Origin of the sequence: Methylobacterium sp. EM32 (assembly GCF_040593685.1) — a bacterium.
GTDB lineage: Bacteria > Pseudomonadota > Alphaproteobacteria > Rhizobiales > Beijerinckiaceae > Methylobacterium.
Map to the genome: position 1 here is coordinate 1 of NZ_JBEXZS010000245.1, position 42,809 is coordinate 42,809.

42 protein-coding genes are annotated in these 42,809 nt (G+C 72.2%); 25 read left to right on the top strand and 17 right to left on the bottom strand.

What is annotated here, in order from left to right:
- The first annotated feature begins 529 nt into the window (after nt 1–529).
- The 8 genes from motA (at nt 530) to ABZT49_RS30760 (ending at nt 7,134) form a co-directional block, all read left to right on the top strand.
- Nucleotides 530–1,402, top strand: a complete 873-nt coding sequence (gene motA, locus ABZT49_RS30725) for a flagellar motor stator protein MotA (RefSeq protein WP_355291924.1) — start codon at nt 530–532, stop codon at nt 1,400–1,402.
- Nucleotides 1,403–1,450: 48 nt separating this feature from the next.
- A complete protein-coding gene (locus ABZT49_RS30730) occupies nt 1,451–2,437 on the top strand; it encodes a FliM/FliN family flagellar motor switch protein (RefSeq protein WP_355291926.1) in 987 nt (328 codons plus the stop codon).
- Nucleotides 2,421–2,714, top strand: coding sequence for a hypothetical protein (locus ABZT49_RS30735; RefSeq protein ID WP_093569833.1), 294 nt, complete (start codon nt 2,421–2,423; stop codon nt 2,712–2,714). Before ABZT49_RS30730 ends, ABZT49_RS30735 begins: the two co-directional genes overlap by 17 nt.
- A 396-nt stretch (nt 2,715–3,110) precedes the next feature.
- Complete coding sequence (gene fliN, locus ABZT49_RS30740; protein WP_093569834.1) at nt 3,111–3,452, top strand: flagellar motor switch protein FliN; 342 nt, start codon at nt 3,111–3,113, stop codon at nt 3,450–3,452.
- A gap of 5 nt (nt 3,453–3,457) precedes the next feature.
- The gene (locus ABZT49_RS30745; RefSeq protein ID WP_355291929.1) at nt 3,458–4,495 is read left to right on the top strand and encodes a flagellar motor switch protein FliG; all 1,038 of its coding nucleotides are present in this window, start codon (nt 3,458–3,460) and stop codon (nt 4,493–4,495) included.
- Nucleotides 4,496–4,542: 47 nt separating this feature from the next.
- Nucleotides 4,543–5,607: a flagellar biosynthesis protein FlhB gene (gene flhB / locus ABZT49_RS30750; protein ID WP_355291931.1), complete on the top strand. Its 1,065-nt coding sequence runs from the start codon at nt 4,543–4,545 to the stop codon at nt 5,605–5,607.
- Nucleotides 5,604–6,044 carry a hypothetical protein gene (locus ABZT49_RS30755; protein WP_355291933.1) on the top strand — a complete coding sequence of 147 codons (441 nt, stop codon included), beginning with the start codon at nt 5,604–5,606 and terminating at the stop codon, nt 6,042–6,044. Before flhB ends, ABZT49_RS30755 begins: the two co-directional genes overlap by 4 nt.
- 307 nt (nt 6,045–6,351) lie before the next feature.
- Entirely contained in the window at nt 6,352–7,134 is a 783-nt protein-coding gene (locus tag ABZT49_RS30760; RefSeq protein ID WP_355291935.1) for a response regulator transcription factor, read from the top strand.
- A gap of 42 nt (nt 7,135–7,176) precedes the next feature.
- On the opposite strand, the gene ABZT49_RS30765 is transcribed toward ABZT49_RS30760, so the two are convergent.
- From ABZT49_RS30765 to fliF, 6 genes are read right to left on the bottom strand one after another with little or no spacing between them, the layout of a single operon-like run.
- Nucleotides 7,177–7,779, bottom strand: coding sequence for a transglycosylase SLT domain-containing protein (locus ABZT49_RS30765; protein WP_355291937.1), 603 nt, complete (start codon nt 7,777–7,779; stop codon nt 7,177–7,179).
- Nucleotides 7,733–10,258, bottom strand: coding sequence for a flagellar hook-length control protein FliK (locus ABZT49_RS30770; RefSeq protein WP_355291939.1), 2,526 nt, complete (start codon nt 10,256–10,258; stop codon nt 7,733–7,735). The genes ABZT49_RS30765 and ABZT49_RS30770 overlap by 47 nt, the downstream gene beginning before the upstream one ends.
- Before the next feature lie 16 nt (nt 10,259–10,274).
- On the bottom strand, nt 10,275–11,558 hold the full coding sequence (locus ABZT49_RS30775) for a chemotaxis protein MotC (protein ID WP_355291940.1): 1,284 nt from the start codon (nt 11,556–11,558) through the stop codon (nt 10,275–10,277).
- Nucleotides 11,555–12,886, bottom strand: coding sequence for a MotB family protein (locus ABZT49_RS30780; RefSeq protein WP_355291942.1), 1,332 nt, complete (start codon nt 12,884–12,886; stop codon nt 11,555–11,557). Before ABZT49_RS30780 ends, ABZT49_RS30775 begins: the two co-directional genes overlap by 4 nt.
- Nucleotide 12,887: 1 nt before the next feature.
- Nucleotides 12,888–13,799, bottom strand: a complete 912-nt coding sequence (locus ABZT49_RS30785; protein ID WP_355291944.1) for a hypothetical protein — start codon at nt 13,797–13,799, stop codon at nt 12,888–12,890.
- The gene (fliF, locus tag ABZT49_RS30790) at nt 13,799–15,514 is read right to left on the bottom strand and encodes a flagellar basal-body MS-ring/collar protein FliF (protein WP_355291946.1); all 1,716 of its coding nucleotides are present in this window, start codon (nt 15,512–15,514) and stop codon (nt 13,799–13,801) included. Before fliF ends, ABZT49_RS30785 begins: the two co-directional genes overlap by 1 nt.
- Nucleotides 15,515–15,720: 206 nt before the next feature.
- On the opposite strand from fliF, the gene ABZT49_RS30795 reads away from it, so the two are divergent.
- Both ABZT49_RS30795 and ABZT49_RS30800 read left to right on the top strand, forming a co-directional pair.
- The gene (locus ABZT49_RS30795; protein ID WP_355291948.1) at nt 15,721–16,506 is read left to right on the top strand and encodes an SDR family NAD(P)-dependent oxidoreductase; all 786 of its coding nucleotides are present in this window, start codon (nt 15,721–15,723) and stop codon (nt 16,504–16,506) included.
- A 285-nt stretch (nt 16,507–16,791) separates the two neighbouring features.
- On the top strand, nt 16,792–18,747 hold the full coding sequence (locus tag ABZT49_RS30800; RefSeq protein ID WP_355291950.1) for a methyl-accepting chemotaxis protein: 1,956 nt from the start codon (nt 16,792–16,794) through the stop codon (nt 18,745–18,747).
- Nucleotides 18,748–18,978: 231 nt separating this feature from the next.
- Here the strand turns inward: ABZT49_RS30800 and ABZT49_RS30805 are convergent, their stop codons facing one another.
- Nucleotides 18,979–19,677 (bottom strand): SDR family NAD(P)-dependent oxidoreductase, encoded by a 699-nt coding sequence (locus ABZT49_RS30805; RefSeq protein WP_355291952.1) that lies wholly within the window; start codon nt 19,675–19,677, stop codon nt 18,979–18,981.
- A complete protein-coding gene (locus ABZT49_RS30810; protein ID WP_355291956.1) occupies nt 19,674–20,288 on the bottom strand; it encodes a PaaI family thioesterase in 615 nt (204 codons plus the stop codon). Before ABZT49_RS30810 ends, ABZT49_RS30805 begins: the two co-directional genes overlap by 4 nt.
- A gap of 93 nt (nt 20,289–20,381) precedes the next feature.
- Between ABZT49_RS30810 and ABZT49_RS30815 the strand changes: the two genes are divergently transcribed.
- The 3 genes from ABZT49_RS30815 to ABZT49_RS30825 all read left to right on the top strand — a co-directional run bounded on the left by ABZT49_RS30815 (nt 20,382) and on the right by ABZT49_RS30825 (nt 23,348).
- Nucleotides 20,382–20,930: a TetR family transcriptional regulator gene (locus ABZT49_RS30815; RefSeq protein ID WP_355291958.1), complete on the top strand. Its 549-nt coding sequence runs from the start codon at nt 20,382–20,384 to the stop codon at nt 20,928–20,930.
- Between the two features lie 69 nt (nt 20,931–20,999).
- Nucleotides 21,000–22,838, top strand: coding sequence for a L,D-transpeptidase family protein (locus tag ABZT49_RS30820; RefSeq protein ID WP_355291959.1), 1,839 nt, complete (start codon nt 21,000–21,002; stop codon nt 22,836–22,838).
- Between the two features lie 171 nt (nt 22,839–23,009).
- Nucleotides 23,010–23,348, top strand: coding sequence for a DUF1778 domain-containing protein (locus ABZT49_RS30825; protein WP_355291961.1), 339 nt, complete (start codon nt 23,010–23,012; stop codon nt 23,346–23,348).
- A 57-nt stretch (nt 23,349–23,405) separates the two neighbouring features.
- On the opposite strand, the gene ABZT49_RS30830 is transcribed toward ABZT49_RS30825, so the two are convergent.
- Both ABZT49_RS30830 and ABZT49_RS30835 read right to left on the bottom strand, forming a co-directional pair.
- Nucleotides 23,406–24,452, bottom strand: coding sequence for a putative sulfate exporter family transporter (locus ABZT49_RS30830; RefSeq protein ID WP_355291963.1), 1,047 nt, complete (start codon nt 24,450–24,452; stop codon nt 23,406–23,408).
- A 42-nt stretch (nt 24,453–24,494) separates the two neighbouring features.
- Entirely contained in the window at nt 24,495–24,815 is a 321-nt protein-coding gene (locus ABZT49_RS30835; protein WP_355291965.1) for a PetM family of cytochrome b6f complex subunit 7, read from the bottom strand.
- Nucleotides 24,816–24,971: 156 nt separating this feature from the next.
- On the opposite strand from ABZT49_RS30835, the gene ABZT49_RS30840 reads away from it, so the two are divergent.
- A complete protein-coding gene (locus ABZT49_RS30840) occupies nt 24,972–25,667 on the top strand; it encodes an HAD family hydrolase (protein WP_355291966.1) in 696 nt (231 codons plus the stop codon).
- Nucleotides 25,668–25,795: 128 nt separating this feature from the next.
- Entirely contained in the window at nt 25,796–26,374 is a 579-nt protein-coding gene (msuE, locus tag ABZT49_RS30845) for an FMN reductase (protein WP_355291968.1), read from the top strand.
- Here the strand turns inward: msuE and ABZT49_RS30850 are convergent.
- Nucleotides 26,371–27,396 carry a gamma carbonic anhydrase family protein gene (locus tag ABZT49_RS30850; RefSeq protein ID WP_355291970.1) on the bottom strand — a complete coding sequence of 342 codons (1,026 nt, stop codon included), beginning with the start codon at nt 27,394–27,396 and terminating at the stop codon, nt 26,371–26,373. The two genes, msuE and ABZT49_RS30850, sit on opposite strands and share 4 nt — an antisense overlap.
- A 148-nt stretch (nt 27,397–27,544) precedes the next feature.
- On the opposite strand from ABZT49_RS30850, the gene ABZT49_RS30855 reads away from it, so the two are divergent.
- From ABZT49_RS30855 to ABZT49_RS30865, 3 genes are all read left to right on the top strand, one after another.
- Nucleotides 27,545–28,000 carry a molybdenum cofactor biosynthesis protein MoaE gene (locus tag ABZT49_RS30855; protein WP_355291972.1) on the top strand — a complete coding sequence of 152 codons (456 nt, stop codon included), beginning with the start codon at nt 27,545–27,547 and terminating at the stop codon, nt 27,998–28,000.
- 124 nt (nt 28,001–28,124) lie between these two features.
- Nucleotides 28,125–28,499, top strand: a complete 375-nt coding sequence (locus ABZT49_RS30860; protein ID WP_355291974.1) for a hypothetical protein — start codon at nt 28,125–28,127, stop codon at nt 28,497–28,499.
- A gap of 88 nt (nt 28,500–28,587) precedes the next feature.
- Nucleotides 28,588–29,742, top strand: coding sequence for an AI-2E family transporter (locus ABZT49_RS30865; RefSeq protein ID WP_355291976.1), 1,155 nt, complete (start codon nt 28,588–28,590; stop codon nt 29,740–29,742).
- 135 nt (nt 29,743–29,877) lie between these two features.
- Here the strand turns inward: ABZT49_RS30865 and gshB are convergent, their stop codons facing one another.
- The 3 genes from gshB to ABZT49_RS30880 all read right to left on the bottom strand — a co-directional run bounded on the left by gshB (nt 29,878) and on the right by ABZT49_RS30880 (nt 32,236).
- Entirely contained in the window at nt 29,878–30,834 is a 957-nt protein-coding gene (gene gshB, locus ABZT49_RS30870; RefSeq protein WP_355291978.1) for a glutathione synthase, read from the bottom strand.
- Between the two features lie 188 nt (nt 30,835–31,022).
- On the bottom strand, nt 31,023–31,526 hold the full coding sequence (locus ABZT49_RS30875) for a ferritin-like domain-containing protein (protein WP_355291980.1): 504 nt from the start codon (nt 31,524–31,526) through the stop codon (nt 31,023–31,025).
- A 152-nt stretch (nt 31,527–31,678) separates the two neighbouring features.
- A complete protein-coding gene (locus ABZT49_RS30880) occupies nt 31,679–32,236 on the bottom strand; it encodes a YcgN family cysteine cluster protein (RefSeq protein ID WP_355291981.1) in 558 nt (185 codons plus the stop codon).
- 311 nt (nt 32,237–32,547) lie between these two features.
- On the opposite strand from ABZT49_RS30880, the gene ABZT49_RS30885 reads away from it, so the two are divergent.
- Nucleotides 32,548–34,704, top strand: a complete 2,157-nt coding sequence (locus tag ABZT49_RS30885; protein WP_355291997.1) for a PBP1A family penicillin-binding protein — start codon at nt 32,548–32,550, stop codon at nt 34,702–34,704.
- A gap of 9 nt (nt 34,705–34,713) precedes the next feature.
- Here the strand turns inward: ABZT49_RS30885 and ABZT49_RS30890 are convergent, their stop codons facing one another.
- Nucleotides 34,714–35,574, bottom strand: a complete 861-nt coding sequence (locus tag ABZT49_RS30890; protein ID WP_355291983.1) for a hypothetical protein — start codon at nt 35,572–35,574, stop codon at nt 34,714–34,716.
- Between the two features lie 251 nt (nt 35,575–35,825).
- Between ABZT49_RS30890 and ABZT49_RS30895 the strand changes: the two genes are divergently transcribed.
- From ABZT49_RS30895 to ABZT49_RS30910, 4 genes are all read left to right on the top strand, one after another.
- A complete protein-coding gene (locus ABZT49_RS30895; RefSeq protein WP_355291985.1) occupies nt 35,826–36,812 on the top strand; it encodes a glycosyltransferase family 2 protein in 987 nt (328 codons plus the stop codon).
- A 113-nt stretch (nt 36,813–36,925) separates the two neighbouring features.
- Nucleotides 36,926–37,927 (top strand): glycosyltransferase family 2 protein, encoded by a 1,002-nt coding sequence (locus ABZT49_RS30900; RefSeq protein ID WP_355291987.1) that lies wholly within the window; start codon nt 36,926–36,928, stop codon nt 37,925–37,927.
- A 136-nt stretch (nt 37,928–38,063) separates the two neighbouring features.
- Nucleotides 38,064–38,810, top strand: coding sequence for a DUF1214 domain-containing protein (locus tag ABZT49_RS30905; protein WP_355291989.1), 747 nt, complete (start codon nt 38,064–38,066; stop codon nt 38,808–38,810).
- Nucleotides 38,807–39,388: a hypothetical protein gene (locus ABZT49_RS30910; RefSeq protein WP_355291991.1), complete on the top strand. Its 582-nt coding sequence runs from the start codon at nt 38,807–38,809 to the stop codon at nt 39,386–39,388. Before ABZT49_RS30905 ends, ABZT49_RS30910 begins: the two co-directional genes overlap by 4 nt.
- Nucleotides 39,389–39,546: 158 nt before the next feature.
- On the opposite strand, the gene ABZT49_RS30915 is transcribed toward ABZT49_RS30910, so the two are convergent.
- Nucleotides 39,547–40,350: a hypothetical protein gene (locus tag ABZT49_RS30915; RefSeq protein WP_355291993.1), complete on the bottom strand. Its 804-nt coding sequence runs from the start codon at nt 40,348–40,350 to the stop codon at nt 39,547–39,549.
- 16 nt (nt 40,351–40,366) lie between these two features.
- Entirely contained in the window at nt 40,367–40,579 is a 213-nt protein-coding gene (locus ABZT49_RS30920) for a hypothetical protein (protein ID WP_355291994.1), read from the bottom strand.
- Nucleotides 40,580–40,880: 301 nt separating this feature from the next.
- On the opposite strand from ABZT49_RS30920, the gene ABZT49_RS30925 reads away from it, so the two are divergent.
- Nucleotides 40,881–41,993, top strand: coding sequence for a DUF2336 domain-containing protein (locus ABZT49_RS30925; protein ID WP_355291996.1), 1,113 nt, complete (start codon nt 40,881–40,883; stop codon nt 41,991–41,993).
- 127 nt (nt 41,994–42,120) lie between these two features.
- The coding region (locus tag ABZT49_RS34330; protein ID WP_407943603.1) for a biotin/lipoyl-containing protein at nt 42,121–42,809 on the top strand (689 nt) is incomplete at its 3' end.

The window sequence follows — 42,809 nt, forward strand, 5'->3', positions numbered from 1 at the left end:
CTTGAGCGTGGTCAGCGCCGTCATCGCGGCGGTGTTGGTCAGAAGGCTGGTCACGGCTGATGGTTCCGGTGTTGTGCGGTGGCGGGAATGTGCAAGAGTCCGGGCTCGTACCGGTGCAGTGCGGCCCGGCTGGGTCCGCGGGCTTCGTCGGCCCGCGGACCGTCACCTCACCGTCTGAGCTTTCAACACATCCGGCTTCTCACCGGGGTCAGCGGAACGACATCATGTCTAGGGCAGGTTGTGCCCTCCGCTGATCCTTTCGCCGCGGTCTTTGTGGGCCCCGGCGACAGGGAGGACTATCGCGATACCCGCCTTATCAAGCGCTTAAGCCGCCTTGGGCCCGGCGAGACGCCTGGGGAAAACTCGGAAACGCTGGAACAAACCGCGATAGACTCAAGCTGAATCCCCGCCGCGGCGGCAGTGGGAATCCGCGGCCGGGCGCCCGGGCCCCACTGCCGGTCGTCCCAAAAAGCCCCACGCAAGCCACCGGCCTTAGAGCCGTACGCATCAAGACGGAGCGTTGCGGGAAATGGGAATCCTCGTCGGCCTGCTCATCGCCATCGGCTGCATGCTCGGCGGCTTCGTGGCCATGGGCGGCCACCTGATCGTGATCTGGCAGCCCTGGGAGTTCGTCATCATCGGCGGCATGGCGGCCGGCACCTTCGTGATCGCCAACCCGATGAAGACGGTGGTCGATTCCGGCAAGGCGACCATGGAGGCGTTCACCGGCAAGGGCCCGAAGCGCAAGGACTTCCTGTCCCTGCTCGGCCTGATCCACGCCCTCCTGCGCGAGATCAAGACCAAGCCGCGCAACGAGGTCGAGTCCCATTTCGACGATCCCGCGAATTCCGAGATCTTCAAGAACTATCCCGACGTGACCAAGGACCAGGGCCTGGTCCTGTTCATCTGCGACTATTGCCGGCTGATCCTGATCGGCGGCGCCCGCTCGCACGAGATCGAGGCGCTGATGGAGGAGGAGATCGGCACGCACAAGAAGTACGCGCTCAAGCCCTACGGGGCGATCAACACGGTGGCGGAGGCGCTGCCGGCGCTCGGGATCGTCGCGGCGGTGCTCGGCATCGTGAAGGCGATGGGCGCGCTCGACCAGTCGCCGCAGATCCTCGGCGGCCTCATCGGCGCGGCGCTCGTCGGCACGTTCTTCGGGGTGTTCGCCTCCTACGGCGTGCTGGCGCCGCTCGCCATCAAGGTGAAGGGCGTGCGCGAGAAGCAGTGCTCGGTCTACACCATCGTGAAGCAGAGCCTGATCGCCTACATGAACGGCGCCCTGCCGCAGGTGGCGATCGAGCACGGCCGCAAGGGCATCGCCGCCGCCGACCGACCGACCATCGACGAGGTCGAGGCCGCCACCGTGCCGGGCGCGCAAGCCCGCGAAGCGGCCTGATGACGACCCACCGAGACGCGGCCTGAGAGAGCCGGGACACCCCGATCCATGACCGAACCCGCGACCGGCCCCGTGTCGGGCTCCCCGTCCGGCCCCTCCGACCCGGCGATCCTCCGGAGCCCTGCCGACATCCGCGCCCGCATCCAGGAGGCCGCCGGCCTCTCCCTGGACCGGCTGCCGATGCTGCAGCTCATCTTCGACCGCCTGGCCACCGCCTGCGGCGACAGCCTCAAGCACCTCGCCGCCTCGTCGGTCCTGTACTCGCTGAACGGCGTCGAGAGCGGGCGCTTCGGCGAGTTCCTCGACGTCTACGACGCGAAGGCGGTGGTGGGGATCTTCAGCGCCCCGGCCTGGGACGGCCACATCCTGGTCGGCCTCGACCGCGACTTCGTCTTCACCATGGTGGAGGTGCTGTTCGGCGCCGACGGCACCGAGCAGCCGGTCGACGACGAGCGCGCCTTCTCGGCGATCGAGCTGCGCATCGCCCACATGATCCTGGAGCAGGTCGGCCGGGCGCTCGAATCCTCGTTCGGCCTCGTCTCGAAGACGGCGTTCCACCTGGAGCGCACCGAGACCCGGATGGAATTCGCGGTGATCGGCCGGCGCAGCAACAAGGCGATCCAGGCCAAGTTCCTGATCCAGGGGCTCAGCCGCGGCGGCGAGATGTTCCTCATCCTCCCGCAATCGGTGCTCAACCCGCTGCGGCCGAGCCTCGCCAAGGTGCTGACCGGCGAGACCAGCGCCCGCCGCGACCCGCGCTGGGCGACCCAGATCGCCGCCGAGGTGCAGAAGACCACGGTGCACCTGCGCGCCGTCCTGGAAGAGCGCCACCTGACGCTCGGCGAGATCGCCGGGCTGAAGGTCGGCCAGGTGATCGCCCTCGACGCCACCCCGGCGACGCGGATCAAGCTCGAGGGTAACGACAAGCCGCTGTTCTGGTGTCAGGCCGGGCAGTCTCAGGGGGCCTACGTCCTGCGGATCGACGAGGCCATCAACCAGGACAAGGAGGGAGCGGAGCATGGTGTCGCTGGTTGACGGAGTGCTGCTCGCCGCCCTTGTCGGCACCAATGCCTGCGTGCTGCCGCTCTACCTGAAGCTCAAGCGTCTCGACCGCGCCCAGGCCGAGTACGGCCGCGCGGTCGCGGCCTCCGGCCACGCGCTCGCCAGCGCCGGCGAGGCGGTGCGCAGCTTCACCGGCGAGGGCCGCGCGGTGCTCGAGGCGCTCGCCGCCAAGATCGACGAGGCGAAGGCGACGCTCGATGCCCTCGAGGCCGGCCGGCGCGAGGCGGCCCGGGCCGAGGGCCGGCGCTGAGGCAGCGGCCGGGCGGCACGCAACCGGCCCGCAACACCGATCGCTGACCGGAGGAGCGGGCCCGTCTTCATAAGCTCGCCCTTTCCGGGCCCGGCCGACTGCCATGGGCCTGTGCCGGGCGCAACGCGTTCGGACGCCGCTCCGGACCATCGCTTTCGATCCATCCCCTGCACGGTCCGGTACCGATTCCACGCGAGACTGCCCCTGCCCGGGCGCGGACGCCCACGGGCCGTCCCGCGCCGGGACCGCGGTCTCGCCGCGCCGGGAAGGCATGACGGATGAAGCCAAGCCGAACGAGACCACCACATCCGGCCGCAAGCTTGCGCCGCAAGCCTCGGATCAGCTTGAGCGCCTAGACCTGTCAGGGACATTTCGAGACTTCCACGCGAGCCCGCGATGAGCACGAGCCCCTTCCCCGATGCCGGCGCCAGCGCCGCCTTCCCGAACCAAGGCTCGCCAGCAGCCGAGGACGGACGCAACCTCGATTCGATCCTGCGCATCCCGGTCCTGGTGCAGGTCGTGCTCGGCTCGGCCACCATGCCGGTCGCCAACCTGATGAAGCTCGGCCGCGGCGCCGTCGTGCCCCTCGACCACCGGGTCGGCGAGCCGGTCGACGTGATGGTCAACGGCCGGGTGATCGCTCGGGGTGAGATCGTCATCGTCGAAGAGGACAATTCCCGCTTCGGCGTGTCGCTGACCGAGGTGGTCGGCCCGGCCGACGCCGCACAGAACGGCTGACCCGCGTGAACGTCTCGGTGTCCCCTCCGGCCCTGCGCAGCGCCTCGCGGCAGCTCGCACCCGTCGACCAGGTCGCGACCCTGCTCCTGGCCATGGGCAAGCCCGCGGCGGGGCGCCTGCTGAAGTATTTCGAGCCGGACGAGATCAAGCGGATCACCCACTCGGCCTCGCGGCTCGGCGCGGTGAGCCCCGACCAGGTCGACACCGTGGTCGAGAGCTTCGCCGAGGAATTCGCCAGCGGCGCGAGCCTCGTCGGCACGGTGCAGGAGGTCGAGAAGCTCCTCACCGGCCTGCTCCCGGCCGACCAGGTCGCCGACATCCTGGCCGAGGTGCGCGGCAACGCCAACCGCTCGGTCTGGGAGCGCATGGCGACGGTGTCGGAGAGCGTGCTGGCGAGCTACCTCGTCAAGGAGCACCCGCAGACCGCCGCCCTGATCCTGTCGAAGGTCAAGCCCGCCATCGCCGCCAAGGTGATGGGGCACCTGCCGCTGCCGGTGCGCAACACCGTGATGCGGCGGATGCTGACCTTCAAGCCGGTGACCGACGACGTGATGCAGGCGGTCGAGCGCGCCCTGCACGAGGACTTCCTGGTCAACGGCTCGCGCAATTCCGGCGCCGACACCCACGCCAAGATGGCCGACATCATCAACAAGATGGACCGCCAGCAGATGGACGAGGCGCTCACCAGCCTCGCCGATTCGCGGCCGAAGTCGGTCGAGATCCTCAAGGGCCTGCTCTTCACCTTCGACGACATCGTCAAGCTGGCGCCGCGCGCGCGCACCACCCTGTTCGACGCGGTGCCCAACGACCGCCTGGTGCTGGCGCTGAAGGGCACCGACGCAGAGTTCCGCACGGTGGTGCTGAGCGCGCTGTCGGCCCGCGTGCGCCGCATGGTCGAGCACGAGCTCAACGGCGGCGAGCCGGCCGCCCAGCGCGACGTGATGGAGGCGCGCCGCAGCATCACCGACCTCGCCATGGACATGGCGGGCCGCGGCGAGATCGAGATCAACCCGGGAGGCGAGGATGAGGCCCTCATCCGCTGAACGGCGGGCGATGAGCGGGGCGGGGCCAGCAGCCCGCGCATCCGCGCATGTCTGAGGAGACCGACCAGGAGAGCAAGACCGAGGCCGCCACCGAGCGGAAGGTGCGCGACGCGATCGAGAAGGGCAACGTGCCGTTCTCCCGCGAGGCGCCGGTCTTCGCCTCGATCCTCGGGCTCCTGGTCTCCTTAAGCCTGGTGGTGCGGGACCGGGCGGCGGCGCTCGCCCGTGACCTCGCCGCGTTCCTCGACCATCCGGGCGGGTTCGCCCTCGGCAGCGCCGAGGACGCCCTGACCCTGATGCACGCCACCGGCGGAGCGCTGGCCCGCTTCCTGACCCCGATCCTGCTGGTGCTGATCGGGTTCGGGCTCGTCGCCTCCCTCGCCCAGAACGTCCCGAGCCTCGTCGCCGACCGGATCGCCCCGAAATGGAACCGCATCTCCCCGGCCTCGGGCTGGGGCCGCATCTTCGGCCGCTCCGGCCAAGTCGAGTTCCTGAAAGCTGTCCTTAAAGTCTCCTCGGTCAGTCTCGTCGTCCTCCTGCTCCTGCGCTCGGAACAGGGCAAAGCCGTGAGTGCCATGTTCGTCGACCCGAGCCAGCTCCCCGAGCTGATCCTGACGACCGCGATCCGCCTGGTCTCGGCCGTGAGCATCGCCACCATCGTGATCGTGGCGGGCGACCTCGTCTGGGCGCGCCTGCGCTGGCAGCGCTCGCTCAAGATGTCGCGCCAGGAAATCAAGGACGAGCACAAGCAGATCGAGGGCGATCCGAGCGTCAAGGCGCGCCTGCGCTCCCTCGCCCAGGACCGCACCCGCAAGCGCATGCTCGGCCAGGTCGACCGCGCCACCGTGATCATCGCCAACCCGACCCACTTCGCGGTGGCCTTGCGCTACGAGCCCGCCGAGGGGCCGGCGCCGATCGTGCTCGCCAAGGGCCAGGACCTCATCGCCCTGCGCATCCGCGAGATCGCCGAGCAGAAGGGCATTCCGGTGATCGAGGACAAGCCTCTGGCAAGGTCGCTGTACGATGCTGTCCAAGTCGACCAGATGATCCCCGCGGAGTTCTACCGCGCGGTCGCGCAGATCCTGTTCTTCCTGTTCGCGAGACAACGATGATCCCTCACGACCACGATCTCGCGCAGGCCCGGATGGTCCCCCGAGATGTGATCGCGGCGGCCGAGGAGGTCTTCGCGACGGCGCTCCGCGACTTCATCACCGAGTTCTGCCTGCTCGACGGCAGCGTGCTGATCGCCTGGGTGCGGGGCGAGCGTCACGGCAACATCGCCGACCTCGTCGCCTCCTCTGCCGAGCCGTTCTTCAAGCACGCGACGCTGACCTACGCCGACGCCGCCGACGTCAGCCTCGACTGGGGCCGCTCGATGCAGGTGGTGCTCGACATGGAGTTCGCCGCCAAGCCCGTGACGGTGTTCTTCAAGCTCGTCCTCGACGGCTGCTTCGTCGGCGTGGTGATCCAGCGCATCCTGGCCGAGGACGGCCCTCCCTTGCGCCTCGAAGCCTTCGCCCGCGCCCTGTCGAACGCCCGGCTCTCCTGAGCCGGCGTCGAGGGCCGCTTCGCGTAGAGCTAACACCGGGCTAACGCGTCCCCGCATCCACACTCCGATCGATTCTTAACAAAAAGCCCTGCGAAGGGGGCCCGCTGCGGCGCGCCGGTCATTGACCGGCCGGCGCGGCGCGGACATGAATTCGATCGGCGCAAATCAGACACCCCAGGGTTTCGGACCGGCGCGCGTACTCCGCGCGCCGATTCGCCGAAGGTTCGGCGCCGAGGGTAGAAGATGGGGCACAGGTTGGGGCGGCGTGCCGCTGCGCCACCCGCCCGGGCCGATGAGGGTACGACAGATGTATTTCTTGGTTGATGCCAGGAAATCGGTGAATGCAGGCTTCAAGGCCGGGTTCGACCGGGAAGGAATATCATCCTTCTCGCTCTCGCCGGAAGAGTTCACGAGCTGGATCGAATCGGCGTCCCGCAGCGATCTCGACGCGGTGCAGGGCTTCCTGCTGGGCGATTTCGACGAGCGCGCCCGCTGCGCGAGCGCGATCCGCCGGCAATCCCGCGCCCCGATCATCGCGCTGGCCGATTCGCGGTCGCTGGAACAGACCCTGGTGCTGTTCGACGCCGGCATCGACGACGTGCTGCCCAAGCCCGTCCACGTCCGCGAGATCCTGGCCCGGACCGAGGCGATCTGGCGCCGGGTCAACGGGGAGCAGGCGGCAAGCTCCCAGGCGGCAAGTCTCCCGCCAGGTCACCCGGTGCCAAGTCACCCGATGCCAGGTCACCCGGCGACATGTGCCGATGCCGCCCTGCCCTGCGACGGGCGGGCTCCGGCCCGGGGCCCCGAGCGGCTCCGGGTGTTCTTCGACGGGCGCGACCCCGAGATCGACGGGGTGCCCCTCTCGCTGCCCCGGCGCGAGCGCCACATCCTGGAATTCCTGGTGCGCAACCGCGGCCGGCGGGTAACCAAGACCCAGCTCTTCAACGGCGTCTACGGCGTCTACAGCGACGGCGTCGAGGAGAGCGTGGTCGAGGGCCACGTCAGCAAGCTGCGCAAGAAGCTGGCGCAGGCCCTCGGCCACGATCCGATCGAGGCGAAGCGCTACATCGGCTACACTTACGTTGGGTGAGGCTTCGCCTCACCCCCGAACGGCCTTCGCCGGCAGACGTCCTCACTGGCAGAACGTTTTGGCGCCCGGCGTCCACTGGCCGAAGCCGGAGGCCACCATGTTGGCGATCACCCGGCAGACATACTGCTTCTGCGCCGGGTTGTTGTTCGGGCCGGCATGGTAGCGCGCCACCGCCAGGGTCCAGCTGCCCTCCCGGGCCTTGAGCTCCTTCAGGAAGACCGTGGCGTACTCGACGTTCTGACGCGGGTCGATCATCGCCTCGAGCGAGGAGAACTTCGCCCGGTGATAATGATGGTTGATCTGCATGCAGCCGAGATCGACCAGGCGCACGCCGCTGGCTTGCGCCTCCCCGAGGCGCCGGATCACGTCGGCAGCGTTCGACCCGAAATAGGCCTTGCCGCCGATATTCATGGCGTAGGGCTGCAGCGAGCCGCGGTTGCCGCTCTCGGTCAGGCCGACGGCGTAGAGCATGCCCAGCGGCACGCCGTGGCGCGCGGCGGCCTGCGCCATCTGCTGCTCGCAGACGTTGCCGGTCGGCGGCAGCGGCGCCCGGGCTGACCCGGACACCGTGGCGGCGGCCTGCGCGCCCGCGACGGCGCTAAAGGTAAAGGCCGCTGCGGTCGCGATCGCCCGAATGCGCGTCATCTCTCTGCTCCATGCTCCGGCGACCGCCTCCCTCGGGCGCGTCCGGGGTGCGGCGGGCCGGCTGGTCCGGGCTCGCGCCGCCATGCTGCTGCTGGCCGCCGAAGGACGGGAGCGCCTGGCCGCCCCCTTGCGGCGAGGCGTCGGGCTGGCCCGGCAGGCGGCCGGCCTGCACCGTGACGAGATCCGGCTGGTAGCCGGCCTCGCGCACCAGGGCGGTGAGGAGGCCGCCGTCGCGCCGCAGGAGTTCCGCGGTCTCCTCGCGCTCGGCGCGCAGGCTCATCTCCAGGCGCCCGTCCTGGAGCCGCATTCGGACCTGGACCTGGCCGAGCTCGGCCGGGCGCAGCTGCAGGGTCAGGAGCCGCAGCGGCCCCTCCGCCTGGGCGGCGGCGCTCCAGGCCGCCGCGACCGCACCGGCCCGGACCGAGGCGGGGTCGGGCAGGGCGGCGGCCCCGGTCGCCACCGCGTCGGCGATCTGCCGCAGGGTGGCGGCCGGCAAGGCCGCCGGGACCGGCGCGGCCTCAGCGGTGGCAACCGGCACAGTCATGCCCGCCGCCGGATCCTCGGCCCGACGCTCCCCGGGCGTGGCTGGGCCGATGGTCCTGGTCTCCTGCGACAGCTTGGCCTCGGGCAGGAGCCTGGCCTCGGAGACGGGAATGGCGTCGCGCGAGGGACCGGCCTGCCGGGAGGACCGGGCGACCTGGAAGGGATCGTCCTCTCGGGACGGTCCGGCTGCGGGGGCAGTCCCGGTCTCGATCGAAGGACGCGCCTCGGCCGAAGATTTTGGCTCGGTCGACGATCTGGTTTCGACCGAAGGCTTGCTCTCGACCGGAGGCTTGGCCTCGGATGACGGCCTCGCTTCCGACGGGGAGACGGCTCCGGGTGCGCTCGCGCTCGGGGCGGCCGGCCCGGTCGTCAGGGCGTCGCCGGTCCGCGGCTGAGGCCCGGGACCGTCCGGCATCCGGGCGGTCGCAGGGGCGCTGATTGCCGCCTCGCGTGTCGGGGTGGCACGATCGGAGTCCGGCGCTCCCGTCCCCGGCCGGGACGCGGCCACCGGCACCGCCGAGGGAGTCGTCACCGTCTCGCGCGGCGACAGGGGAGCGGTCGGCCCCGGCGCGGCGGCGCGGGCCGGAGCGGCGGAGGAGGGCGACGCCGGAAGGGCATTCGCCCGGTCTGGATCACCGGCCGGTCCGGCGGGCGTCCCGGGCCGCGCGGCGGCCGGCTGAGCGGCTGTCGCGATCGCCGGCGGGATCAACGGGACGGGGTCGCGCGGCGGCAGGGCCAGGCCACCGGCCGTCTGGCCGGCGGGCGGAGCGGCGGGGGCAAGGGCGCCGGAGTTCGGCGTCTCGGTCGGCACCGCACCGGATCCGGCGGCGGCCGCACGGCCGGCGGCATCGGGCATCGGGGAGGCCGACGCGGCGGCGACCGGCTGCGGACGAGGCACCGTCACGCCCGTCGGGGTGGGGAGCAGAACGGACGGCTGCGCTCCGGGCCGGGCGGTCCCCGGACCGGTCGCATCGCGCTGCGCAGCCGGTTCGCCGACGGGCGTCGCGGGCGCGGGGATCGCCGGTGCCGGACGGGCCGCGACCGGCGCGAAATGGGTCTCCTGCGCGATCACGACCACGGCGGATCTCGGCACGGCGGCGGGCGCCATCGCCTGACCTGCCGCAGGGCCGGGGGTCTGCGTCGGCGCGGCACTGACCGGAGCCGGGGCCGCCGGCGCGGCCGGAAGCGGGAATGCCAGCGCCGGATCGACGCGCGTCGGCCACGGCACGGCAGCCAACGGAGCATCGTCGGCGGACGCCGGCTCGGCCTTGGGCTCGGAGGCCTCGCCCTCCCCGTCCGGTGCGACGGCCGGAACCTCGGCTTTCGTGGCCGGAGCCTCCGGGACGGGGATCGGGCGCAGCCCTGCGAGGTGTGGCGGCACCGCCTCTTGCAGCGGAGCGGCCGTCTCCGCCGGGGGGGCCTTGGCCGAGGAAGCCGTGGTCGCGGGCGCTGCGTCCGCGCGGGCCTGGATCGCGAGGATCCGGGTCGCGCCGGCGAACGGGGGCATGGAGGCGGTCGCTGCGGCGCCTTGTGGTCCCGGGGGGGTGCCCGATCCCGGGGTGCTCGCGGCCGGCATCGCCCCGGTGGGGGCCTGCATCTCCCCGGCGGGGGCCTGCGCGGGCGCCCGGCCGGCGGCCCGCTCCATCAGGGCCGCGAGATCCGCGTCGCCCGGGCGGGCGCCGCCGCGCGGGAGCGCGCCGGCGAGGAGCGTGTCCAGCGTCGCGGCACCCGGGGTCGCAGCGCGCGCGGCCGGGCCGCTCGCCGGCTCCGTCCCGGCATCGGGCGGGGTCGCGGGCTCGGGGCGCTCGCGGCTCTCGAACTGGGTGAGCACCGCGTCGAAGCCGGGTCCGGCATCGGGGCGGGCCTGGTCGCCGGAGTTGCGAGCGCCGTCGAGGCGCGGGCGCGGGCCCGTCAGCATCGCGTCGAGGGGGGTCACGGGTCGGTCCTGTCGATCATCCGGTCGACCTGCGCGAGCGCTTCGCGCGCCCGGGCGATCGATGCGGCTTCGGGGATTTGGTGCCGGCCGGCCGGCGGGGCGGCGTCGGCGGTCGGCGGTGGGGGAGCGGAGGCGCGGGCGGCGCGCCGCCGCGGATCTGGCCGGCGGTGGAGAGCGCGGCGTCGAGGAGGCCGCGGTCGCTCGCGTCGAGCCCGGCCCGGTCGACGGCGCGCAGCGAGTCGAGCCCCTCCTCGTAGCGCCCGTCGACGACGATCAGGGCGGCGGCGCGGTAGAGCCGGGCCCGGGCGGCGGCCTCGCTGTCGGGGCCGGCGAGGCTGAGCGCCCGCTCGGCCGCGAAGGTCGCGGTCTCGCGCCGGCCCTGGTCCAGCCCGGCCCGGGCGACCAGGAGGTAGAGGTCGCGCCGCTCGCCCGGCTCGATCTCGTCGAGCATCCGCTCGAGGCGGGCGACGCGGGCGCGGTCGCTGTCGAAGTCGAGCCGGGTCAGCGCCGTGGCGAAGCGCTGGCGGAAATTGCCGGCATAGACCGAGCGGCGGAACCGCCGCAGGTACTGGATCGACAGGGCCTCGAAGCGCGTCGCGTCCCCGCCCTGGGCGTGGATGAAGATCTCGCGGCGCAGGGCCCCCTCCTCCACCAGGGTGCCGGGGGCGAGGAGCCGCGCGAGGTCGAGGAGCTCGATCGCCCGCCGCGGCGCCTCGCGGACGGTGACTGCGGCCTGCGTCAGGGCGAGCTGGCCGGCGAGGCCGGGGGGTTGGGTGCGGGGATCGTAGCGGCCGAGCAGCGGCCTGGCCTCGCGCTCGCGGCCTTCCAGGTAGGCGAACGCCCCCTGGACCAGGGCGGTGAGGTCGTCGGGCACCTTGCCCGTCTCACGCATCCGCCGCAGCACCCCGGGACCGCCGCCGGCGAGCGCGAAGGCGACGGCCGCCCGCACGTTCTCCGGGGCCGTCCAGGCCTCGGGATCGAGGGCGACGAGGCGCTGCTCGATGTGGCCGAGGAGCTGGCGCTGGGCGAGGTGGGCCTGGGTCGAGCCGCGGGCGATCCGGTCCTGGAGCAATTGCAGCGTGCGCACCAGCTCGACCGGCAGGCCGCGGGCCGCTACCGGCAGCGGCTCGATGGGCTTGGCCGGCTCGCCGTGGCCGCCATGGCCGTCCCCTCCCCCGCCGTGGGACTCGGCCGCCGGCGCGGCGTGGCCGCCGCCATGGCCGTCCCCGCCGGCCAGCACCGGAAGAGGCCCGGCCGCGAGGAGGATGCCGGCGAGCGCGAGGCGGGCGAGGCGGCTCATTCGGGCAGCCCCCGCAGCAGGATCTCGATGCGCCGGTTCTCCGCCGCCTTCGGGTCGGCCGGGTTGCGCGGCTGGCGGTCGGCATAGCCCTCGATCCGCTCGATCCGGGCCTCGTCGACGCCGCCGCGCACCAGCATGTAGGAGGCCATCTGCGCCCGGGCGGTCGAGAGGCGCCAGTTGTCGTAGGACTCGGAGCGGAACGGCCGCGCGTCGGTGTGGCCGCGGACCACGATGCGGCCGGGCCGGGAATTGATCACCTTGGCGATCTTCTCGATTGCCCGCACCACCTTCGGGGTCGGTTCCGCCGAGCCGATGCCGAACATGCTGAAGTCGATCTCGTCGGTGATGCTGATCAGGATGCCCTCGCCCGAGCGGCGCACCTCGACCTTCGGCATCGGCGTGCCGGTCGAGAGCGGCGCCACCGCCTTGGCGATCTCGGCCTTCATGGCGGCGACCGCGGCGGTCTCGGCCGCCTTGTCCTTGCCGGACTCCCTAGCCGGATCCTTCGCAGCGTCCTTGGCGGCGTCCTTGGCAGCATCCTTGGGCGCCGGCTCCTTGAGAGCCGCCGACTTCACGGCATCCTTCAAGGCATCCTTGGGCGGATCCCGCGGCGTGAGCGGCAGCCCGTCCTCGGCCGAGGCGACGCGGGTCACCGGGTCCTTCGGGTCGCGGGGCTTGCCCGCGGAGGCGACCTGGCCGGCGGCGTCGAGGCGGCTCTCGGACGGGGCGGTGACCGCGGTGCCGACCTTGCCCGGCCGCTCGGTGCGGTGGCGCGGCAGCGGCTCGACCTGCCAGTAGAGCGGATCGAAGGGGTCGCGCGCCGCGTCGCCGCCGCTGATCCCGGGCTGGCCGGACTCGACCGCGGCCGCGTCGGAACTCGCCGTGTCGGCGCGCTCGGATTCGGCGGCGAGGCGCGCCAGCACCGCGTAGGGATCCTGGAACAGGGCCGATTCCCGCGCCCGGCTGCCCGGGGCGGCCTCGCTCGCCTTGTCGCCGGCCTTGCCCTCGCCCTTGCCGTCCCCCTTGCCCTCTCCGCCCTTGCCCTCGGCCTTGCCGCCCTCGGCGCCGGGCTCGGAGGGGGTGTCGTGGGGATCGCGAAGGCCCTTCTTGTCGTGGGTGACCTCGGCGAGCTTCACCGGGTTGAAGTACTCGGCGATGGTCTGCTTCTGCTCCTTGCTGGTGGAGTTGATCAGCCACATCACGAGGAACAGCGCCATCATGGCGGTCATGAAGTCGGCGAGCGCGATCTTCCACGCGCCGCCATGGTGACCGTCCTCGTGGTCGCCGTGGCGCTTGATGATGATGATTTCCTGATGGCCCTCGGACATCTCAGGTCTCCGCCACCGCTGCCGCGATGAGGCGCGTCCAGGCGCCGAGCTGGGTATCGATCACGGTCTGGTCGGCGCTCACCTGCACCTCCGCCGTCTCGGCCGCCGTGAACGACACGGAGGCCGCGAGCGGCCCGAGGCGGGCGGCCAAAGCCGCCAGCAGATCCTCCGGCCCGCTCACCCGCACATGGACGGCCTGCGGCTCGGCCAGCAGCCGCGCCAGCGCGCCGCTCAGCTCGGCCACCGCCTGGCGGCGCAGGGCGTCGGTCAGCACCGGCACCAGCAGGCGGGCGATGCGGTCGGAGAGGGTCGCGTCGAGGGCACGCAAAGCCGCCGCGAAGCCGTCGGCCAGGGCGTCGGCCTCGGCCTCGCTCCAGTGCCGGCGCGCCTCGGCGAGGCGGGCCTCCGCGGCTTGCGCCGCGTGGAGGCGGGCGATCGCGGCCTCCTCCCGAGCCTCGGCGAGGCCCTGCTGCCGGCCGCGCTCCTCGGCGGCGGCGAGGAGCGCGGCGCGCTCCTCCGGCGTCTCGCGCTTGGCCGCTTGCGGCTTCACCAGGGGCGAGGCGGCGAGGGCTGCCTCGGGCGGAGGCGGCGCCGGCGGGGTCGCGGCGCGGGGCAGCAGGCCCTCGAGCCATTCCGCGCGCGCGGCGTCGAGCGGGCCGTGGTGCGGCCCCTCGGGCGGCCCTTCGGGCCGGGGAGGCTCGATCCGGATCACGTCCGGCGTCTCGGGGACCGGGAGCGGCGCGCGCGGGGCCCGGGCGAGGCCGGCCCAAGGATTGTCGAAGGACGGATTGTCGAAGGACGACGTGTCGGAGGAAGGGCCGCCGCGGGCCGCGGGAACCAGAGCCGCCGCTGGCTGGGGCGGCACCGGGCCGGACGCGATCTCCGGCAGGTAGCGGGCGATCACCGCATCCATCACGCCGGCTCCTCACGCAGCAGCCAGCGCTTGAGGATGGCGGCGACCTGCTCCTCGTCGACGTCGATCATCTGCTCCAGGCGCTTCTGCGGCGAGTTCTTCGCCTTCTCGGCCATGTCCTCGATGAGGCTCGCCATGGCGGACATCCCCTCGGGGCCGGCGAGGGCCGGCTGGCCCGGGACGGCGCCCGGCACCGCGCCCGGCGCCGGCAGGGCTCCGGCCTCGGCCATCGCGGCGCCTGGCAGGAGGACGGCGGCGGCCGCGGCCTCGAGAGCCGCCATCTCGGTCTGGGCCGCCTCCGGCACCGCCAGGATGGCGCGGAGCGCCGGGCGCAGGCCGAACCAGATCAGGAGGCCCGCCACCACCAGGATGGTGGCCGCGTTGATGAGGGTCGCGGACTGGCGCACCATCACGTCGGCGATGCTGAGCGGCGGCACCGGCTCGAGGGCCTGGCCGTCGTTGATGAAGCTCACCGCCGCGACCTTGACCGTGTCGCCGCGCTCCTTGCTGGTGCCGGCCGCCGTGGCGACGATCTGCTCGATCTCGGCGATCTGCTTCTCGATGTTGGCCGCGTTGCCCGCGTTGCCCTCTTGGCCCTGCTGCCCAGCCGTGAGCCGCGAGCGGTTGACCAGCACCGCCACCGAGAGCTGCTTCATCGCGTAGCCGTCGCTCACCGTCTGGATCACCCGCTGGGAGATCTCGTAGTTGGTGAGGTCCTCCTTCTTGGAGGTCTCGTTGCTGGCGGTGTCGTTGCCGTCCGAGCGTGTGCGCTGGTCGGGCAGGTTCTGCTGGGCGCTGGTCGGGCGCTGGGCGCTGCGGTTCTGGCTGTTCTCGTTCTCGCGCACCGAGCGGACCGAGCGGGCGACCTGCTGGTCGGGGTTGTAGATCGTCTCGTTGGTCGAGGTCTTGTCGGTGTTGAGCTGGGCCGCGACGCTGACCTCGAAATTGCCGATGCCGAGATAGGGGGTGAGCGCGCGGCGGATCCGGTCCTGCACCTCGCGGCTGACATCCTTCTCCAGGCTCGCCATCTTGCCGGTGGGCGCCTGGCCGCCGTCGTCGCCCGACAGGAGCAGCGTGCCGTCGGCGCCGATCACCGTGACCCGGTCCGGCTTCATGCCGGGGATCGCCGAGGCGACGAGCTGGCGGATCGCCTGGGCGCCGCTGCGGTCGTCGGCGGGCTCGGTGCGCACCACCACGGAAGCCGAGGGCGGTTGCTGGTCGCGCCGGAACGAGCCGCGCTCGGGGAGCACGATGTGGACGCGGGCGGCGCGCACGCCCTTCATGCCCTGGATCGTGCGGGCGATCTCACCTTCGAGGGCGCGAACCCGGGTCACCTCCTGCATGAACGAGGTCATGCCGAGCGAGCCGAGGTCGTTGAACAGCTCGTAGCCCGACTTCGAGCTCTGCGGCAGGCCCTTCTCGGCGAGCAGCATCCGCGCCTGGGCGGTATTGCCGTAGGGCACCATCACGGCGGCGCCGTCGGCGCTGACGTCGAAGCGGATGCCCGCATCCTTGAGCACGCCGCCGATGCGGGCGACGTCCTCGCGGGAGAGGCCGGTATAGAGCGTCTCCTGCGCTGGGCGGCTCAGGTAGTAGGCGCCGAGCCCCACCGCCAGGAACACCACGAGCCCGATCAGCCCGAGGGCGGCGAGGCGCCGGGCTCCGAGCTCGACGATGTTGCTCCACAGCCTCTCGGCTTGCTCGCGACCGGACATCTCTCTCGCCAATCCCGTCCCAGCCCAGGCGACACTGCCTGATCGCTCTGTGACGCCCCTGCCTTGTGCGGAGGTTGCGGGCCCCTTGTGCGCCGGCGCACCCACCGGCGGCGGAGCCGATTGACGTCTTTGCTGATGACCATCATCAATACAGACATGACGGCGATCATGAAACGCCGCCGATCCGGAGCCTAAGGAACCTCCCCATGAACGACCATCAGCCCGCCGCCCTCGTCACCGGCGCCTCGTCGGGCATCGGTGCCACCTATGCCGACCGCCTCGCCCGGCGCGGCCATCCCCTGGTGCTGGTGGCTCGCGACGCCGCCCGCCTCGACGCGCTGGCCGCGCGCCTGCGGGCCGAGACCGGCGTCGCCGTCGACGTGCTGGCGGCCGACCTCACCGACCAGGCCGGGCTCGCGGCGGTCGAGGCGCGGCTGCGCGACGATGCCCGAATCGGCCTGCTCGTGAACAATGCGGGTGCTGCCGCCCCGGCGGGCTTCGCGGCCGACGACCTCGCGCCGCAATACCGCCTCGTCGACCTCAACGTGGTGGCGCTGACTCGGCTCGCCGGCGCCGCCGTGCAGGGGTTCCTGGCCAGCGGCGGCGGCGCCATCGTCAACATCAGTTCGGTGGTGGCGCTCGCGCCCGAGTGGCTGCCCGGCGTCTACGGGGCGACCAAGGCCTACGTGCTGACCCTCTCGCAGGGGCTCCAGTCCGAGCTCGGGCCGCGTGGGATCTACGTCCAGGCGGTGCTGCCGGCTGCGACCCGCACCGAGATCTGGGAGCGCTCCGGCAGGGCGGTGGAGAGCCTGCAGGGCGTGATGGAGGTCGGCGAGATGGTCGACGCTGCCCTGAACGGGTTCGACCGGCGCGAGGCGGTGACGATCCCGTCCCTGCCGGATCACGGCCAATGGGAAGCGTTCGAGGCGGCGCGCCGGGCAATGGCACCGAATTTCGCGCAAGAGCACGCGGCGGCGCGCTACCGGGGGTGAGGGGACGAAGCCGGGCGGACGAGGTCGTGGTTGGCGCTGGGGAAGATTTTTCCCTGCACCTCGAACCGCCCGCACGCCCGGCTCATCCATGAAGCCGGATGACGCGCGTCAACCCGGTATCGCGAAGACAATCCGATACGATCCGCCGGCGATCGTCGCCCGGCCGTGATCTTTCGGGGATCGCGCTTCACGCGGCCTTAACGTGCGGTCGACAGGGTCTCTGCGGTCGAGCCCGACCTGCCGAGCCCTTACGCACCCGCCATGCTCTCGCGACGCCCGCCCGCCTTGCGCTCCATCGGAGGCAAGCTCACCGCCGCCCTGCTCGCCTGCTCGCTGACGGCGACCGCGCTCCTTGGATGGACCGCCTACCGGCAGCAGCACGAGGCCGCCGACGCCGCGATCGCCACGGCCTTGGACCAGCGCTACCGGGCGGTGACGGATGCGATGGCCGAGCAGGGCCGGCGCGCGCTCGCCGTCTCGACGAGCCTCGCCCACGATCCCGCCCTCGGCGAGGCGATGCAGCGGGGCGACCGCGCGGCGATCCTCTCGCGCTCCCCGGCCCTCGGGGCGCGGCTGGCGGAGGGCCTGAACCTGCGGCTGGTGAGCGTCTTCCGCCCGGACGGCACCGCGCTCGCGCGCCTGCACGCACCGGACGCCCACGGCGATTCGGTGCTCGCCCGCCGCGCCACCGTGCGGGCGGCCTTGCAGACCGGCCTGGCCACGACCGGCATCGAACCGGGGCGGGACACGATCGCGATCTTCGCCACGGTGCCGGTGGTCCGCAACGGCGCGACGGTCGGCATCGCCGATGTCGGCAGCCCGCTCGGCGCCGGCTTCCTCGCCGACCTGAAGCAGCGGCTCGGCGTCGACCTGGCGTTCCACCTCGTCAAGGACGGGGTGCCGACGACGCTCGCAGCGACCTTCCCCGACAAGACCCTGCTCGACCCCGCCGCCCATGCGGCGGCGACCGCCCGGCCGATCGCCTGGCGCGAAATCACGATCGGCGAGCGCGCGACCGCCGTGGTGGCCGGGCCGCTCGTCAACGCCTCGGGCCAGGCGATCGGCACGATCGAGGTGGCGCTCGACGTCTCGGGCGAGGTCGCCGCCCGGCACCGGGCCGTCCTCGTGCTCCTCGGCGTGCTCGCCGTCGCGGCCCTCGCGGCGCTCGCCGTCGCCTGGGCGCTCGCCCGGCATATCGGCCGGCCGCTCGCCGCCCTCGACCGCACCATGCAGGCCCTCGCCGAGGGCCGCCTCGACGCGTCCGTGCCGGGGACGGAGCGGAGCGACGAGGTCGGCACCATGGCCCGTTCGGTCCGGCTGTTCCGCGACCGCCTCGCCGAGACCGAGACCTTGCGGGCCGCGGAGGCGACCGGGCAGGCACAGCGCGAGCGCCGGGCCGGCGCGGTGGACGACCTGGTGCGAAGCTTCGACCGGGCGGTCGGCGAGGTCGTCGGCATGGTCTCGTCGGCGGCGACCGAGATGCAGGCGACCGCCGCCCAGCTCTCCGCCACCGCGGGCGACGCCGCCCGGCGCTCGGCGGCGGTGGCGGAGGCCGCCGGCGACGCGGCCCGCAACGTCGGGATGGTGTCGGACGCGGCCGGCACCCTCGGCGCCTCGGTGAGCGAGATCGACCGGCAGGCCGCGGCCTCCGCCGAGCGCTCCCGGGCCGCGGTCGCCGAGGCCGCGCAGGCCGGCACCATCGTGGCGGATCTGGCCGGCGCGGCGAACCGCATCGGCGACGTGCTCGCCCTCATCTCCGGCATCGCCCAGCAGACCAACCTGCTGGCGCTGAACGCCACGATCGAGGCGGCCCGCGCCGGGGCGGCGGGCCGGGGCTTCGCCGTGGTGGCGGCCGAGGTGAAGGAACTGGCCGGCCAGACCGCGAAGGCGACCGCCGAGATCGCTGAGCAGATCGCCTGGATCCAGACCTCGACCGGTCGGGCGGTCACGGCGATCGCCGGCATCACCGGGACGATCCACGCCGTGAGCGACACCGCCGAGGCCATCGCCGGCACCGTGCGCGAGCAGGGCAGCGCGACGCGAGAGATCGTCGCCTCCGTGGCCCAGGCCTCGACCCGCACCGGCGACGTCACCGCGACGGTCGCGGGCCTGTCCCAGGCCGCCCAGGAGACCGGCCACGCCGCCACCCAGGTGCTCGCCACCTCCTCCGAGCTCGCCGGCCAGGCCGAGCGCCTGCGCGGCCAGGTGCAGGGCTTCCTGGAGGCGGTGCGGGCGGCGTGAGGGCAGCTGCCCGCAGCGACGGTGGTGGTCCATCGACGATCTTTCCACCCTCCGCGTCATTCCGGGGCCGCGCAGCGGAGCCCGGAATCCAGACACTAAGGTGGTGCAGAACGAAGCGGAACGCTCTTTGCTCTATCCTGAACGACCTGCGGTTCTGGATTCCGGGCTCCGCTACGCGGCCCCGGAATGACGCGGAGCAGGATGAAGCTGTAGAGGCCAATCAAATGCCTCTCAGAACCGCTCCACCCAGGGCCGCAGCTCGACCTCGAACGACCAGGCGTCGCGGGGCTGGCGCAAAACGTCGAGATAGGCCCGCGCCACGCCCTCCGGCGTGAGGGTGCTGTCGGGCTTGTCCGCCGGGTCGGGCCGGCGGGCGCTGCGCACCGCGCCGTCGACGACGAAGTGGGCGACGTGGATGCCCTTCGGCCCCAGTTCGCGCGCCGCGCTCTGGGCGAGGCCACGCAGGGCGAACTTGCCCATCGCGAAGGCGGCCGAGAGCGGAAAGCCCTTCACGCCGGCGGTGGCGCCGGTGAACAGGATCGCCCCGTGGCCATGCGGCTCCATGCGCTGCGCCGCCTCGCGGGCGACCAGGAAGGCGCCGTAGGCGGTGACCTCCACCGCCCGCCGCACCGCCTCCGGATCGAGGGAGGCGAGCGGCCCGGGCGCCCGGGCGCTGGCGTTGTAGATCACCGCATCGGGCGCGCCGAGGCGGGCCTCGACCGCGGCGAACAGCGCGGCCACGGCCCCCGGGTCGGCGGCGTCGGCCGCGAAGGTCGCCGCCCCGGTCTCGGCCGCGAGGTCGGCGAGCTTGCCCGCGTCGCGGGCCGCGAGGCCGACCTGCAGCCCTTCCGCGGCGAGGAGGCGGGCGAGCGCGGCGCTGATGCCGGACCCGGCGCCGACGATGAGGGCGGTGCGGTAGGGCAGGCTCACGGGCGCTCCTCCGGTCGGGCGGGCCGCTCCTCGCGGGCTGGCAAATCGTCCCGCACGGGCAGGTCGAAGACCAGGCAGGTGGTGCTGGCGGTGGCGCAGAGCCGGCCGGCCTCGTCGGTGAGGCTCGCCTCGGCCACGGCCTGGCGCCGCCCGGCATGGACCACCCGGCCGGTCGCCGCGACGCGGCCGGAGCCTTCGGTGACCGCCCGCAGGTAGTTCACCTTGATCTCCAGCGTCGTGTAGCCGCGCCCGGCCGGCAGGGTGCTATGGACGGCGCAGCCCATCGCGCTGTCGAGCAGCGTCGCCAGCGCCCCGCCATGGACGCTGCCGATCGGGTTGTAGAGGTACTCGCCCGCCGGCATCCGCATCGTCACCCGGCCCGGCTCGGCCTCGTCGAGCGTGATGCCCATCAGGGCGACGATCGGCGGCGGCGGCACCGTGCCGGCGATCAGGGCACGCAGGAAATCGAGCCCGGCGAGCCCCTGCCCGGCCCGGGCCAGCGCCCGCGGATCGGCCCAGGTGACCGTGCGCTCCCTTGCCGGTTGCTCCTTTGCCGATTGCTCCCTTGCCGGGGGCTCCCGCAGCGGCTCGGGCGACGACGTGGCGGCCATGCTCCCTCCTTTTCGCCTTCTTACATGACGTCAATCATGATACTATATTGATGATCGTCGTCCTCAATGATGTCAATGGGAGCGGATCGTCGGATGCGGGTGACGCGCGAGCAGTTCCAGGAGAACCGGCGCCGGATCCTCGAGGCGGCGGGTCGCCTGTTTCGCGAGAAGGGGTTCTCCGCCGTGACGGTGGCCGAGGTGATGGAGGCTGCCGGGCTGACCCATGGCGGCTTCTACGGCCACTTCGCCTCGAAGGAGGATCTTGCCGCCCAGGCGCTGGGTCAGGCGCTGGCGCCGCGGGAGCCCGGGACAGCGCCGGATCTGGCCGGCTTCGTCGCCTCCTACCTGTCGGCGGCCCATCGCGACCGGCCGGGCACCGGCTGCGCCCTCGCGGCCCTGGGGGGCGAGGCGGCGCGCCAGCCGGCGCCCGTGCGGCGCGCCTTCACCGAGGGGCTGGAGGCGCGGCTCGCCCGGATGCAGGAGGCCCTGCCCGACGGCGACCGGGCGGCGGCGCTCGCGGCGATCTCCGGCCTCGTCGGTGCCCTGGTGCTCGCCCGGGCGGTGGACGACCCCGCCCTGTCCGACGAGATCCTGGCGGCGGCGCGGGGCGCGCTCGGCGATCCGCGACCCGGCAGCCCGTGAGTCGGGCCGGCAGGTTTTTGGTAACCCTCGCGTGACCATGCTGGGGGGCGTCCTTGCCCGAGGCCGGTGATGGTGTTGCGTGTTGCGTTTCCGTACCTGCCCTCGGCGGCGGCCCTCGCCTGGGTGCTCGGCACCGGGCTCGCCGCCGCGGTCGAGCCCGCGCCCCCGGTGCCGCCCGCGTCGGTGCCGGGTTCCCAGGCTCCCCTGAACCAATCCTCTCCGCAGGCCGCCCCCGTCCCGCCGGCGCCGGTCGAGCCCGCGCGGCGCGAGGTGACGGCCTCGCCCGAGCCCTTGCCGGGCGGCGCGACGCCGCTGCCGGTCGGCCCGATCAAGCCCGGCGCCGCCCCGAAGTTGGGCGAGTCCAGGCCGGTCGAAGCCAGACCCGCGGAGGCCAAGCCCGCAGAGGCGAAATCCGCCGAGGGCAAGCCGGCTCCCAAAAAAGTCTCGCGCGAGCTGCCGCCGCTGGTGGTGGCGCGAATGTCGCAGGACACCACCCCGACCCTGACCCCCGCGACCTTCCTCGACACCCTGCGGGCGGCCGAACGCTACCAGGGCCTGGTCGAGGCCGGGGGCTGGCCGGCCCTGCCGGCGGACCTCGCAGTGAAGCCCGGCGAGCGCAACCCGGCGATCCCGGGCTTGCGCCGCCACCTCGTGCTGACCGAGGACCTCGCCCCCGGCGGCCCGGAGGGCGACACCCTCGATCCCGGCCTCGTCGCGGCGCTCAAGCGCTACCAGGCCCGGCACAACCTGCCCGAGACGGGGCTCCTCGGCCGCCAGACCTTGGCCGCCCTCAACGTGCCGGCGAGCGTGCGCCAGCGCCAGCTCGCGGCCTCGGCCAACCGGCTGATCGGGTCGAGCTTCCCGTTCGGCGAGCGCTACGTCGTGGTCAACATCCCGTCGGCCGCCGTCGAGGCGGTGGACCACGGCAGCGTGGCGCGCCGCTACGTCGCGGTGGTGGGCAAGCCGGAGCGCGCCTCGCCCTCGGTCGAGACGAAGATCACCAACATCAACTTCAACCCGACCTGGACCGTACCGGTGTCCCTCATCAAGAAGGACATCATCCCGCACATGCGCAAGGATCCGGGCTACCTCGCCAAGATGCATATCCGCATGCTCGACGGCCAGGGCCAGGAGGTGCAGCCGACCGCCGTCGACTGGTCGACCGAGCGGGCGGTGAACTACACCCTGCGCCAGGATCCGGGCTTCGACAACTCGCTCGGCCAGGTGCGGATCGACATGCCGAACCGGCACGCGGTCTACATGCACGACACGCCGTCGAAGTCGCTCTTTTCCCGCGACGTGCGCTTCCACTCCTCGGGCTGCGTGCGCGTCGCCGACGTGAAGGCGCTGGTCGGCTGGCTCCTCGACGGCACGCCGGGCCCGAACGGCCCCGGCTCGGCCTGGGGCCCGATGGAGATCGAGACTGGCATCGCCACCGGCGAGCGCCGCGACATCAAGCTGGCGAAGCCCGTGCCGGTGACGTTCGTCTACCTCACCGGCTACGCCACCCCGGACGGAAGGGTGCATTTTCGTGACGACGTCTACGGCCTCGACACCGGCAAACCGGCCGACGTCGCGGTGACCGGGGCGCTCGCCAAGCCAGACACCGCCAAGCCGGAGATCGCCAAGCAGGCACCCGCGAAGCCCGCCGCCCGGCCGGTCCCGGCGAGAGCCGCGGCCGAGCCCAAGCCGGCCGCCAAGCCCACTGCGACCAAGCCGGGTGCCGCCAAGTCCGAGTCCACGAAGTCCGAGGCCACGAAGCCGGCGGTCATCAAGGCACCCTCGGCCGAGAGGACGGCGCCCAAGGCGGAGCCGAAGCCCACCGCGAAGGCATCCGCGCCCGAGAAGCCCGCCTCTCCCAAGCCGGCGCCCGCCACCGAGCATCGGACCGCAATCCCGCCGACCTGACCTGGCGCCTCTCGCGCCGCTCATTGAGGCCGGTGTTCGCCTCCGGCCACGTCCTGCCTGTTCCCGGGTCGGGAGTGCCGGTTCGGGCCGATCCGTTCTCGTCGGCGCCACGCAGCTGGCGCGGGCAATCCGGTACCGATAGGGTGGCCCCGGGAGCCCGCGCTACGTCACATGGTCAAACCGCACTCACCCCCGCCAGGGGACCGCGGCCACGCATCCGCGACTGTCGCGGACCAGCCTTCGCGTGCCGACACGGGGAGCAGCATCGACCTGCGGATCGAGGCGGAGAACCGCCGGCTCATCGACGAGACCGCCGTGCTCCACATGACCCGCACGGAGTTCGTGGTCGAGAGTGCGCAGCGCCGGGCGGTCGACGGTCGGCTCGACCAGCGCCTGCTCTCGCTCGACGCCCCTCGCTTCGACGCCTTCATGCACGCCCTCGACAATCCACCGGCGCCGGGACCGAAGCTGCGGTCGCTCCTGCGTCGGGTGCCGGCGTGGCAGGCATAACCGACGCTCCGATTGTGGTGCCAGCCCCTGACCGTCCCAGGCCGGAAGCCCGCCGGTTCAGGAGATCCCCAACCCCCGCACCAGCGCGATGCTGACGAGGAGCAGGACGCCCAAGGAGGCGGTGACCGCGAGGGTCACCCGGCCGCCGACCCGGGCCACCACCCGCACGTCGACGCCGAGCCCGAGGGCCGCCATGGCGATCACCGTCAGGATGCCGGCGGTGCGGGTGAGCGGCGCGAGCGCCGCGTCGGGCACGAGGCCCAGCGACCGGGCGGTGGCGAGCGCGAGGAAGCCGAGGATGAACCATGGCACCAGCTTGAAGAAGCCGAGCTTCTTCCGCGCGCCGGCCGGGGTGCCGGGCTCCTCGCGCAGGCGCGGGGCGAGCAGCGACAGGCCGAGCACCACGGGGCCGAGCATCAGCACCCGCACGAGCTTGACCAGCGTGCCGACCTGGGTGCTGACGAGGCTCACCGGCACGGTGGCGGCCAGCACCTGGGGCACCGCGTAGACCGTGAGGCCGGCGAGCACGCCGTACTCGGTCGGGTTGGTGCCCAGCAGCGGGATGAGGAGCGGCAGGCCGAGCACTACCAGCACGCCGAGGATCGCCGTGAAGGCGATCGAGGAGGCGACGTCGTCGCCGCTCGCGCCGATCACCGGGGCCACCGCCGCGATGGCCGAGTTGCCGCAGATGGCGTTGCCGCAGGCGATCAGGATCGACATCCGGGCCGGCAGCCCGAGGAGGCGGCCGATGGCGTAGCTGGCGATCAGGGCGATCAACACGGTGGCGACGATGCCGGCGAGCAGGGCCGGCCCCGAGGCGACCAAAGCCGCGAGGCTGATCGAGGCGCCGAGGAGCATCACGGCGACCTCGAGCAGCTGCTTGGCGCTGAAGGCGATGCCGATGCGCCAGCGCGGCCCCGGCTCCCAGACCGAGCGGATCGCGATCCCGGCGAGGATCGCGATCACCAGGGCCTCGACGTAGGGGTGGTGGACGAGGCGCTCCTCCGCCGCCTGGACCAGGCTCGCCGCCGCCGTGACGGCGACGCAGAGGGTGAGGCCGGGCAGGACCGCGAGCGCGGTCCGCCCCATCGCGTCAGGCCGCATTGCCGGGCATGCTCGTATGCAGGGGAAGTCGCGGGTGCTCGCTCACGGACGGAAGCTCGTGCCGATGCCGGCCCGCGCCGGCTGGCCGAGCCAGAGCAGCACCAGGCCGAGGACCAGGGCGATCGGGGCCGCCGGCGAGAGGGTGAAGGGGAGGCCGAGGAGCTTCCACAGCGTCGGCTGCCCGCCCTCGGCCATCGCCTGGAGGCTCGCGGCCCGGTCCTTCATGAGCGCCACGGCGACGTCGCTGACCGAGGTGACCAGCACCGCGTTGTTGGCGATCGAGCGGGCGCCGTCATAGACGATCCCGACGAAGCCGGCGGCGAGCAGCAGAAGGCCGAGGCTGCGGCACAGGAAACGGATCATCCAGGGCTCCGGACCGCGCGCCTCACGCGGGGCGCGCGGCACCTTGAGTAGAGAGACGGTCTTGCGGGCGCAAGCTTGAGCGCGGCACCGTGGCGGGTTGATCCGGGCGCAGCCTCCGTGTCACGGCGCGTGGCGACCGACAGCGAGGGGAGCGGCATGAACGGCAGGACGGGCGGACGGCCGGAGCTGGTGATCTTCGACTGCGACGGGGTCCTGGTGGACAGCGAGCCGATCAGCCTGGCGCGCCTGACCGAGAACCTGCAGCGCATCGGCGTGCCGATCGACCTCGACACGGTGGCCCGCCGCTTCACCGGGACCAGCATGACGTCGATCATGGCGCATGTCGCGACGGATTACGGCGTGCCGACCCCGGACGGCTTCGTCGACGCGGTGCGGGCCGACACCCTGCGGGCCTTCGACGCCGAGCTGACGGCGATCAGAGGCGCCGGCGCGGTGCTGGGGGCAATGCGGGACCGGCGTTGCATCGCCTCGAGCAGCGATCCGCAGCGCCTGCACCACGCGCTCTCGCTCACCGGCCTCATCGACCATTTCGAGGGCCACGTCTTCAGCGCCACCATGGTGGCGCGGGGCAAGCCGTTCCCGGACCTCTTCCTCTACGCCGCCGCCCAGATGGGGGTGGCCCCGGAATCATGCGTGGTGATCGAGGACAGCGTGCCGGGCGTCACCGCGGCGCGGGCCGCCGGCATCCCGGTGCTGGGCTTCTGCGGCGGCGGCCACTGGTCGCACGACCGCGCCGGGGCGGATCTTTTGGCCGCAGGGGCCCTTCGGGTTTTCGACGAATTCACCGATCTGCCCCATCTGTTGGAGACCTGGGACGCGTCGTCCCGTTAACGGACGGGGAGCCCTGGCACCGGAATCGCATTGACCTGTCGCGGGCGCCCGGCACATTCGGGACCGTCGCCAAGGCCGCGAGACCGTTCCAGCATCCCCGTCGCCGTGAAAGCCAACCGGAGCCCGCCGTGAGACCAGCCCGCATCGTCGCCTTCTCGGGCAACGTCCGCCGCCCCTCCCGGACCCGCGCGCTGGTGGAGGCCGTGGCGGCCGAGCTCGGCCGCCGCCGCCCGATCGACCTGAAGGTCTTCGATCTCGCCGAGGTCGGCACCGGGCTCGGCGCCACCACCCGGCAGGCCCTGCCCCTGCCGATCGCCCACATGATCGAGGCGATCGAGGGCGCCGACGCCCTGATCGTCGGCTCGCCGGTGCATAACGGCTCCTATTCGGGCCTGTTCAAGCACGTGATCGACTTCCTGGAGCCGGCGGCTCTGGCCGGCAAGCCGGTGGCGCTCACCGCGACCGGCGGCGGCCCACGCCACGCCCTGATGGTCGAGCACCAGCTGCGCCCGCTCTTCGGCTTCTTCACCGCCCACGTCGCGCCGACCGCGGTCTATGCCGGCGAGGCGGAGATCGAGAACGGGGTCGTCACCGACGAGCGCGTCGCCGAGCGGGTCGCCGCGGCGGCGTCCGAGCTCGCCCATCTCCTCGACGTGGCGGAGGCCGCCCGGCGCGCTGGGGCCGGACGGGCGGTGGCGGGGCTCTAACCTTCGCCGCGCATGGCCTGGAGCTTGCGATACGCCCGCCCATAAGCCGCGTAGCTCGCGACGGTGCGGGCCATCATGGCGCGGCGGTTCGCGTCGAGGCGCGACAGGGGCCGGGCCGGGCGCCCGCCCCAGAGCCAGCCCGTTTCCAACACCTGGCCCGGATCGGTGGCGCTGCCGGCGGCGAGCAGCACGTCCCCCTCCACCACCGTGCCGGGAGCCAGCCGCGCCCCCATGCCGATCAGGCAGCCCGGCCCGATGCGCCCGTCGCCGGCGGTGACGTTGTGGCCGAGCGTGGTGTCGCGCTCGATCACCAGGCCGCCGGCCTGGGTGTGGATCGCGCAATTGTCCTGAACGTTCACGTTGGCGCCGATCACGATCGGGCTCAGCGGCGCCTCGAGCAAGCAGGAGAAGAACACGCTCGCCCCCGGTGCGAGGGCGACCCGGCCGCGCAGCCGGGCGGTGCGGGCGACGAACACCGCCGGATCGGGCGCGAAGTCGTCGCCCGGCGCGGCGGCCGGCTCGCTGGCGGCGGCCTCGCGCAGGCGCTCGGCCCGCTCGGCGAGCTCGCCCGGCACGAGGGGGCGCAGGGGCCGGGCCGGGCTGCCGGCGCAGACGAAGCCCGCCGGCAGGGTGGTGCGCGGAAACACCGTGCTGCCGGCCTCCAGCAGCACCCCGTCCTCGATCAGGGACCCGTCGAGGACGATGCAGGCATCCTCGATCACGCAATCGTCGCCCAATGTGCAGGCATGGACCACCGCGTCGCGGCCGACCGTGACCCGGTCGCCGACGATGCACGGATACATCTCGGCCGCGATGTGCAGGGTCGAGCGGGCGCCGAGCCAGAACCGGTCGCCGACGATCACGTCATGCCCGTCGGCGCGGATCACCGATTCGTCGCCGAGCCAGGCTTGCGCCCCGAGGCTCGCCCGCCCGATCACCGCGCTGCCGCGGCCGCACCAGACTGGCCGGGCCGCGAAGGTGGGTGTCGTGTCGTCGAAGGGGAGGAGGAGGTCAGGGGTCACGGGGGCATCCTCCGTCCGGCCGGCCGGCCGAGCGGCCGGTTCGTCTCAACGACCCACATCTACGCCGTTCCGCGCCCGCCGCCAGCCCCGGGTCCCGTCGCGGCCGGTTCATGCTAGATCACGGTCCTGCCCACTGCCCGGACCCGCCATGACCCCGCGCCTCTCGATCCAGCCCGAGCCCTTCGACGTCGCGGCGGAGATCGCCGCCCTCACGGCGGAGCTCGGCGGGCGGGCGGGTGCCATCGTGAGCTTCACCGGCCTGTGCCGCGACGAGGACGGGCGGCTCGCCGCCCTCGAGCTCGAGCATTATCCCGGCATGGCCGAGGCCGAGATCGGCCGCGTGCTCGCCGAGGCCGCGTCGCGCTGGCCGCTGCAAGGCGCCGTCGCGATCCACCGCCACGGCCTGATCCGCCCGGGCGAGGGGATCGTGCTGGTGCTCGCGGCCTCCGCCCACCGCACGGCCGCCTTCGAGGCCGCGAGCTTCCTGATGGACTACCTCAAGACCCGCGCGCCGTTCTGGAAGCGCGAGCACCGCGCCGACGGCACCTTGGGCGGCTGGGTCGAGGCGACGGAGCACGACGCGGCGGCGGCGGCGCGGTGGTGAGGGTGTGAAACGGGGATTACCGAGAATTCGAGCGATCGGATCGACGAATCGCTGACCGGCCTGATGCAGGATCACGGTCATGATCCACGATCACAGACATTCCGACCCCAGAGAGCCCGACTCCTTGGCGTTCGACCCGCTGAGCGCGCGCGGCCTCGCGGTGGCCTGCGCCCTCGTCGGACTCGTCACGCTCCTCCTCTCCGAGCGCCCGACGCCCGGGGGGGTGCTCCTCGCCTGGGCCGGTCTCGCCGGCTGGGCCCTGCTGCGCGTCTTCGGCCGGCGCCGCGCGCCGCAGCCCCTGCGCCGGACGATCCGCCCGCGGCCCGAGCCGATCATCGAGGTCGTCGAGGTGAAGGACTGGACGCCCCGGCGCGAGGCCCCGGTGCTGGCCCTGCCGAAGCCTTTCACGGCCGTCTCGCCACCGGGGGCGGAGGCCTGGAAGACCTCGGCGCATCCCGCCGTGCTCGCCGGCGTGCGGCGGCGGCGCAACGAGGGGTGAGCCGGATTTTCCGGTCGCCGAACGGCCGTGCGCGGCTATCTGTCCTGCACGGCGGCCGCGAGCGCCGCCGGCGGAGAGATCATCGGACATGGCCGTTTTCCCAGCTCAGGATCCCGTTCACCAGGAGGTCCCCCGCTCCGCGGCATGGGCGAGCACCCGCTCCCTCGTGCTCGCCGGCATCGGGGTGGTGTCGTTCACGGCGGTCCTGCTGCTGGCCTGGCACTCGGCCGACACGCTGCTCCTGATCTTCGCCGGCATCCTGTGCGCGGTCTTCCTCGACGGGCTCACCCATTACCTCGGCCGCGTCGTCCCCCTCGGGCACGGGGCGCGGCTCGCGATCGTGAGCGTGCTGCTGGCGCTGCTCGTGCTCGGCATGGTCGGGCTCGGCGGCGCCACCGTGGCGGGGCAGGCGAAGCGCCTGGGGGAGACGCTGCAGCAGCAATCCGGCACCGTGAAATCCTGGCTCGACGCCCGCGGGATCGACACCCGCTTCCTCGATTTCGGCAAGCTGAAGGAAGCCGCGGCGCAGCGCGATCCGACTCCGGCGGAGGACGCGCGGCAGAAGGGCCCGAGCGGCCTGCCGAGCCCCGGCACCCTCCTGTCGGGCGCGAGCAGCGTGCTCGGCCAGGCCTCGACGGTGGCGCTGGCGGTGTTCGGCGCCATCGGCAACGTGTTCATCGTCGTGGTGCTCGGCCTGTTCGTGGCGGCCGATCCGCGGACCTACCGCGACGGACTGCTGCGCTTCGTGCCCTCGCGCCAGCGCACCCACGCGGCCTCCGTCGCCGACGACATCGGCATTACCCTGCGCCACTGGCTGTTCGGCCAGCTCGTCGTCATGGCGGCGATCTTCGTCTGCGTCTGGCTCGGCTTGAGCCTCGTCGGCATCGACGGGGCCCTGATCCTCGGGCTCCAGGCCGGCCTGCTCTGCTTCATCCCGACCATCGGGGCGCTGGTCGCCGGCATCATCATCGTGCTGGCCTCCCTCGCCTCGGGGCTGCAGGGGGTGATCGCCGGGATGTGCGTCTACCTCCTGGTGCAGACCCTGGAGAGCTACGTGCTGACGCCCTTCGTGCAGAAGCGGGCGCTCGACATCCCGCCCGCGACCCTGTTCGCCGGCCAGATCCTGCTCGGCGTGCTGTTCGGGCTCTGGGGCGTCGCCCTGGCGCTGCCCCTGATGGCGGTCTGCAAGGTGCTGCTCGACCGGCTCTACATCGAGGACACGCTGGGGGAGGATGCGGGCTAAGCATCATTCCGCCGGCCGTAGACGGCCGGTGCCGAGTGGTCACCGGTTCGGCGATCAGAATGATGCAAGAACGAAAACCCGAGCAGAGTTGCGTTGCGCAATTCTGCTCGGGGCGCCCTCCCCCGCCGGGTTGGATCAGGCGCTCTGCGGCTTCGTCACCTTGGCCTCGATCGCGTCCCAGACCGCGACCGCGAGGTCGGGGCCGCCGAGGCGCTTGATCGCCCGGATGCCGGTCGGCGAGGTGACGTTGATCTCGGTCAGGTTGCCGTCGATCACGTCGATGCCGACGAGGATCAGGCCGCGGCGGCGCAGTTCCGGGCCGATCGCCGCGCAGATCTCCCGCTCGCGCGGGGTCAGCGCCGTCGCGCCGCCGGTGCCGCCCCGCACCATGTTGGAGCGGATGTCGTTGGCCGCCGGCACCCGGTTGACGGCGCCGAGCGGCTCGCCGTCGACCAGGATGATGCGCTTGTCGCCCTCGGTGATCCGCGGCAGGAAGCGCTGCACCACCCAGGGCTCGCGGAAGGTGACCGAGAACAGGTCGAACATCGAGCCGAAATTCGGGTCGTCGGGCAGCACCCGCAGCACCGCCGCGCCGCCATGCCCGTGCAGCGGCTTCATCACCACGGCGCCGTGCTCGGCCCGGAACTCCTCGATCTCGCGCTTGTCGCGGGTGATGAGGGTCGGGGGCATCAGCTCCGGATAGGCGGTGACGAACAGCTTCTCGGGGGCGTTGCGCACCTCGAACGGGTTGTTCACCACCAGCGTATGCGGGTGGATCCGCTCCAGCATGTGGGTCGCCGTGATGTAGGCGAGGTCGAAGGGCGGGTCCTGGCGCATCAGCACCACGTCGACGCTCGCCAGATCGACGCGCTCCTGGGCGCCGAGATGCGCGTGGTCGCCCTCGACGTCCTGCACCCGAAGGGGCTCGACCCGGGCGGTGACGCGCCCGTCGCGCATCGAGAGCCGGTCGGGGGTGTAGTGCAGGAGCGTGTGGCCGCGGGCCTGCGCCTCCAGCAGCAGCGAGAAGGTGGTGTCGCCGGCGATGCGGATCGCCTGGATCGGGTCCATCTGGACCGCGACGGTGAGGGCCATGTCGGGTTGATCTCCGGTCGCCCGGGTTATCGGGCGGCCCGCGCCCGATGGCAACGGTCGTGAAAGCAAGGAGGGCCCCGCGCGAGAATCGCGACGGGGCCCCAAGTCAGGGAGGAAACGCCCATGAGCGTCCAATAGGGGCTAGCAAGCCCCGTGCCAGCCAGAAGGGACGGGGGTGGGCGCGCGGCTCAGGCGGCCTTACGGTTGACCCGGCTCTCGGCCAGCGAGGTCAGTTTCTTGTCGGTCGCCTTCTCCTCCTCGAGGGTCTGCTGCAGCGGGCCGACCACATCCTTGCGGCCGAGCTGCTGGGCGTAGGCGATGATCGTGCCGTAGCGGGTGATCTCGTAATGCTCGACGGCCTGAGCGGCGGCCAGCATGGCGGCGTCGCGGACCTCGGCATCGTCGGTGTCGCCGATGATCTCCTCGGCCTCGGCGATGATCCCGTCCATCGCCGCGCAGCGCACGCCCTTGGGTTGCTGGCCGAGCGTCTGGAACACCTGTTCGAGCCGCTGGATCTGCCCTTCGGTCTCGCGCAGATGCGTCTCGAACCCCGCCTTCAGCTGCGGGTCGCCCGCCTTGGCGATCATCTTCGGCAGCGCCTTCGTGATCTGCTGCTCGGCGTAGTAGATGTCCTGGAGCATGTGCTGGAACAGGTCGTCCATGCTCTTGATCGGTTTCGAGAACAGGCCCATGGCGTTCTCCTCGAGACATGCGCCTTCAGTCTCGCCCGGTGCGGCGATGCTGGTGCGAGGCGCGAGACATCCTGGAACGGCGCGGGCGCCGCTCGGCATGGCCGGGGAACGTCGTCCGGCTGGGGCGGTTCCTCGAATACGCCGAGCGGGTATCACGCCCCGGCCCGCGGCTCCTCGCTCCCGACATCCTCATCTTCGGGATCCTCACTCTGGGGATCCTGGCTCGGCCAGTCGACGATGCGGTCCAGCAGCTCCTCGGTTTCGAACTCCTCCTCGGTGCCGCTGACCCGGCCGCTGACCGAGATGCCGGCCTCGTGCACGGTGCGCCGGGTGCCGGAAACCAGGGGGTGCCACCAGGGCAGGTCGCGCCCGTCCCGCACCAGGCGGTAGCCGCAGGTCGGCGGTAGCCACGGCAGGGTGCGCACCGCCTCCGGCGTCAGCCGCACGCAATCGGGCACCCTGCGCTGGCGCCGGGCGTAGTCGCGGCAGCGGCAGGTGCCGGCATCGAGCAGCGTGCAGCCGACATCGGTGTAGAGGATCTCGCCCGAATCCTCGTCCTCAAGCTTGAGCAGGCAGCAGCGGCCGCAGCCGTCGCACAGGCTCTCCCACTCCTGCGGCGACATCGCCTCCAGGCTCTTCTCGCGCCAGAACGGGGTCGCGGCCTTCAGCGAGGCGGGCGGGCGCGGGGGCTTGCTGCGGGCTTCGGCCACGGTGGTTCAAGGCTCTCGAGGCGCCGGCTAAGACGGCGCGGGTGGGGATGTCGGAGACGGGAGGCCTCTCCTCTGCCGCGCCCGGGCGCGGCGGGCAAGCAGGGCCGGGCCGGCTTACGCAATCCTGCGACGTCGTGTCGGCGAAGAAGCGCCCCATATAGGCCTTGGAAGGCTGCGAAGGGCTGACCGTCTCGCGCTAGGATGCGAGGCTTGCTAGACCGTTGAATTGCGCCATCCCGAGGACCGTTGCCGTGCCCGAGAACCAGCCCACCGACCGGCTGACCAAGCTCCGGACCCGCCTGTCCCACGGGATGCTCGGTTTCGACGCCTGGCTGAATGACGCCCTCTACAACGGCGGCCGCTCGTTCGGCGAGGCCTACGGCCGCTACGCCGAGAAGATCCAGCGCCGCTTCCGGGTGCGGGGCGTCAAGCGCCTGGCGCTCGACCTCGCGAGCGAGGGCGTGACGCTCGGCCTCGTCGGCGGTGTGGTGATGCTGACGCTCGCCCAGTCGGCCTTCAACCAGACCAGCGAGAACTGGCTCAAGGCCCCGGACCTCGCCGTGACCTTCCTCGACCGCTACGGCACCGAGGTCGGGCGGCGCGGCATCAAGCACGACGATTCGCTGCGCATCGACGAGTTTCCCGACATCCTGGTCAAGGCGCTGATCTCGACCGAGGACCGGCGCTTCTACGAGCATTGGGGCATCGACCCGATCGGGACCCTGCGCGCCGTGACGGTGAACGCGCGCGGCGGCGGCCACGTCCAGGGCGGTTCCTCGCTGACCCAGCAGCTCGCCAAGAACCTCTTCCTGTCGAACGAGCGCTCGCTCGAGCGCAAGATCAACGAGGCGTTCCTGGCGCTCTGGCTCGAATGCCACCTGACCAAGAACGAGATCCTGAAGCTCTACCTCGACCGCGCCTATATGGGCGGCGGCACCTTCGGGGCGGCCGCGGCAGCGGATTATTATTTCGGCAAGAACCTCAAGGATATCACCCTGCCGGAGGCCGCCATGCTGGCCGGCCTGTTCAAGGCGCCGACGAAGTACGCGCCCCACGTCAACCTGCCGAAGGCCCGCGCCCGCGCCGCGGACGTGCTGCACAACATGGTCGAGGCGGGCTACCTCACGGAAGGCCAGATCCAGTCGGCCCTGCGCAACCCGGCGACCCCGGTGACCCGCTCGCGCGACATCAGCGCCGATTACTACCTCGACTGGGCCTTCAACGAAATCAAGAAGCTCGCCGACGAGGGCAAGCTGAAGAAGGAGCGGGTGCTGGTCGTGAAGACCCCGCTCGATCTCGCGATCCAGAAGCGGGCCGACCAGGCGGTGGAGAACGTGCTGCGCCAGTTCGGCGACGCCTTCGACGTCGAGCAGGCGGCCCTCGTGACCATGGACCCCGACGGCGCCGTGCGGGCGATGGTCGGCGGGGCCGATTACGGCCAGAGCCAGTTCAACCGCGCCACCGACGCGCTGCGCCAGCCCGGCTCGTCGTTCAAGCCCTACGTCTACGCCGCGGCTTTGGCCACCGGGCAGTGGCGGCCGGAGAGCAAGGTCGTCGACCGACCGGTCTGCATCGGCAACTGGTGCCCGGCGAATTACGGCCGCTCGTTTGCCGGCACCGTGCCGCTCTGGGTCGCGGTGGCCAAATCGATCAACACCATCCCGGTGCAGTTCTCGATCGCGATGGGCAAGCAGCTCGGAGAGACACACGACGCCCGCGCGGCCAAGCTCGGCCGGGCCAAGATCATCGAGCTTGCCCACAAGATGGGCATCACCTCGAACCTGGTCGATTCGGTCTCGCTGCCGATCGGCTCGGCCGAGGTGACGGTGCTCGACCAGGCCGCCGGCTACTCGGTCTTCGCCAATGGCGGCCGCCGGGCCAAGCCCTACGCGGCGACCGAGATCCGCACCGGCGCCGGCGAGGTGATCTACCGCCACGACACCAGCGAGACGCCGCCCGAGCAGCTGCTCTCGACCCGGGTCGTCGCCGACATGAACTACATGCTCAACAAGGTCGTCGACGAGGGCACCGGCCGCAAGGCGGCGGTGGAGGGCGTGCGCACCGCCGGCAAGTCGGGCACCACCAACGCCTACCGCGATGCGTGGTTCGTCGGCTATACCGGCAACCTCGTGACCGCGGTCTGGTACGGCAACGACGACCATTCCTCGACCAAGAACCTGACCGGCGGCTCGCTGCCGGCGATCACCTTCCACGAGGTGATGGCGCCGGCCCACCAGGGCATCGAGATCAAGCCGATGCCGGGCTTCGAGTCGGACAAGGCCGCCGCCCGCAGCGCGCAAGGCCCCGCCCCGACCACCCCGCCCCCCGGCGCGCCAGCCGGCGCCCTGTCGCGGCGCTCCTTCGAGGTGCTGGGCGGCCTCGGGACCCTGTTCCGCTCGGTCGAGAGCCCAACCCCGGGACGGGCGGCGTTCAACACGGTGGGCGAGGCCCGGCCGATCCCGCGGTGACCGGCGCCGTCACCGCCGCCTGAGGTCCTGCAGGCCGACCGGATGCCACTGCCCCTTCATCCGGGCATGGACTTCGAGGAGTTCGTGGAGCGGCACCGCCGGCTGCTGCGGCAGGCGGTAGAAGCGGTAGCGCGCGTCGCCCAGCGGCAGCAGGTCGTGGGCCGGGTAGAGAGCGGGATCGAACATGCCGTAGACCGGCAGGACGATGGTCCTGGCCTCGGACAGCCAGGCGGCGAGCCAGGCGAAGGTGCTGACCGACAGGATCACGTTCGCCGCCGAGCGGATGATCGAGAAATCTTCCAGGATCCCGCGATGCGGCACGATCTCGGCGCGGGGAAACCGGTCCTTCAGCGCGCGCATGTAGAGCGTATCGTCGGTCTGGCCGGTGAAGACCGGGCGCCACCCCATCTCCTCGATCACGTCGGCGTAGAAATCGACCGGCACGATCGTATAGCCCGGATGGCGCGCATCGAGGATCTCGCCGCCCCGCACCGGGCAGACCACCGCGTCGCCGTCGAAGACCGGGACCGTGATGTCCGGACGCTGGAAGAGCGGGCGGGCCTGCGTCACCGGGGGAAAATATTCGAGCCGCTGGCCGTATCCGCGCCAGTCGAACCGGTCGAAGATCCGGTTGCCGGCCAGATACGACACCCGGCCCAGGTCGACGTGCTGCTCCTCATCGAGCACGCAGACGGCATCGGACGCCGCCGCATCGATGACCGGATGCGTGATGTTCCAGTACGGCAGCATGAAGTTCGACAACCGCAGGTGCGGCACGAGAGCCTTCAACCGCACGGCCACCATGTATTGCATCATCAGGTTGGCGTAATGCGTGGGTATGTCTTTATGAAAAACGGGACCCGCACTCATCCAGGCTCGACCTCTCGTGCTCCCTCGCGCGATCCCGGGCCGCCGGTGCGGCATCCCGGCTCCACGGCCCGCCTCGATGGCCCAGTGTACCGGACAATACGAACCCCGATCTGGCGATCGTCTTTCACGCGGGACGCGATGACATGGCTTGCGCAGTGCGGGAATGCGGTCTCTGGGGGACATCTTCCATCGGCGAACGGAACCTGATACCACCCGGTGCCGCGCACGCGACGCACGGTTGAGGACGGTATATGAGAATTGTCGCCGCAACAAGAGTCCTCGACGAAGCTGATATCATCGAAGCCTTCGTCAGGCATACGGCGTCTTTCGTCTCGCACCATGTCTTCATGGATAACGGCAGCAACGACGGCACGGTCGAGATCCTGCGCAAGCTTGCCGAGGAAGGCCTCGGCATCACCGTCTTCCAGAACAGATCCGTTCATTACAACGAGATCTCGTTCAATACCTTCCTGTATGAGCAGGCGGTCAAGGCCCATGGGGCGGACTGGGTCCTGTTCGTCGATGCCGACGAGTTCCTCGACGACCGGAAGATCCCCGCGGGGCTGCACGCCTATCTCGGCAGTCTCCGACGCTTCCTGCGGGACCCGCATTGCGTCAAGGTCCCGATGGTCAATTACGAGTATACGCGGCAAGACGATTACAACGAGATCGTCGTGCCGCGGCGCACCACGCACCGCAACGCGCCGACGCAGAACTACAAGGTGATCGCCAGCGGGCGGATCCGCGGCAAGACTGTCGCCATCGCGAACGGCTCGCACGACGTGCTGGTCGACGGTGCGGTGACCTCCTCCTGCGTGGTCGAGAACGATCTCTGGCTGGCGCACTTCTCCGAGCGCTACGCGCTGCAGACCGCGGCGAAGTTCCTCAAAGGCTGGTCGAAGGTGCTGGCCGCCGGCTCGGAGGTCATCAATTCCGGGTCCAGCTACCATTACAAGGCGCCGTACTACGTCATCAAGGACCGCCCCGAGGATCTGCTGCGCAATGAATGGTTCATGACGCGCAAGAACGAGAGCCCCGATCTCGTTCACGATCCGATGCGGTACAAGGGCGGCGACCTGCGCTACACCCGGCCTATCGACCGGGAGATGCAGACCGTCCGCACCCTGATGGGGTATCTCCACGATCTCGCCGTCCAGCACGGCCGGTTGCTCGACCACGACCCGGCCGCCAGGGCGCTGGTCGCCGAATGGTCCTCGACGCACGAGAAGATCATATGAGCTGCGGCCGCGCTCTCGGATCTGGATCGACGCCTCTTTGAGATTTGCTTGGATCACCGCGGGCCGTCGCCATCGACGGCGGGCGGGCCTCCTTCCTTTCTGGTGCAGTGGCTTTGGAACCAACGAAACAGCGCGAGCATGACCGGTGGCTGGATCGCCTCCTCGAGACGCGCCTGGCGCGCCGGATCCAGGATACCCCCCTCTACCGCACGCTGTCCGCCGCGGGCGACGGCCGCGCGACGGCCTGGCCGCGATCGGTGCGCGACTGCCTCGCGACGATCCTCAAACCGGGCAAGCGGCCGCCGGACCTCTCGACCGTCGCGGCGATCGCCAAGAACGAGGGCCGCTACATCACGGAGTGGATCGCCCACAACCTCGCCGTCGGGTTCGACCGCATCCTGGTCTTCTCGAACGACAGCACCGACGACACCGACCGGATCGTCGCGAGGATCGCGCGGCGGGAGCCCCGGGTGTCGCTGGTGCCGTGGCCCTCCGTGCCGAATTCCTCGCCGCAGATCACCGCCTACAGGCACGCCCTCGGACTCGTGCGCACGCCCTGGATCATCTTCCTCGACATCGACGAGTTCCTGCTGCCCTTCGCCGACGGCAGCGTCCAGGCCTTCCTCGGCCGCGTCCCGGACGACATCGCGAGCGTCCACGTCAACTGGCGCAATTTCGGGTCCGGCGGCCGCACCTCGCCGGATTACGCGTTCGTGACCAAGACCTTCGTCCGGGGCGCCGAGTTGAACTGGAGCGGCCACAGCCACTTCAAGACCTTCGCCAGGACGCACCTCGCGGTCGATCCGCACATTCACGACATCGCCACCTCGGAAGGCCGCAAGGTCCTGTCGGATCTCGAGGAGTTCGAGATGTACGTCCGCGGCTACGGCAACCGGATCGTCCACGACACGATCCAGATCAATCATTACCAGTGCAAGACCTACGAGGAATTCGCCCAGCGGATGAAGCGCGGCGATGCCAATTTCGCCGGCAGCGGCCCGCGCGACCACTCGCGGGAGCGGTTCGCCATCCTCGACCGGAACGAGGTTGAGGATCTCAAGATCCGCATGTTTGAAGCCGCCTTCGATGCGCAGTACGCGCGCCTGACGCGGTGACGGCCGCCGCGGGATCCAGATCCGGGGGCCTCGCTCGCGCCCGAGTCAGAGCAGCAAACATGTCAGCGCGAAAAAAACCGATCGGGCGAAAATCCCGTTCGGGCTCCGCCCGACCTGGGCTAGATACGGGCCCACGATGCTGATCGAGAAAGTCGCCCTTCCGGCCTCCGGGCGCGCCGCGTCCCCATGGCCCCGATCCCTGCCGCGGCGGCTGCGGCGGGCGGCGCGCCTGCGCGGGGTCGGGACCGTCGGGTTGGTAGTCTACGCCCTGGCGCTCGGCGCCGTCCTGGGCCTCGCCAGCGCCAACTGGGCGACGCGGGGGCGCTACCCGTTCGGGGGCGTCACCCTGAACGCCTGGACTGCCTGGCCGAAGATCGGCTCGCGCGAGGCCGACCCCTATGTGCGGGCGATCCATGCCCGGACCGGCGAGGTGCCGCTGGCCCTCGGGGAGGGCCTGCTCCTCACCGCGCTCACCGACGATGCCGGGCGCAGGCTCGATCCCTCCTGCCGCTACCGCATCGCCGGCGCCACGCCGCCGGCCCGGGCCTGGACCCTGGCGGTGGAGCGGCGCGGGCACGCCAAGGAAGCGGCCAAAGCGGCCGCCAAGGACGCGGGCGGGCACGCGGCCGACCACCCGGCGCAAGGAGGTGCCGTGCCGCCGGCGCGCACCGGCTTCACCTCCACGGAGGTCCTGCGCGACCGCGACGGCCGCTTCGCCGTGGTCCTGAGCCCGGCCGTGCAGCCCGGCAACTGGCTGCCGATGCCCGCGGGCGACGGCTCGATCCGGCTGGTGCTGCGCCTCTACGACACGCCGGTGGCGGCGAGCACCGGCGTGCTCGAACGCGAGGGCGTGCCCTCGATCACCCGGGAGGATTGCCCGTGACGCCGCTCGGCCGCTTCGTCCTCGCCACCCTGTGCGGCCTCGTCCTGGCCGGGCTCGTGCACGTCGCGACGGTGCTGGCGATTCCCTACCTCGCCGACGGCGACGCCCTGGCGCGCTCGCGCGCGACGCTCGCCAACGACACCTCGGTTCTGATCCACGCGGCCGAGGTCGGGGGACCGGCCGAGCCGGCGGAGGGCTGGCTGCCGCCGCAGGACCCCGCGGTGGCGGTGGGCGTCTGCGCCTACGACCTCGACGACGGCCCGGTGCGGATCACCGCCGAGACCGGCCCGCTCGTCGAGACGATCGCGCTCCACGGGCGCAGCGGCGCCTACTACGCCATCACCGATCAGGCGGCTTTGCGCGGCACGGTCGAGCTCGTCATCATGACGAGGCGCCAGTTCGACGAGGCGCTCGCCACCGCCGACGAGGACGAGCGCAACCGCGACGTGCGCATCGTCGCGCCGAGCCGGCAGGGCTTCGTCAGCGTGCGGGTGCTCGCCGCCCTGCCGAGCCAGCAGGCCCAGGCCAACGAGGCCGCCCGCTCGGTCTCCTGCACCATCGACGGGCCGGACGAGTAGGGCGATCGCTTCACGATCGCGGCGATCGGGAGGGATCTCTTTATCCCTTGTGCCTTGGCATCGACACGTCGATGCCAAGGCGTCCGGCGCATCAGCGCCGACGCCCGTTCGGGCTTAGCCAGCGCCTTCGAACGGGTCCGTTCGAAGGCGCGGCGGTATCATCCCTTGCGCACCAGCACCACCTCGCCCGGCTCCGCGGGCACGAGGCCGCAGCGCGCCTCGGCATCCGCCGGCAGCAGCGGGTCGAGCAGGGTCCGGCGCGAATCCAGGAAGGCGAGGGCCCGCTCGGACGCCACCGCCTCGTCCTCGGGGGCGGCGATCAGCAGGTGTTCGAGGGCGTAGCGGTAGGAGGCGGAGCGCGCCGCCGTCTCGCGCCGCACCCAGGCGATGAGGCAGCGGTTCTCGGCCACCCGCATCGCGGCGCTGCGCACGTCGCGGTCGTCGAGGGTGGTGATGAAGGGCAGGCTCTGCAGCCGCGTCAGGTCCGCCCGCACCACCCGCGACGCCGTCTCGGCGAAGGCCGGGATGAGGCGGCCATCCGCCACCAAGTCGTCGGAGAGGCGCCGGTAGCGCGAGACCACCGAGCGGAACGGCCCGGCGGTGATCGCCTCGAGATAGGCTGCCGGATCGGCGGGGCGCCAGCCCACCGGCAGCACCCGGGCACGGGTGAGGTTGTTGAGGGCGGCGTCGAAGACGCTGCGCTCCCGGGCCGGCATCAGGAAGCGCCAGGCGCGGTCGCGCAACGCCTGCTCGTCCTCCGTGAAGGGAAACAGCGAGGCCGGCTCGCCGCGCTCGTGCGCCGCGACAATGCCGGCGGCGTCGATCAGGCTGTTCCAGGCGGTGGGCGCCGGGCGGCCGAAATCGCCCTGCTGGACGCACGCCGCCACCAACGGCGCGGCGAGAAGGGCGAGCGGCAGGGCGAGGCGCGGCGTCGGACGGCGCGGCAGGGAGCGGCGCGGCATGGGGGAACGCGGGGCCTCAGCGCCGGCAGCGCCGCTCGGGCGCGGGCAGGCCGGGCTCGGCGGGATCGGGCAGCCTCTCATAGCGCACTCCCGTGAACAGCAGAATCGTGCCGCGGACCGCGTCCGCCGGATGGGAATCGGCCGAACCGCCGGCGACCGCGCCCGAATGCGCCGCGGGGCGCGGGAACAGGATGATGTCCGCCGAGGGACGCCGCTGTGGGCCGACCATGTGTGCTCTCCCGCCTCCGCCTAAGTCCCTCCGGCACGTCCCCCCGGGACCGCCGCCCATCGCGACCTCACGAGAGGGACGAAACCACGCGCATGGTTAATGGATTGTTTCCGCCGCTCCCCCGTATCACCGTGTCCGGAGGCCTGGCCGGCCCGTGGCGTAAACCATCGGTGACCGGACCGGCGCCCGATCCCCGCTGTCCCCAGGCCGGGAACCGGCTGCTCCCCGCAGCCTTAAGCGTCGCTTTACGCAAGCCCCGGCATTCTCCGGGTCGTCTTCAGTCCTGCGTACCCGATCGCCCATGGCCCGCTCCGCCGCCGACGCTCCGCCGGACCTCTCCGGCCTCCTCGACCTCGCGCGAGACCGGCGTCTCGACATGAAACCCGTCCTGCTGCGGGTGCAGACGGACCTTTTTCGCGCCGCGCCCGTGCGGGACGTCGCGACGATCCGGGCCTTCGAGTCGCTCGCCTGCGGGCTGATCCCGACGGTCGATTCCGCCACCGCCGAGATCGTCGCCCAGAAGCTGGCGCCTCTCGCCGACACGCCCCAGAGCGTGCTGACGCTGCTCGCCGCCCATGGCGGCGGCGCCCGCGACGCGGTTCTGTCCCTGAGCCCGGTCCTGTCGACGGCGCTGCTCGACGCCGCCGGCAACGGGCCGGAGCTCGACGCGGTCATCGCCCTGCGGCACGATCTCGGCCGGGCCCTCGTCGACGACCTGAGCCAGCGCGACGAGCCGGATGTCGACCTGGCGCTCGCCCGCAACGCGACCGCGCCGCTCTCCGGCGCCGCCCTGGAGCGGCTGGTGGAGCGGGCGCGCCGACGGCCGGAGCTGGCCGCTTTGCTGCTCGCCCGCAGCGACCTGCCGGCGGTCGACCTCGCGCCGCTCTACCTGCAGGCGGACCGTGAGCGCCGGGCGGCGATCCGCGACGGCGTCGCTGCCCGCGCCGCCCTGCGGCCGCAGGGGCGGGCCGGCATGCGCGCGGCCGGCGCCGCGCTCACCGCCTTCGCAGCCCGCGGCGAGCCGGAGCGGTTCGAGGCGGCGCTCGGTGAGGCCCTGGGCATGCCGGGCGTGAGCTTCCGCACCACCGAGCCGGAGCGGCGCGACCTCCTGGCGCTGGCCCTGCGCGCGGCCGACCTCGCCGAGGAGGAGGCGGTGTTCATCTTCCTGCGCCTCGATCCCTCCATCGCCCGCTCGGTCGAGGCGGTGTTCGGCCTGACCGAGCTGTTTCGCGCCATGGACGCCGCGACCGCCCGCGACCTCGTCGCCTCGATACTCGGCAGCGACGGGGCCCTGCACAGCGCCACACCCGAGCAGCACCGCCCGGCCCACGGCCCGGCCTCCCCGCGCCTGCGCCCGGCCGCCGCCCCCTCCTTGCGCCCGGCCCTGCCGGAACGGACCCGCAAGGCGCGGTAGATCTCAGGCCGAGCACGACGGTTCCCCCCGGTCGCGAAATGGTCCAGAGCATCTTCCGACGAAGCGGATGCCGGTTCGTCGAAGAAAATGCGGCAAAATCAATGGCCTAGAGCAGGATCCGATTGCAATGCGATCGGATCCTGCTCTAAGCGTGGCGCTCCGGACGCTGCGCCGCCCGCGACGGGAGGGCGCGCGACGGGACAACGAGAACCGTCTCGGGGAGAGCGTCGTGAGTGCCAGCCTGCCGGTCGCCCTGCCCGATATCGGCGACTTCAAGGACGTTCCGGTGGTCGAGATCCTGGTCAAGCCCGGGGACCGGATCGCCATCGACGACCTCCTGATCAGCATCGAATCCGACAAGGCCACCATGGAGGTCCCCTCGCCGGTGGCGGGGGTGGTGGCGGAGATCCTGGTGGCGCCGGGCACGCGGGTGTCGCAGGGCATGCCGATCCTGATGGTCGACACCTCCGGCGAGGCCGCCGCGCCCGCCGCGGCCCCGTCCGCCCCCGAGCCTAAACCGGCGCCGAGCCCGGCGCCTGCGGCGGGGGGGGGGGGCCCGGGGGGGGGGGGGGGGCCGGGCCGCGCCCCCCCCCGCGCGGGGGGGGGGGGGGGGCGGCGGGCGGGGGGGGGGGGGGGCGGGGGCGGGGGGCCCGGGGGGGGGGGGCGCGGGGGGGGGGGGCGCGGGGCCGGCGGGCGGGGGGGGGGGGGGGGGGGGGCGCGGGGGGGGGGGGGGGGGGGGGGGGGGGGGGGGGGGGGCGGGGGGGGGGGGGGGGGGGCGGGGGGGGGGGGGGGGGGGGGGGGGGGGGAGAGGAGGGG

Excerpts from the sequence above, each read along its gene's own strand:
- ABZT49_RS30760 (WP_355291935.1), top strand. The coding sequence starts at position 6,352 with ATGTATTTCTTGGTTGATGCCAGGAAATCGGTGAATGCAGGCTTCAAG.
- ABZT49_RS30885 (WP_355291997.1), top strand. The coding sequence starts at position 32,548 with ATGCTCGGTTTCGACGCCTGGCTGAATGACGCCCTCTACAACGGCGGC.
- ABZT49_RS30730 (WP_355291926.1), top strand. The coding sequence starts at position 1,451 with ATGACCGAACCCGCGACCGGCCCCGTGTCGGGCTCCCCGTCCGGCCCC.
- fliN (WP_093569834.1), top strand. The coding sequence starts at position 3,111 with ATGAGCACGAGCCCCTTCCCCGATGCCGGCGCCAGCGCCGCCTTCCCG.
- ABZT49_RS30905 (WP_355291989.1), top strand. The coding sequence starts at position 38,064 with ATGCTGATCGAGAAAGTCGCCCTTCCGGCCTCCGGGCGCGCCGCGTCC.
- ABZT49_RS30765 (WP_355291937.1), bottom strand. The coding sequence starts at position 7,779 with ATGACGCGCATTCGGGCGATCGCGACCGCAGCGGCCTTTACCTTTAGC.
- ABZT49_RS30875 (WP_355291980.1), bottom strand. The coding sequence starts at position 31,526 with ATGGGCCTGTTCTCGAAACCGATCAAGAGCATGGACGACCTGTTCCAG.
- ABZT49_RS30855 (WP_355291972.1), top strand. The coding sequence starts at position 27,545 with ATGACCCCGCGCCTCTCGATCCAGCCCGAGCCCTTCGACGTCGCGGCG.
- ABZT49_RS30925 (WP_355291996.1), top strand. The coding sequence starts at position 40,881 with ATGGCCCGCTCCGCCGCCGACGCTCCGCCGGACCTCTCCGGCCTCCTC.
- ABZT49_RS30780 (WP_355291942.1), bottom strand. The coding sequence starts at position 12,886 with ATGTCCGAGGGCCATCAGGAAATCATCATCATCAAGCGCCACGGCGAC.
- ABZT49_RS30820 (WP_355291959.1), top strand. The coding sequence starts at position 21,000 with ATGGTGTTGCGTGTTGCGTTTCCGTACCTGCCCTCGGCGGCGGCCCTC.
- ABZT49_RS30775 (WP_355291940.1), bottom strand. The coding sequence starts at position 11,558 with ATGAGCCGCCTCGCCCGCCTCGCGCTCGCCGGCATCCTCCTCGCGGCC.
- ABZT49_RS30830 (WP_355291963.1), bottom strand. The coding sequence starts at position 24,452 with ATGCGGCCTGACGCGATGGGGCGGACCGCGCTCGCGGTCCTGCCCGGC.
- ABZT49_RS30795 (WP_355291948.1), top strand. The coding sequence starts at position 15,721 with ATGAACGACCATCAGCCCGCCGCCCTCGTCACCGGCGCCTCGTCGGGC.
- ABZT49_RS30785 (WP_355291944.1), bottom strand. The coding sequence starts at position 13,799 with ATGGATGCGGTGATCGCCCGCTACCTGCCGGAGATCGCGTCCGGCCCG.
- ABZT49_RS30825 (WP_355291961.1), top strand. The coding sequence starts at position 23,010 with ATGGTCAAACCGCACTCACCCCCGCCAGGGGACCGCGGCCACGCATCC.
- ABZT49_RS30735 (WP_093569833.1), top strand. The coding sequence starts at position 2,421 with ATGGTGTCGCTGGTTGACGGAGTGCTGCTCGCCGCCCTTGTCGGCACC.
- ABZT49_RS30915 (WP_355291993.1), bottom strand. The coding sequence starts at position 40,350 with ATGCCGCGCCGCTCCCTGCCGCGCCGTCCGACGCCGCGCCTCGCCCTG.
- ABZT49_RS30755 (WP_355291933.1), top strand. The coding sequence starts at position 5,604 with ATGATCCCTCACGACCACGATCTCGCGCAGGCCCGGATGGTCCCCCGA.
- flhB (WP_355291931.1), top strand. The coding sequence starts at position 4,543 with ATGTCTGAGGAGACCGACCAGGAGAGCAAGACCGAGGCCGCCACCGAG.
- motA (WP_355291924.1), top strand. The coding sequence starts at position 530 with ATGGGAATCCTCGTCGGCCTGCTCATCGCCATCGGCTGCATGCTCGGC.
- ABZT49_RS30815 (WP_355291958.1), top strand. The coding sequence starts at position 20,382 with ATGCGGGTGACGCGCGAGCAGTTCCAGGAGAACCGGCGCCGGATCCTC.
- ABZT49_RS30920 (WP_355291994.1), bottom strand. The coding sequence starts at position 40,579 with ATGGTCGGCCCACAGCGGCGTCCCTCGGCGGACATCATCCTGTTCCCG.
- ABZT49_RS30840 (WP_355291966.1), top strand. The coding sequence starts at position 24,972 with ATGAACGGCAGGACGGGCGGACGGCCGGAGCTGGTGATCTTCGACTGC.
- ABZT49_RS30810 (WP_355291956.1), bottom strand. The coding sequence starts at position 20,288 with ATGGCCGCCACGTCGTCGCCCGAGCCGCTGCGGGAGCCCCCGGCAAGG.
- ABZT49_RS30895 (WP_355291985.1), top strand. The coding sequence starts at position 35,826 with ATGAGAATTGTCGCCGCAACAAGAGTCCTCGACGAAGCTGATATCATC.
- ABZT49_RS30890 (WP_355291983.1), bottom strand. The coding sequence starts at position 35,574 with ATGAGTGCGGGTCCCGTTTTTCATAAAGACATACCCACGCATTACGCC.
- ABZT49_RS30835 (WP_355291965.1), bottom strand. The coding sequence starts at position 24,815 with ATGATCCGTTTCCTGTGCCGCAGCCTCGGCCTTCTGCTGCTCGCCGCC.
- gshB (WP_355291978.1), bottom strand. The coding sequence starts at position 30,834 with ATGGCCCTCACCGTCGCGGTCCAGATGGACCCGATCCAGGCGATCCGC.
- fliF (WP_355291946.1), bottom strand. The coding sequence starts at position 15,514 with ATGTCCGGTCGCGAGCAAGCCGAGAGGCTGTGGAGCAACATCGTCGAG.
- ABZT49_RS30865 (WP_355291976.1), top strand. The coding sequence starts at position 28,588 with ATGGCCGTTTTCCCAGCTCAGGATCCCGTTCACCAGGAGGTCCCCCGC.